A 57671-nucleotide genomic window follows, 5' to 3' on the forward strand; every position below is an offset into this window, starting at 1 on the left:
ATCCAAACTATGCTTAATTTTATAGTGTAGCAAATTCTAGATATTGCACAAGATAAAATCGCTATGATTATCTTTGGCTCTTTTGCAAGAGGTGATTGGGTGCGTGATCTACCTAACGGTTACCATACGGCAAGGATTAATCAGTAGGAGTTTTCAGTATTGTCTGCATGACTTCCTAACCGTCATTGCGAGGAAATTGCATAGCAATTGACTAAGCAATCTTACGAGTTTGTTATTATTTCATAAGATTGCCACGCAGCCTACGGCTGCTCGCAATGATGATTTGGGTATCCAAGCAAGCCTTTTGCAGGAATGACAATGAGATCTTTATCACCTTTAAGAAATACAAAGTATAAATAAGTAGAATATGATAAAAGAACTATTAAATAGTAATTTAACTCTGTTGCTAAAGTCAAATAGAGTAGTAGTGCAAGATATAGAACATTATGTAAAACAATGTAGCTTTGAAAATGTTTTAAAAGAGTCTATTTTTCTCTTGATTAAAGTGGGCCTAGTAAGGAGTTTAAATGAATTACGTGCAGTATCTACTACTGAACTATTTTCGGTATCTACAAATAATGCACTAAAAGTTGGCTAAATGGTTAGTTGAAGAAAAAAAAGCAAATGTTAATATGTGTAGTGATATTTTGAAGAATACTCCTTGAAATTCAGCCGCACGTCACGGAAATTGTAGCAGAATATCTAATATCAAAAGGCGCTGCAGTAAACGGGAACGAGGAGTTTGGCTAGGATCACCTTTATATGAAGCAGTAAGCACTTTAATGTAGCAAAACTATTACTTAAGAACGGAGCTGAGGTGGATCAAAGAAAATCCGGAGGAATACCTTTGCATGCGGTTGCTAAAAATGTTCGATGTACTTCTAAAGATATTAAGGATGATGAAATATATAAGCTGTTAGTATCATATGGTGCTGATATCAACGCAAAAGTAGAATTTACAGGAGTAGGGTTTAGTATATATGATGGAAAAACGATATCAGAAATAGTAGAATTTAAAATAGCATTCGTCGGTGCAAGTGAAGTAATAACGGAAGAATAATTATGGATATCTTAACATATTTATAGGCATTGCCTAGAAATCGTTGATACCGTCATTGTAAGCGGCTGTAGGCTCCTGTTGCATGGATACCAAATCGTCATTGTGAGTGACTGTAAGGAGCGTGGCAATCCAGAAAAATAATAAAAATGCTACGCATTTTACTAGATTGCTTTGTCAATTACTTTGTAATTTTCCTCGTAATGACGTCAACTTTTCAAATTATCAACTTTTTCTAAGCAATGTCTATTTATCGACACGGTAGTTATTGACAAGTTTAAGAAAAAGTTTTATATTCTTCACAAGTTTAAGAAAAAGTTAATAGTATATGTCTAAAGCAAAAACAGCTTCCAAAAATAACCCGACTTCTAGGGAACAGGCTAAAGAATATTTTCATAACGGTCAGAAAATCAAACCGGTCAAGCTTATTGCTGCTCAAAAGTCTTTTCTAGCTGCCGAATATGAATCTTCCGGAGATTTAGTCGTAGGGAGCAATGGTCAGCCATTACCTTGGGGATTAGTTAAAAGCTTATCTTAATATTTTCACTTCCAAAAACCTCGCCAATAAATAATCGGGGGCATAGCTCAGGGGTAGAGCATCTGCTTTGCACGCAGATGGTCAAGGGTTCGATTCCCTTTGCCTCCACCACTTCCAATAAGGGGTTTCAAGGTTTTTTGAAATTTAGTAAAAACTTTGAATGTTCCTTTTGTTTTAATTTTCGCTCCATGTCTTGCTAAAAAAATATTCTGTACCTACTATTATTGGTTATGGGAAGTATTTACAACAGCAGAATCTAGGCAAAAATAATAATCTACATACTCAAAAGCTGAGGTGACTATTTACTTGAGAAAGAAATATACGAAGCTTTGCTAGAACTCAGTAATTATAGCAGTGAAGAGAATAATAAATTATTAAATACGACTTATTTTCTTATAAATTAATAAAAAAATAAGGACATAATATGAGTGGTACAACAAAAAATATAAATGCAAAGGGAGCAGCAAGCATGGGTCTTGATAGTTGGCTTGGCGTTACTGTAGGTGATAATATTACTCACTCTTTTAGTTTAGATACTAATAGTAATATTTTTTAGGTATCACCGATACTATGAATTACTATAATGGCTTAGGTAGTATAGACATAAATAATGCACGTGTTAATTTTAATATAACTAATAGAACTTTAGAAATAAATGCTAATAACAGACCTTTTAAATTGATTGTAGACGAGGATTTTTCTATAAAAATTGCAGAGTTTAACACCTATGAAAATGAGCAATATACTTTTACAAATCATTATCAAGATAAAATGAGTTTCCAAGATATAAATACGTTAGCAAAAATAACTAATCTATCTCATAAAGAATTTGTTACAATTTTATCTAATAATTATACGCTAGAAGAAATAAAGGAGATTGCAGATAAATATAAAGCAATAGATAAAGAGGCATTAAATTTATTTATAGGACAAAATTATAAGCTTTTTTATAGCTCTGATCAAACTGAAAATCCTTTTAAAAATCATACTCCATTTTTAAATTAGTAGACAAGTCTTTAGAAGAAAGTCCAATCCTTAATCTAATGCCTGTTGACCTTAAAATATCATATAGCTTCTTATTTAGAGGACGAAGTCGATATAATAGGCAATGACAGCTAAATCCTCTATCTACTACAATGCGAGCTGGCATACAATACATATTGGCATGCAAGAAGATTTAAGCTACACTGCAAAGCTTGCCAATCACTTAATACATAAAAATGGTACGCAATGGCTTTATGTTCTAGATCAGGCATTAAATTTATACCAGCTAGGTACTCAGACTATGCAGATAGCAGGCGATATAAGAAAGCTAGTAGCAGGCACATCGCTGGTAGACTTAAAGAAAAATTTACAAAATCTTGACTCTGTAAGATTTGGTATGTAGGTATCAAGGGGAGTAAGTACTACAAATAATTTAGTAGTTGAGAGTTTGCAGGACGTAATACAAGATTTTGATATGATTACTAATGGATTAAATAAAGAAGAAAAAGCAGCTTTGAAAACAAGATTCAGTTTGCTCAAAGATGCTTGCTCAAACAAAGGAAGCTATTTATGCCAAAGCATTTGATATTTCAACGCACTATTTAAAAACATTTAAAGGCACAGGTTTAAAAGGTATGTTAATAGCTCCTTCTAGATTAATTGCCGTTCGTTTTAAAAAATTTTTAGATGATATAGGACAAGTAAGTTCTGAAGTTGTTATATCTGCTACTGATGACCGGGACAGTTATAAAGATATTGAAAGCGAAAATGAATTAGATAAATTTATAAAAAACATGAGGGAACAATATGGAACAAAATTTAATAATAGAATTATTAAAAAATTTAAAAGTTCCGATGATCCTGAAATTTTAATTGTAGTTTCAAAATTACTAACCGGTTTTGATGCACCGCGTAATGTCGTTATTTACATATGCAAAGAATGAAAAGAGTATAGTCTTTTACAAGCAATTGCTCGTGCGAATCGTCTATTTGAAGAAAAAGGGAAAACTAAAGAATACGGTTACATAATTGACTATGTAGGGTTATCGAATCAATTAAAACAAGCACATCAATTTTATGAAAATTATGGTTTAAACAATTTTGATAGAGAAGATTTAGAAGATGCTATATTTTTTGTAGATGATAAATTGAAAGCATTTTTTCCGTTACTACAAGAAATTAAAAATATTTTTATAAATGTGCCTAACGATTTGGATTCTGAACAGCTCGAACAGCATTTAGCCGATGAAGTTATACGCAATAAGTTTTATTTCTTGTTGAATAAATTTAAAAATCTGATGTTTATAGCTTCTAATTCTTATGAATTTTATGAAGAAAAAGAACAAGTTAATTTACAATATGAATAAAATTTAATAAGCTCAAAGAGATAGTGGAAAAGCGTTATAAAGAAAAACCGGATAAAAAAATATATACCGCTCAAGTCATGAAGTTGCTTGATGAGTATGTTATTGCCGTTCGTATTACTAAAACTGAGGCGGTTAACATTCGGTCATGGATATGGCTAATCAAATACAAGATACTATTAAGGCTTATATCAATATCGATCCTGCCTTTTATCAAAAATTTTCTACCCTTAATAAATAACACAATAATACAGCATCATAATAAACGTTTATCGGATAGTGATCTTTTAAAGAGAGTTAAAAAAATAAGAGCTGAATTTAAAAATGATGTGCCAAGTGAACTCGGCACTAACAAAACAATAATAGCTTCTTACAGAATCGCAAAGATCAAAATCAGCGTGAAAATGCCATTCAAATTGCTCTTGATACCTATGACATCATTAAGCAGGAAATAATTGTTCATTGGACAAAAAACACTTCCATTTTAAATGAAAAATTCACTTGATAATTATTTTGTTGATGTTGTTAAAAAAGAAATGAGGATTGACTTTAATAATGAAAATTTAAGTGATGTTGTGGAAAGCCTAATTGATTTTGCTAAAGATCATGAAGCTAAATGATTTGGCTTAAATAACGCAAATAGCGAATTATTGCATAATGCGCTATTGTAGAATTTTTAAGCTATCAATATTTATATAATATCTTTAGTCGTATTATCGTAATATTTTCCTAATATGTCTAAAGCGTTTTGGTCATAGTCATTTTGAGCTTTCATATGCCATACCGGTTCATAATCGCGAGCTGCTAAAAAATGTTTTGTATAATGTTTTAATTCTCTCTCACCTGAGTTACCAAGTTTGTATGAAAGTGTATAAGAAATGGTGGGTTGATTTGGGGCCTTTTCTATTTTTTATTGAATATAATTATACTGTAATGCGTTTGTATTGCCTATAATGTGGATATGAAATTTATGTGTCTGTTGTAAGTTATATATCTCTGTTAGCTTTTCAGGTTCTATTTTGCACATAGCATTCCAGCCTTGATCAAATACCTCATTATCTCCTATAGGATTACCGTTTTTTGCTTGTATAAGCTCATTCATTTTCTTACGAAATTTTGCGGTAGTTATTTTACCGGTTTTATACTGATCTATTATTCCGTTAGTTTTTCTTCTTCTTTTGCCATAGTAGCAATACCCGGTATACTTAGTCCGCTGTATTTGCTAAATTTTATTATAGCGAGTTCCCTCTTGGTTAAAATTACCTGAGAATATTTAAAAACATGAGCTTTTATCATAGTGATTACCTATAAATTGTTAGTTTTAAAAATATAAAATTGTTAAATACAAAATCAATATTATAATATTAAGAAATCATATTTAGGGTAAAATAATGAGTTTAAAATCCGCTTGGCTAGATACGCCTCTTGGTTCTATGCTGGCAATTAGTGATATAGAGAGGCTTTATTTGCTCGATTTTGTTGAAAGTAAAGGATTAGAGTATAAAATTAAAAGACTTAAGATTAACACAAAATCGGCTATTACTGAAGATCGCACTAGACCGATTATATCAATTGAAGAGGAGCTTAAATCTTACTTTAGCGGTACTTTGCAAAAATTTAATACTCCGATATATCTTTTAGGAAGCGAATTTCAAAAATTAGTATGGCAAGAGCTAATGAATGTACCTTATGGTGAAACAAGAAGTTACTTTACCCAAGCTAAATTAATAGGTATGGAAAGATCTTATAGAGCCGTTGCAAATGCTAATGGAGCAAATAAATTTGTTATAATTATTCCGTGTCACCGCATCATCAATAATAACGGTAAGCTTGGCGGTTATGGTTCAGGGCTAGATCGCAAAAAATGGCTTATCGAGCATGAGAGACAGAAGTATTAAATAAAAAATCAATGCCTGAATTTCGGTTACAGGAGTTTTAAAAAGTTCATATAATATAATTATAAATTTATATTATAGGATAAATTAATATGTTTAATAAGCTTCAAAGACAAGAATATTATCAGGCATTAATTAATAAAGATGACAGATATGAAAATATCTTTTTTGTAGCGGTTAAAATAACAAGAGTATTTTGTAGACCGACTTGTCCTGCACGGAAACCTAAATTTGAAAATTGTGAATTTTATAAAACTGCTAAGGAAGCTTGGTATGCTTCATATAGACCTGGTCAGCGTTGCAAGCTTCTTTCACATCCTTGGTGAAGCTTCAGGTTTAGTTTGTACTCTTGTTAATGCTATTGAGTTTAATCCTGCTAAAAGATGGAAAGATAGTGATTGTGATGAGCTATCAGTAGATGCTTCTACAGCACGTTGCCAATTTAAAAAACGTTTTGGTATGACGTTTGTAGAATATGCGAGAGCAAGGCGTATGGGTATTGCGATGAAGCAAATGCGCATGGGTGCATCGGTCATGAATACACAAATTGATATGGGTTATGAGTCAAGTAGCGGTTTGCGAGATGCTGTCTCTAAAATAATGGGAGGACCCGCCGACAAAATTTAACCGGCATTTAAATATTTTAAAAGCGGCTTGGCTAGACTGGCAATTAGTGATGAAAAATTGCTTTATTTGCTAGAGTTTGTTGATAGAAGAGGTTTGGAGCGTGAACTTGAGAGGCTAAGGATTAAGACAGAATCTGCTATTATTCCTGGAAGCACTGAACCGATTTGAATGATTGAAGAGGATCTTCAATTGTACTTTAACGGTACTTTACAAAAATTTAATACGCCTATATAGCTTTTAGGAAGCCCATTTCAAAAAATGGTTTGGCAAGAATTAATGAATATACCTTACGGTGAAAACGAAGCTATTTAAATCAGGCTAAAGTTTTGGGCAAACCTAATTCTTATAGAGTTGTTGCAAATGCTAATGGTATGAATCAGTTAGCAATCATTGTTCCTTGTCATTGTATTATTAATAGCAATGGCAAACTTGGAGGCTATGGCAGGGGATTACATCGTAAAAAATGGCTTATTGAACATGAGAGACAATTTACAACAAATTAGAAATATTTTACTTGAGAATGCTACTATTCCTGTAGAACGTAGAATGCTATTCTTGAAAACTAGAGAAGGAGAGCATGACCGATTTATTGGTGTTACCGTGCCGACTTTACGTACAATAGCTAAAAGTTATTTATAATTTGGATATGGAGGATTTAAGCCGACTTATTACTTCAGAATTTAATGAAGAGAAATTTTTAGCATTAGCTATTTTGATTATGCAATATCAGACAGCACAAGATAAAGAGTTTTTGTATAATTTTTATTTAAACAATATAAAACACGTAAATAATTGGAATTTAGTGGATGCATCAGCTCATCATATAATCGGAGCTTATTTATGGGATAAAGAAAAGGATTATCTCTTTACAATAACAAAATCGGAAATTCTATGGGAAAGACGAATAGCTATAGTTGCTACTTGGTATTGTATCAAAAATAATACATTAAATACGACTTTTGAAATAGCAAAATTACTCTTAAACGATAAACATGATTTAATGTATAAAGCAGTAGGTTGGATGTTACGTGAAGCAGGAAAAAAAGATGCAAAACAATTAATAGATTTTTTGGATCGCTATACTTTACAAATGCTAAGAATCGCAGTTCGTCATGCTATAGAGAGATTACCACAAGAAGTGTACAAAAAATATCTTTTAAAAAACTAGATTTATATTTAATCTATGTTAATATTTCATTTTAATTTATTAAGGGTATTATTATGCTAAAAACATTACTAATTAGTTTTATAACTTTAATTTGTGCAGTAAACTATGCTGATGCTGATAACCAAACAGCTCGAAATCCTAATTCTACAACTTCTTCTTCTGATCAGCCCGATGATTTACCTGCAGAGGCAGCCGTTCACTTTGCACAGCCTTGGGCAAGACCTACAACAAATGTGCAAGGTAAAGTGAGCAATTCTGCTATGTATTTTACATTAATAAATAGTAGAAGTAAGAGTTATAATTTAGTGAATATATCTTCAGATAAGATAAGTGGAATAGAAATTCATCAAACAATTAATGATCAAGGGATTAGTAAAATGGTAAAAGTGGATTATCCATTTTTAATTGCCGGTAATATTAATGTTGATTTTAAGCCCGGTGACATGCATATTATGCTTTATGACCCAAAAGTAGATTTAAATGTAGGAGATGAGTTTAAAATAACCTTTTTCTTTGATGACAATACACGAAAAATAGTGAATGTTAAAGTCGCAAATGACAATCCGTATAATAAAACGGGGAATTGAAGGTTATTGTTGCATGGTGCACTCTTCTATGTCATGCCCACAAAGGCGGGAATCCAGTAAAACCTATAAAAAACTTGTTTTTTTAGGTTTAATGTGTAATTTTTATATCAATATTAAGGTTATTTTTTCTGGATTTCGGCTTTTAGCTAAGAATGACATAGGACCACTATACACATGACCCTAGAAATTACCGGAAGTGAGTTAATTAAATCTAAACTTATAGATGCTCCTGAACGTTCAGGGGTTTATCGAATGTTTGACGTTAACAAGCAAGTTCTCTATGTCGGTAAAGCTAAAAATTTAAAGAAACGCCTTACTAATTACATTAAAAGCAATTTAGATAATAAGACGCTTCGGATGATTGCAAATACTTGTTTTTTAGAGTATAGCATCACTAATTCCGAAGTTGAAGCACTACTTTTAGAAGCACAGTTAATCAAGAAATTTCAGCCGAAATTTAATATTCTTCTTAAGGACTGCAAGTCTTTTCCTTTCATTAAGTTACGTTTAGATCATGATTTCCCACAATTACTAAAATATCGAGGTAAAACTCTAAGTGACGGGAAGTTTTTTGGTCCTTTTGCCTCGAGTGCGGAAGTTAATACTACTTTGACCGAACTACAAAAAATTTTTAAATTACGTTCCTGCACGGATAATTACTTTAATTCACGTACTCGCCCTTGCTTACAATATGAAATAAAACGTTGTTATGCTCCTTGCGTCGGTAAAATAAACAAGGAAGACTATAGAGACTTAGTAACTCAGGTTAAGGATTTCTTACAAGGTCGCACTAAAGAACTCCAAGAGAACCTATCTAGAAAGATGGAAGAGTTAAGTAGTCAGATGCGTTTTGAAGAGGCGGCAGAAATTAGAGATCGCATTAAAGCACTGAGTTATGTGCAGCTTAAGGCAGGGGTTTCAGATGTCGTTAAAGACGCAGATATAATCGCTATTGTGGAAAAGAACGGGCATTATTGCGTGGAAGTGTTTTTATATAGGGCAGGGCAAGCATGCGGTAATATTCCTTATTTTCCTACTTCTACCGAAAATAGTACCAAAGAAGAAGTATTAGAATATTTTTTATTACAATTTTACCAAAAACAACACGTGCCTGCGGCAATTATAATTAATCATGAAATTAATGATAAAGAGAATGTGATAGAGGCGATTAAGAAAATCAACAATATACTTCAGATTAATATTACAGTACCTAATAAAGGCGGTAAGGCTAAATTAGTTCAAAATGCTGAGACAAATGCTTTATTTTCTCTAGAGCAGTATTTGAAGAAATTTGCAAAAAATCAAGAGATTATGTTTGAAATTAAAGAGCTATTTGGTCTTTCTGAAATTCCTGAAAGAATTGAGATTTATGATAATAGCCATATTCAAGGTAAGTTTGCGGTTGGAGTGATGGTAGTTGCTGGTAAAGTCGGTTTTGATAAAAAAGAATATCGGGTTTTTAATGTTCATGCTCCCTCTTTCGTATGTCATTCCCGTGAAAGCGGGGATCCAAAAAGGTTAATGGATTCCTGCTTTCGCGGGAATGGCATAAAGAACTGCGGGGGTGACATAAAAGGTGACGATTATGAGATGCTTCGGCAAGTCCTAACAAGGCGGCTTACAAGGTTAAGGCAAGAGCCGCATAAATTGCCAAGCTTAATGATTATAGACGGAGGCAAAGGGCATTTAGGCGTTGTTAAAGAGGTGATGGATAAATTTGAAATGAATATTCCTTTTGTTTGTATGTCAAAAGGAGTAGATAGAAATGCCGGTTTTGAACAGTTCCATGTGATAGGTAAGGAAGTATTTACTCTAGATAAGAATTTGCCGGTTATGAAATATTTACAAATCTTACGAGATGAGGCACATAATTTTGCCATAAAGAATCATAGACTAGGTAGATCACGTGCTATAAAAATATCACGCCTTGACGATATAGAGGGCGTAGGTGAAACTCGAAAAAAAGCATTACTGCATTATTTCGGTTCGTATAAAGCAGTATGCGACGCAACCATATATGAGCTTGCTAAAGTAAATGGTATTAACAAGTTACTTGCTGAGATGATTTTTAATGTTTTGCACAGAAAAAACTAATATTATAACTCATGAAAAACCTAGTTGTATGAGTCGCGATGTCATTCCCGCGGAGGCGGGAATGCAGTCACTAAAAAGTCTAGACATATTAAATTTAAAAAATTAAAAGCTCGATTTTCCTACTTGTCACTGAATTCCCGCTTCCGCAGGAATGACATCGAGCAGGTTTCTGGATGCATGCAAAAGGCTAGCTTTTTATATCCTCAATAGGATCTTTAAGTTCTTGGCATGCTTCGCCTATTAATTTAGGTTCATCATTCTGAGATAAATCATTAATATTAAATTTAGTTAAGTCAGGATAATATGGAGTCATTGTACTATGAATAGAATAATTTAAAGTTCCTGTCATTAAAGAGTTAACAGCATCATTTTTTGCTTAGTAGAGTAATACATATTACGCATATTTTCTGAATACGTAGCTATATCAGCTAAAGTGCTTTCATTAACGTCATCACGTGAATTTAAGCTTAAATTTTATTCTCCCATTCTGGTCTTCAATAGGAATTATTATGCTATATTTTCCTTCAATACTATTTTGCTTAGACATAAAATCCTCATAATTCAATTATTAACCTTGAGTTAATATATTAAATTATTTAAAACTGCAAGTAAATAGATAATATATTTTATATGACTTTCTTCGTAATGACATTAGAATACCACCATCCTAGAATAAATATCACAAGACTCACCATTGTCCCTATAAACACTCCTCTAAGGTTGAAATATTGCAACGATAAAGAATAATATTCCCATATTAAGAAGATAGCTGCTCCGCCAAGTGATAATAAGACCATTATAGTTTTAGATGTTCTGATACCAAAAAGCGTTGTTATTAACGGTACTAATGTTACCGGTCCCCAGAAACCAGTGAAGAATACTACTAAGTCAATTACATTACTAAATTTTAAAGCTACAATTATTGCAAAACTTCCTATTATAACGTTAATAATTCGAGCAATTAATAATAATTTTTGCTGATTTTTAACCTTAAAAATAGGATTGATTATATCTTTAACAATAGCTATAGAAGTAACGTTTAAATCAGAATCAGCAGTAGACATAACGGCAGCTAAGAGTCCACTCATTACTATCCCTTGAATTAAAGTTGGGATGATTTGGTTGATTAAATAAGGTAATACTAAATTTGACGGTTGTTTTGGATAAAGCTTATAAGCAATTAAACCATTTAAAGTAATGCAAATCAAGAAGAAAAAATATATAGCGGATTTTGCATATATTGCTTTAGTTGTTTGCGTAGGATTTTTATTAATTAAAGCTCTTTGAATAAATGTAGGATATAGATTCATGACGCTAAAACTTAAAGCTGCTGCAATTGTATAAGAAAGTAGGTTGCTCCGATCAAAATTTGCATTTTCCGTAGGTAGGTTATTAATAAAATCTATAAAACCGATTTTATTTAAACTGATAAAAGTTATGGTTGGTATAGCGATTATCATCGCCAAAAATTGTAGTAAATTAGTAAAAACAATAGATTGTAAACCGCCTATTGTAGTATATATAAGTACTATACTATAACTTAAAATTACCCCATTTACATCATTTATTTCTAAGATATATTGAAAAATATAGCCGCTGACGCTTATTTGAGCAGCCAAAAACCCCACTGAAACGATAACCGAACTAACCCCTCCGATAAAACGACCTATATTACCGTAATATGTACTTAGGATATCGCCGATGCTTTCAGCTCCGTAATGTTTGGCAATTAAAGGCACTATATAGATTGCAATTAATATATCTATAGGTATTGTAAGTATAAGAGCGTAAGCATAATATTCATGCCCCAAAAAAGCCTTTTCCATAATGCCAAAAGTTGTGGCTCCTCCGACAGAACTTACAAATATCGTAGCTATTAATAACAGCTTACTATTTTGCGCTTTACTTTCAACATTTGCATAGTTCTTAAAACTACTATTTTTAGCTCGGTAATATATACCAATAAGTAGAATAGATATTAGGTATATGAATACGATAATATTATCAATAGGTAAATTAAACATAAATTAGATTTTAAAGCTCAAACTTAGCATTTGTTCACAATATATATGTAGTCAAGAATGCTAGATTTATAATTATGTGTCATAATCTGTTCCAAGAAGTTCAGTATCTGGTGTCCAAATATCTTGGTTGGGATCATATTTCTATATTTTACAGTGGGGTTTAATTTTTGTTCAGTAGTTTTTTTCTTTAGGGGATAGTTAGCGTTTGATTGAGTTGTAGTTTTTATATTTTTACAATATTTATGTATTTTAAAAATACCTATTTTAAGTTGCGGCATAATTAACCTTTATTTATGTAAAAAATAAAATCATTATTAACATTAATCAATAATTATTTCAAATAAAACATAATAAAAATTAATTAAGTCAATATTTTTTAAATTAACCTATATTAAAATAGTTCTATAGGTCATTATTGAGTATGTTTAAGAAACCTATTCATGTACTTCACCAGCTAATTCAAGTCCCAACTCTTCAGGATTTTCATTAGCAACTACAACAATTTTAGATATTCTTGAACCGGTATAGAAATTTGTAGTGTCATTTAATTTTTCTATATCTTTAGTGGTAACAAGAGAATTATCTATTGTGCTAGAATTATTATTTTGAGACGCTATTGCAAAGCTTAAAAAAGCTTTTAATTCAGGTTTATCATCGGGTACTAATTCTATTAGTTTTTATCTCGATGATCTGCTCCATATTATTAAATTTAACCATTTCTGTGTAGCCTTCATGAATAACTAATTGAAGAGGTGTATATCCATCTAAATCTTTTAACTCTGTTGAAGCTCCTTTTTCTAGTAAAAATTCAGCTATATCATAAAGTTTGCGGTAAATAGCCTTATGTAGAACTGTATGATAAAACGAATCTTGAATATTGATATCATCACCTTGATGATCTAAAATCTTTTTTATAAGATGTTTTAGTTGAGCGGTTTGAAAAAACTTGGATTGGTAAAAAGAATATGCTCCGTAAGTGATGTGAAACTGTTCGAATAGTTTATCTAGTGTAATGTTGTAGTCGGAGTCTTGTGCAGAAGATGAAGATATCAGTGGTACTTCTTGAATGGCCGATAAACTAATGCTAGGGATAAAATTGGAAGAAGCAGGTGTCGTCTTGCTCTAGTAAGGTAATATCCAGACACCATACCTATATCATAAGAAGATGTTTGTTTTGTTATTAGAGTAGCCATCGTTTCTATTTCTCTAACTTTAGCCATAAAATTACTATAATCATTTATCTGAAATTAATATATTAAATAATATGAATTTTCAAGGTGAAAATCACTTTAAAAAATCCATAAAATCATTAGATTAAGCTTTGTTGTGTGGTTCGATGTTATTCCTGTATGGTGTTGTTGTGTGGATCAATTCCCCCTCTGTCATCCCACGACTTGATCGCGGAATCCATTCTAAAATACTAATATTAGTATTTTAAATTATTTTTTTGGATACCGTGGTCAAGCCACGGTATGACATCTTAATAATTTAACTCATCCTTGTTAAAAACCCTTGACTCCTTGATATTCCTATAATATCCTATAATTTCCCATTAAATCCCAAATTAACCCAATGAATGTATTTTTATCTAAGTATGTAAATGGTGTTGATAAAAAGAGTAGGGTGTCGGTGCCGGCGAATTACCGTGCGGTACTAGGTAAAGAATTATTTAACGGTGTAATTGCTTATCCGTCGATTAGGAATAATTGTATAGAGGTGTGCGGTATTTCGCATATCGAGAAATTAAGGCAGATGATAGAGACGCTTGATCCTTATTCCGAGGAGCGTGATGCGTTTGAGACTATGATATTCGGGGAAGCTGTACAACTTGCCTTTGATGGGGAGGGAAGAGTTATATTGCCGCAATCTTTAATGAAGCATGCAGGAATCGAAGAGCAAGCATGTTTTGTAGGTAAAGGGGTGATTTTTGAGATTTGGCAGCCGCAGAATTTTGAGAAATATTTAAATGCCGCTCAAAAAATTGCTCATGAAAAGCGCTTAACTCTAAGGAATGCTCATTAATGATACAATCTCACGTGTCTGTAATGCTAAATGAAATGTTAGAGGCCTTAAGCCCAAAAGCCGGTGAGTCTTATTTAGATTGTACGTTTGGAGCAGGAGGATATAGCAAAGCAATATTAGAAAGCTGTAACTGTTATGTCACAGCCTTGGATCGTGATCCAAACGTGATTAAAAGAGCCGAAGAAATTCAGCAAAATTACGGTGAGAGATTTGATTTTGTAGAAACAAATTTTGCGGATAGTTTTGCAAAGCTTAAGGAAAAAAAATTTGATGGGATAGTGCTGGATTTAGGCGTTTCATCAATGCAGTTAGATATAGCAGATAGAGGATTTTCGTTTTTGCATGACGGACCACTCGATATGCGTATGAGCGGGCAAGGGCTTAGTGCCGAGGAGTTTGTAAATGCGGCAGAGGAAAAAGAGCTAGCTGACGTAATTTACAAATACGGAGATGAGAGTTTTTCACGAAGAATTGCTAAGAGAATTGTAGAATATAGAAAAACGGCGAGAATTGATAGTACAACCAAGTTAGCCGAGATTGTTAGAAGTAGTATAGGATTTAGAAAAGGCAAAATTGATCCTGCAACTAAAACCTTTCAAGCCATTAGGATTTATGTAAACGATGAGCTTGGGGAGTTAGAGCAGTTTTTAGTGAATGTAAAAAATATATTAAAGAAAGATGGACGTTTAGTTGTGGTGTCTTTTCACTCTTTAGAAGATAGGATAGTTAAGAATTTCTTTAAAGAAAATTCGGAAAAGCCGGTAGTAAGATCAAAATATGCTAAAGAGGACATGACGATTGATCCAAATAAATGGCTTAAGATTATTACTAACAAAGCTCTAGCACCGTCAGATAAAGAAGTAGGGCTAAATATTAGAGCGAGATCGGCAAAACTTCGAGCAGCAAAAGCGATATATGAGTAATTAATTATGAGTATAAGAAAGCTTCACTATTTAACATTATTGATAACAATTATAGCAATATGTAGTTTGTTTAGCATAAAGGAGCGAGTCTCAACTCTTGATTATCAATTAAGTAGCGTTGTAAAACAGATAAATAGTGAGAATAATAATATTCATATTTTAAAAGCAGAGCAAGCTTATCTACTTTTGCCGGCTAGATTGGAAAAACTTGCGGCAGCTTATTTAAAATTAGAAACAGTTAAATCTTATCAAATGATAAAAGATCCGTTAGGGCCAAATATCGATCAAAATATTAAATTTAATCATAATATTAGTATTTCCAAGAGTAGTAAATGGCGTTACAAAAGAATTACAAATAATAAGTATATACAGACTGTTTCGAGTAGAGTGAAGGATACTCGATGAACTTCAAAAATTGGCTACGTCATCCTACAAGTACTGTGGTACTCACGTATTAAGTATACGCTCCGTTCCTCGTCTTGTGGATTCCTTGCTCTTTTTAAAGTTGATCTGCGTATCTTGGTAGGATTGTTGCATGGCTTGGAAAAAGCGTTCGATGTCATTTCTGCGTAGGCGGGAATCTAGGGTAAAGCGAGATAAATTGAGCTTTTCAAAAAATCTTGATTTTAAAGATTTTTTATTTTTCAAATCAAGTTTTGAAAAGGTTTTAAAGTACTGGATTCCTGCTTTCGCGGGAATGACATAAGGATTGCGGAAATATTAGTGTTTGAAACACCATAAATAACATATGAAACAAATTTGGGAAAAATGGAAACCTACAATTAAAAGTCTAACAATTTGGAATGTTTGTAGTAAAAATACAAAAATCCGCTTATTAATGGTTATTTGTGTCTTTTCTTTTCTTTTTTGTACTTTATCTTACAGATTGATAATCGTTGCTACGAATGTTTACGATAAAAATATTAATTCCTTTAAAAAAAATCATCAATTTAGAAAAGAAATAGTTGATCGAAACGGTAATTTATTAGCAGTGAACCTACCTTCTGCCTCATTATTTGCTAATCCACAAATAGTACTTGATCCTGAAACTTCCGTAAAAAAGCTAGCAGAAATTCTACCTGATATTAATAAAGCTAAATTACTTGCAGAACTTAAGTCAAATAAAAGCTTTATATGGGTAAAAAGGGATGTACTACCTAGTCAGCAAGAAAAGATAACTAGCCTTGGGTTACTTGGTTTTGAATTTGAAGAAGAGCAGAAACGAATTTATACCTTTTCTAATTTATTGTCGCATGTTGTCGGTTATGTAGGTAGAGACTCGGTAGGGCTTAGTGGCTTAGAGCTCGCTTATGATAAGTATTTAACTAATTCTGATTATGAATTAAACGAACCAAAGAATCGGAAAGAACCGCTTCAATTATCTATTGATATCAGATTACAAAGTATTTTAAGTGAGGAGATTGATAAAACTTTAAAGCAATTTAAGGCCATAGGAGCAGTAGGCATTATTGCTGATCCAAATAATGGCGAGATTTTAGCATTAGTAAATAAGCCTGATTTCGATCCGCATTATCCGAGTTTAGCCAAACCGGAAGAGCTGTTTAATATAGCAAGTCTCGGGATTTACGAAATGGGTTCGGTGTTTAAGGCATTAACTATGGCAGTCGGCTTTGATACCGGTGCAATAAATATGAATGATGCTTATGATATAAGTTATATGAAAGTAGGAGGATTCCAGCTTAAGGATTATACGCCAAGGCAAGGATGGCATAGTGTACCTGAGATTTTTCTATATTCTTCAAATATTGGCACAAGTCAAATTATGCTTGAAATCGGTAAAAGCAATTTTAAAAAATACCTAAAGAAATTAGGTCTATTAGATCAGTTGCAAATAGAATTACCTGAACGAGGTACTCCGTTATTTCCTTCCGAGAAAAGATGGAATGAGTTAACAAGTGTTACTATGTCGTATGGCTACGGCATTTCGATTAGCCCTTTGCATTTTGTTAGAGCAATGTTACCGGTTGTTAACGGCGGTACTTTATATGATCTTACTTTATTAAAAAGAAAGGATAAAAAAGTAATAGGTACAAAAGTTTTTAGTGAAAATACCTCTACCCAAATGAAGAAATTATTTAGAGCGGTAGTAAAAGAAGGTAACGGTAAAAGAGCAGAGGTCAAAGGCTATCTTATCGGCGGTAAGACCGGTACGGCAGAAAAACTTTCACAAGGGGCAGGAAAAAAGAAATATCTAAAAAATAGTAGAGCGTCATCATTTTTAGGTATACTGCCTGCATCTAACCCGCAATATATTATTTTTATTAGATTTGATGAGCCGAAACCGACTAAAGAAAGCTTTGGCTTTGCAACCGCAAGTTGGACGGCTGCCCCTACTGCCGGTAGAGTATTTGAACGTATGATATCTTTATATGGTTTAGAACCGATAGAACAAAGTGAGGAAGAAAGTTAAAATATTACCTAATAATTATAGATTTTGTCATTGCGAGCAGGCATTGTTGCGTAGATCGGTAAAACCTACTTGATGTCATCCCCGCCTATGCGGGAATGACATAAAACGATCTGTGCAACAAAAAGCCTAAATTTTCTGGCAATGACGCATTTATAAGCTAAAAAGGAGGTTTTTATGTCAAAAAATAAAAATATAACAGATAAACCTAGTATACCTATCCCATGGCTTAAGTCTTTTGATCTTACGACAACAATAAATAATATTATATCAAAACAACTATTTATATCCACAAGTTCCGAGGCACAAGAAGAATTAGAGCTTAGCGATAATGATAAAAGACCTAACCCTAGTTGTTGTGAGTTATTGTAGAATCCATATTCATTTTTTAAAACTGTACAAAATAGAAAATTAATTTATATTTTGTATATGGTTGATATGGTCGTTGGGTGGTTGCAATTTTTCTATTGTCGCCCCGTGGTTTGACCACGGGGTCCAGTAAAAATGACCACACAAAATGTTGTTTATATAGATCCCGCGATCAAGTCGTGGGATGATAACCTAATTGCCGATCAAGTCACGGTATGACACAGTACAAAACTATATAACAAAAAACTATTTATGTTAAAGATAAAACAGGAAATATATAAAAATAGCTTACAAATAATATTAAAATTGCTGTTTGCTTTGCTATGTTTTTTTATAATATTATTTCCGTTAGTGAGTTATAAAATAAATATTCAAAGCAGAATCTTTCCGGCGGTGGAAATTATATTTATTTATTATTTTATGTCGTTATATTCCTTAAATATTTTTAGCATATTTTTTCTCAGTCTATTTATAGATCAAATAAGTGGTATGCCTATCGGTACAAATTCGCTAGTGTTTTTATCGGCATATACGATTTATAAATTATCTTCAAAATATTTTGTAGCTAAAAACTATTTAATAAATTTCATTATTTTTTGCGTTTATTGTTTATTTATATTGAATTTTAAATATTTACTAATAAAAATCAAGAAGCTAGAAGCAGACGGATATTTAATAATTTTCTTTCAATTTTTAACAACTATATTTTCTTATAATATAATTCGTCTTATACTTGACTCTCCTATGAATTACTTTAAAAAGTATGCTAAATAAGAAAATACTACATGGTGAGTTAATTTCACGAAGAGCCTTTATAATCGGATTAGGTAAACTCGGATTTTTATCGTTGCTTGGAATAAGAATGTTTTATTTACAGCTTATTAAAAGCGAAGAATATAAGACTTTATCGGATAAGAATCGTATTAATTTTGTTGTACTTCCACCGACTAGAGGAAGAATTTACGATTTAGACGGCAATATTTTAGCTACTAATAAACCATGTTATCAGCTAGTAATAGATAGAAGCATTAATAATAATTATAGGGATGAATTAGAAATAATTAGTAATATTCTAAATTTATCTCCGGAAAAATATAATTATATTAAGCAAAAAATTAAAAAATCTAGTCGCCACACTCCTTTAATAATATTTGATCAGCTTGATTGGCAGCAAGTATCAATGATTGAAGAACAAAAGCATAAACTCGCTTCAATATTTATTGATATAGGTTATTTAAGGTTTTATCCTTTTTCAAGCGTTACTTCTCATTTAATCGGTTATCTTGGTCAAGTAAATGAGCACGAGAAACAGGAATTAAATATACATAGTTTAAGCGATTTTAATATCGGTAAATCCGGTATTGAAAAATATTACGATAACAAACTAAGAGGAGCATTTGGTTATAAAAAAGTTGAAGTAAACGCTTACGGTAAGCAGGTAAGAGAAATAGCAGGAACCCCTACTAAATCGGGTGAAGATATGCATTTAAATATCGATGTGTCTCTTCAGCAAAATATCCAGCAATATTTAAATCCTAAAGGTTCTTCGGCAATAGTTATGGATACTAAAACCGGAAATGTACTAATTTGTGCTTCCACTCCGGGTTTTGAATCAAATCATTTCAGTAAATTATCGGAAAATTATTGGCAAAGTTTAACGAGTGATCCTTATAAGCCTTTAATTAATAAGGTAATACAAAATTCTTATCCTCCAGGCTCGGTTTTTAAAATAATTACCGTACTTGCAGCCCTTGAAGTAGGCATTAATCCTAATAAAACCGTTTTTTGCGACGGTAGCTCTGCTCTTGGTACTAATAGCTTTAGATGTTGGAATCATAGCGGGCACGGAACGTTAGATATGATGTCTGCTTTAAAGCATTCTTGTAATATTTATATGTATGAATTAGCAAGAATAGTAGGTCCGGATAAAATTCTTGAAGTTGCAAGAGAATTTGGCCTCGGTTCAAAAACCGGTATTGATTTAGCTCCTGAAAGTAGCGGGTTTGTACCGTCAAAAGAGTGGAAAAAGAAAAAATTAAAGCTTCCTTGGTCAATAGGAGATAGTTTTAATTTAGCAATCGGACAGGGGTTTCTAGGGGTAACGCCGATGCAGCTTGCAAGGTTTATTACAGCTATTGCAAGTAACGGTAAACTGTATACGCCTAGAATATTAAAAAATGATCCGGAATTTTATAATGTCAATATTAAGCCCGAAAATATCACAATAATCCAAGAAAGTTTGTATAATACCGTTAATGTTGCGGGAGGTACGGCGTATTATAATAGAATTTTAGGCAAAAATAGGCAGCTCGCTGGTAAAACCGGTACTTCGCAGGTGCAAGGCAAACTAAATGCTAAAGATGATTTAAGCCGTAAATCTATTGCTTGGGAGAGGCGTAATCATGCCTTGTTCTTAGGCTTCGCTCCTTATCACGATCCTAGTTATTCCGTTACCGTCTTTATTGATCATGGCGGAGGCGGTAGTAAAGCCGCCGCCCCTGTAGCTCGTAAAATTATGTCGGACGTGTTGGATAAGTATTTATAGCTTTTTTCAGTTTGTAGTTTGTGCTATTATGTGTCGTAATGTGTTATTAATTAAAGATAGGTCACAAGATGGCAAGACTGAATTTAACTATTCCGGACGAACTAAATAATAGTTTAGCATAGTCAGCAAAAAACTTAGACAGATCAAAAGGGTATATATAGTACGTAAAGCAATGGAATATTATCTACAGGAAATACAAGAAGATTCAGAAGATGCAAAATTGCTTTGCAAAGAATTAATGCTCCTGATTTTAAAACTTACACTACTGACGAAGTGAGGGAATGGTTAAAAAAGAAAAATGTTTAAAGTTATATGAGAAAATAAGGCATGTGCAGAATTAGCTGAATTGTGTGGTATCCAGAAAACAACTTAAAATACTAATATTATTAGTATTTTTAATTAGACCCCGTGATCAAGGAACTAGGTGACAATGGCAAAACTGATCCACACGGATAATGCTAGCTTTATATAATTATATCTTAACTCATATCAAAAAATACTTTATTTTAGTTAGTAGTTTGTGTTATTAATAACTAGGCTTTGCATGCGGAAAATTAAATTAATCTATTTTTTGTTGTAAATCATAAGATTTTTTTGAAATAGGAATAACTATTATTGCAAAAATCTTATTAATTTTCTTTTACAAAACCTAGGAATTATTATAGAGGTATATATATGTCTAAGAAAAAGCAGGACGATCAAATAATAAAAGAATTAGAAGAAAGACTAGCAAAACTTAAAGGCACTCCTCCATCACTTGAAGAATTAGAAGAAAGGTTTGCAAAGCTCCAAGATAGACCTTATATCCCCACAAAAAAATCCGGTAATGAAGTAGACGATCTAATTGAGCAGCTGCAATCTGAGCTTAAACTAGAACAAAAAAGTAAAAGTCTTAATGATCAAAAAGACCAAGCAATACGTGATAGGCTAGATAAATTAAGAGAAGACAGTCCTATAACGCAAAAAAAGACACCTATAGATCTTTCTTTTAATGATACTAAATCAATAATTACCGATACTATAGATGCTCAGGCAGATATAGCTAGTTCATATGCTAATCGCTCTACCGAGTTAGAGGAGAAAAAAGCATTACTCCATTTAGCTCATAATCTAACTGAAGCGAGAGATATTATAAGGGATATACCCCCTATATCTAAAGAATATGCGCCTAAACTATTAGATGTTATTGCTAGTTGGTTAGGTAAAATTTATGAAGGAATAAAGAAAATAGCTTCGCCTGCAGTTAATATTATAAAAGAAATAGGTAGTAGTCTTGTTCATTCGATTAAATCACTTCCTCACCAATCTTCCAAGCAACAAATAAAATTAAAGAAGTTATATAGAACATATGTTGATTTGAAAGGAATAAAGCCAAAGATAAAAGAAGAGTTTCTTAAAAAACATTATGAGCGAATTGATCAGCTACAAACTCCTAAGGAAATATTTGTAGAAACTGCCAAAATTACTCAATCTATAAGGATAGCCGGAAAACAAAAGATAAATACTCTGAAACAACAACAAATTATTAATAGAATGAAGCAGCAAAGTCCTACTGCTTTTATAAATAATAATTCATTTACACCGTCTAATACTCCTACTAATAAAGCAAAGTCTTCCAAGAGCAACCAAAGGTAAATGCTATGTTTTTCCTGTGAAAGCAGGCATCTAGAAAAATAACCCTTAATATTGGACAAAATTATACCTTTAACAAAATAAGCATATAAAAAATTTTTTATATGTTTTACTGGATTCCCGCTTTCGCGGGAATGACATAAAGAGCATTTACTGATCCACGCAACAATGCCACGCGGGGATGACATACTGAATGTTCGTATAAGGACCAAGGTATTTAAAGATTATTCTACTCCTTTCATTCCGCTTGTCTTAGCTTTATCAAACGAAGTATCTTTAATTGCTGCTTCGGTAAAATCGGCATTTGTTAGGTCGGAGTTATTAAAGCCCGCCTGATCAATTTTAGCTGATTTAAATATACTATCTGTTAATATTGAGTTTGAAAAATCTGTTTTAGTAAGTATTGCTGCAGAAAAATTAGCCTCTTTTAAAATGGAATTTTTTATTACCGTATTTGTTAGGTTAGCATTTTTAAAGATACTATTTGAAAAATCTACTCTATCAAATATTAAGTTGCTCAAGTCAAAATTTGTTAAATTCATATTTGCTAAGTGAGTTATTTTTTGCAAATCTTTTACCGAATTTATTACTATATTATTTGGTAGAATTTTGCTCGAATTATCACTATTTAAAATAATATTATTAGAAACATTAGTATTAATAAAACCGGAATACGCTTGGTAGTTAATATTATTTATTTGCGAATTAGAAAGGACGGAGTTAATAACCGCAGTATTTGTTAGAGTGGAATTTATTAGAGCTACTTGGTTTAAATTGCCTAAAGTAATTTTAACATCTGAAAAATTTACGTTTTGTATTAAAGATTTAGAAAAATTTATATTATTAAATTGTCCGTTAGTTATATTTGAGTTTATTATTTCACTGCTGTTTAAGTCAGTATTAATCACTATAAATTGTTTAAAATCATTATTGCTAAAAATATTATTAGTATAGCTAATATTATCTAAAGTAATATTTGAGCCTTTAGTTTTATTAATCCTTACAAAATTAGCATTACTATTTTTTATTGATAAAGTATTAAATTTATTATCGTTTAGACTCATATTATTTAATATCGCATTATTGATTTTAAAATGCTTTAAAACTGAACTACTAATTGTACTATTTTGTAAATCACATTTAGTAAGGCTAATATTTTGTAATGTTGAATCTTGAAAGGAAGCATATGAAAAGCAAGAGTTATTACTTTGTACGTTATTAAAATTTACTTCATTAAAAATACTGTGTGTGAAGTTAGAATCCTTAATTATTACTGCTGTTAATGTAGTTTGACTTAGGTTGCTAGATTCAAAATAATTATTAGTAAAATTGGTATTATTTATTATACTTTTTTCTAAATTCGTACCGTAAAATATTGAATTTGTTATATTAGTATTTTTAAAGCTATTATTCTGTAGGTTAGCTTTTTGAAAATTAACACCGTCTATAGTATTATTGCTCCATAATACATGACTAAATTCAGAATTTTCAAAGTTGACATTTATTATAGTAGTTTTATTAAAAGCAGTATCGCTAAAATTTGATTGAACAAAATTTGTATTTTGTAATGTTATATTGTGAAAAATTGAACCTTGAAAGTCAGAATTATATCCGGAAATATTTTTTATTACCGAATCTGCAAATTTACTTTCTTGAATTATAGCATTTGTAAGTATTGCTTTGTCTAAATTGCTACCTGCAAAATCAGCACGTAATATTTCGCAGGAAGTCAAATCTATTCCTGATAAATCTTCATTTATTAGCTGTACTCCTATTAATTTTACTCCTTTTAAATTTGAACCGAACTTCTCTTTAAGGTTCACTTTAAGGTTTTTAGAATTTTGCGATATGATATAATTCCGAATTACCGTGCTTTGGCTATCCGTAAGTAATCCGTTCGCATCACGAGTAGATTCGGAGCAGCTGCTTAATAACAAATAAATCGTAATTATTGATATGACTTTAAGCATTTACTTCCTCATATTCTTCGTCATTTATTCTATTTGTAGGAGGTATATGTAAGCTTAATAATTTTAATTTACGATGCAAAGCCGATCTTTCCATACCGACAAATGAGGATGTTTTTGAAATATTATTATTAAAACGACTCATTTGTGCCGATAGATATTGACGCTCAAAAACTTCTCTAGCTTCTCTAAGCGGCATAGATAACATATCAAAGCTATCTTCAAATTTTGTAAGATTAGCACTATTTGCTAATATTTCAGAAGGTATCATATAAGGTTTTATAATGTCATTATTACCTGTAGTTAACGGATTCATAATTAAAGTCCATTCAACAACGTTACGTAATTGTCTAATATTGCCCGGCCATTCATAGGATTGAAGAGCAGCGATAGTTTCATCGGCAAAGCTACGTTCTTTTAAACCTGAAAATTTTGAAAGTTGCTTAACAAAATACTTAACGAGTAGCGGTATATCTTCTTTTCTTTCATATAATGAAGGTACTTTTAGAGAGGATACATTAAGGCGATAATATAGATCTTCTAGGAATTTGCCGTTATTAACTTCATCTTGGATATTTTTGGAAGTACCGGTGATAATTTTTATATCAATTTTAATATTTTTTCCGCAAGGTTTTGTAATAGTTTGATCTTTAAGGAATTTTAATAATTTTACTTGGATAGGAATAGGAATATTACTGACCTCATCTATATATAAAGTACCGTTATTGGCAAATTCTAAGATAGTAGGGCGTTTATTATTTGCCTGCTTTTCCGATTCGCCGAATAATTCTTGATTGATTTTTTCCGTAGTCATACAGGTAGGGCTGAAAATAATGAACGGATTATTAACCCTTTTAGATTGTTTATGAATTAATCTTGCTGCAAGTTCTTTACCGCTACCGACTTTACCGTGAATCATTATACGACTGCTAGAGGTAGCTGCCTTTGCTATTGCCATTTTATATTTTAAAGTTACCGAACATTCGCCTACTAATTCAGTTTTATCTATAACCTTTGATTTTAAATCTATATTTTCGCGTTTTAACTTTGTTACTTCACAAGCTCTTGTAAGTAAAATAACTAATTTATCATTATTAAACGGTTTTTCTATATAATCGTAAGCACCCATTTTTATAGCATTTACTGCTGTTTCTATAGTACCGTGACCGCTAATAATTATTACCGGCATTAAAGGATAGCGTTTTTTTATTATCTCTAAAATCCCAAGTCCGTCAATTTCGCTTCCTTGAAGCCAAATATCAAGTATAACTGCAGAGACCGGTTTTTCGGAAAGTATTTTAAGGGCTTGAGTACTATTAGCGGCAACCTTAGGGTTAAAACCTTCATCTTTCAAATTGGCAGCAATGAGATTTCGTATACTCTCTTCATCGTCTACTATTAAAACATCTAGTTGTGACATTACAATTTACCTTAAAAATATTAAATCAATTAATCGTACGCAAGAACCTAAATATATACGTTAATGCCGAATGTAAAAGAAAGCAATATTTTTTTATAACATTTTTGTCACAATAGCTATTTATAATGTAAAGGTTGGCTAAGATGACATAATATTAAAATTATTTAAGGAATTTTAATTAATTTTATTTGCAGTTTGTAGTGTTATAAATGATTATATATAATGAGAGGGGTAGGATATCCAAGTCGTCATTGCGAGCGACCGTAGGAAGCGTGGCAATCTCATGAAATAATCACAAGCTTCTGAGATTGCTTCGTCAATTATTTCGTAATTTCCTCGCAATGACGATGACGATTGTGTATCCAACAGTAAAACCGATTTTAAAAATTATGCTTAACATCTTTTTAATTATTATTTCATTATTTATTTGCTTAATAACCTACCTATTTATCAGCAAAACGGATATTTTTACAAATTTATTGATTTTAAATAGCTTCACGACTTTAGCGAGTGTATTGATTTGTTGTTTAGGTTTATACTCAGGCAATAGTTCATATTTGGATATAGCAATTATTTATTTTCTTCTAAGCTTTATAGCAACAAACGGATATTTAAAATATTTCATAAATGAATCGAATGAAAACAAAACAGATTGATAGACATCTTGCCAAATTCGCTTATAGAGAGGAATTTGTAGGAGACACGAAACGCAGCACCGCAGCGTACACAAGCGTACGTGAGGATGCGAGTATCGGATCGACGCACAAATTACTTCTAGAAGTAGAAGAGTTTGGGAAGATGTCTAATACGGTAATTTTAGGATGCGGTCTTAGCGGCATGTTAACGGCGCTTTCTTTTGCACAAAAGGGTATAAAAACTACTATATTTGAGAGTAAATCGGTAAAAAGCCCAGAGTTTTTTAAAGATATAAGAACTACTGCTTTAACGCCGCATTCTAAAAATTTCTTATTCTCTATTGATATATGGGAAGAGCTTGAGAAGTTTGTAGCAGAAATGCAAGACATATATGTAGTAGATAATCAGGCTTCAGAGATATTAGACTTACGAAATGACGCTGACGCTGTACTTGGATATGTGGTTAAGAATAGCGACTTTAAAAAAATGCTATTGTCAAAAATAACTAATAATCCGTTGATAACATTAATTGATAATAATCAATATCAAGAGGTTATAAGCCATAATGACTACTCGATTATAAAATTTGATGATAACCAAATTAAGTGTAATTTATTAATTATATGTGACGGAGCAAATTCAAAAGTGAGGTCTCATTACTTTGCTAATGAAATTGAGAAACCTTATCAAACTGCTCTTACATTTAATATTAAGCATGAAAAGCCGCATGAAAATTGTGCTATGGAGCATTTCCTGCCGCTTGGTCCTTTTGCTTTGCTGCCTTTAAAAGATCAATATGCTTCATCCGTAATATGGTCAACTTCTTCTGATCAGGCTGCTTTAATTGTTAATTTGCCTGTAGAAGAAGTTAGGTTTTTAACTCAAAGAAATGCCGGTAATTCCCTAGGTAAAATTACTATTGATAGTGAGATTAGTAGCTTTCCACTAAAAGCCCGTATAGCAAATAGATATTTTCATAACCGTATAGTGCTTATTGCCGACACTGCCCACACAGTACATCCGCTAGCCGGACAAGGGCTTAATCAGGGCATAAAGGATATAGAGATTTTGAGTATGATAGTTAGTAATAATGGCACATTACAAGAATATCAAAAGTTAAGGCAAGAGGATAATTTTATTATGTATAAGCTGACTGATGAGTTAAATAATATTTTTTCAAATTATTCCAAAAATTTAAGATGTTTAAGACAAATAGGATTTAAGGTGATCAATAATTTTAAACCTGTAAAAAACTTGATTACTAGCTATGCGATGGGGAAGAGGTGAGTGTTGTATCATTTCTAGCTAGTTCTGATGTCATTCCCGCGAAAGTGGGAATCCAGTAATCAAGAATCGATAAAAGCATTGTTTGTTTATACTTTTTAAAAGATGGATTCCCGCTTTCACGGGAATGACATAGAATGTGAAATAACATAGAACATAATTTTATGAGATATGCATGAGTAAAGAAAATTTAAGCAGTAAATCATCTATTAATACTCCTGAAGAAGGAATAAAAAATGCAGCAGAAGATAATAAGCTTAAATCTTCAATAAATACCCCTAAAAGAGTAGAGCTTTTAGAAGCAGTACAAACAAAAGCTTCTGAGCCTTCACAGGAGAACGGTAATCGTAAAATAAGCCAGCAGGAAAAAGAACGCTGCAAGAGGATACGGCACTTTACGGTGCTAGAGTTGCTCGTGCCGGAATCGCTGCAAGTGGAGTAGCAATCGAAGTGGCACAGGAGGGCAGTAAAGTTATCGCTAGTCCTACTCATATTAGTAGAAGGAGTAATTAACGTTGGAGAAAAAGTAGCCAAAGCTTATGATCCGGTTGATACACTTCAGCAAGGTGCAAAAATTAAAGAGAAAGGTCCCCCAAGTCCCGGTTTAGCCGATAAGGCATTAAATAAAATCATGACACTACCCGGTGGTGAAACTGCAGCAAATGTTCTAGAGAAAACATATAAAACATTAGGTAGTAAAGCAGTAAGACGTGCGGTTAGAATTGGCGGCGTTGCAGTATCGTTAGTCCTGAATCCCACTCCCGTCGGGGTTGGGCTTGCTGCACTTTCTTTATCAACCGTTGCTTACAATGTTGGAAAAGAAACTTTAGAAGTAAAAGAAGATAAGTGTTTAGATAGAAAGAAAAAACTTTAGAAAATATTAAAGCTAATTATGTGAAGCAATCAGAGTGAGTAGTTACTACTCGAATAGATAAAGCAAAAGATAGCCCTGAACTTAAAAATGTCTTGGATACTCAATTAGCTAAAATTTACCAAGAAAAAGTTGAATCTGAAAAATTAAATATAACTAGAACTAAAGAGATTTTAAAAGCAAGATACTACCTTAGAGACGGTATCTTTAGTAGCACAAGTAAGCTCTGTAGGCGGTATTATAGGCGGTTTGGTAGCAGGTGCTATTGGAGGAGGAGCGGAGCTAATGTAATAGGTGAAGGAGATGCTAATTTAGTGCGTATGGAGCGAAAAAAAGATAAAATAAATCAAATAAATAGTTTAAAACATCAATAGGAAATTATGAAGATAAGAAAGAGTTGATTGAAAAAGAAAGGCAAGCAAAAATAGATACTAAAGCATTAGAAGAATTTTTAACTATACCCCCTAAAATTGATCAATTAAGTGAAGGGCAGCTAAGAGAGCATTTTAATGTAACTAGAGCAAAGGTTGCAGCGAGACCTGAATTTGCTCTTCCTGCTGAAAAAACTAATTGTGAAAAAGTTAAATCGGCAGTAAAAGTAGGAGTCGGTTATTTTGTTGAATCACAATTTGGTGATTTAAAAGAAATGTACGGTAAAAAAGAAGAAATATTTCAATCTTTTATAACTCCAAATAGTTAGTAATAAAGTAAAACCTGAGCAAAATAAAGCTCATGAGCAAGCCAACATATGCAAGAGAATTTGTCACGTGGCAAGGGGGTTCGTTATGGTGCTAGCGCACCATCATCACAATCAACACCAAATGCTTCTAAACACCATGAATCTTCAAGAGGATTGTAATTGTTAATAAAGACTTATAATTATCTTATAGATTATATCTTGCCGCAGAGATGTTTAAGCGGTGCGGAAATACTAGGGGGAGCGGTGAATTTTGTAGCGATTGTTGGAAGAAGCTAGAGTTTATAGCAAGACCCTATTGTAGTATATGTGGACAAAGATTTAGTATAAAAATCTTAGATAACTGCATTTGTGGAAATTGTTATAGCAACAAACCTAATTATGAGTTTGCTCGCAGCTTATTTAAGTGTAATGAGCATAGCAAAAAAATAGTTCATCAGTTTAAATATCAAGATAAGACGATATTTGCTAAGCTTTTATATAATAGATATAGCAGCGAGGATATAAAAGATATTGATTTAATCATACCTGTACCTACGAATGTATAATCCTGCTCATATTTTAGCTATGGAAATTGCAAAAGTTACCGATAAAATGTTAAAAGCTGAGATTTTAACTAAAGCAAAATGGACTAAGTCTCAGACTTTTCTCCCACGAAAACAACACAAAAATAATATAAAGGGTAGTATCAAATTTAACACAAAGTATAATATTGTAAGTAAAAAAATCTTATTAGTCGATGATGTCGTTACCACTGCTGTTACTATAAATGAATGTGCTAAAATTTTACGACAAGCCGGGGGTGGCGTCGGTAAAAGTCTTAAGTGTTGCTATGACATAACGTTATTGCAAGGGGATATGGTTGTGTGTATCGAAAAACACACTCGATGTTATCCCTTGGCTTGACCACGGGATCCAAAAAATAATAAAAATTTTTAGTATTTTTAACTGGACCACATGGTCAAGGCACGGGGTAACACAGAAGGTAACTTATGCAAAATGAAATAAAAAAAGTTTGTGTTATTGGTGTGGGAGTAATGGGTTCAGGAATTGGCAGCGTTAATTGCTAATTCCTCTTATAAAATAGTGCTGCTTGATATTATCGCTAAAGATTCCGATGATCCTAATAAAATAGTTAACACCGCTAAAGAAAATTTGCATAAACAAAAACCTCCACCTCCCCCTTTATCTTTTCCTGATAGAGCAAATTTCATTACCATCGGTAATTTAGAATATGATTTAGATTTAATTAAAGAATGTGATTTAGTGATTGAAGTTATTGTTGAGAAGTTAGAAATCAAACACCAATTATATAATAAAATTATTCCTTATTTTAAAGAAGATGCAATTATTGCTTCTAATACCTCTACATTACCGCTTGAAAGACTCAAAGAGAATTTACCAGATAATATTAAATCTAGGTTCGTTATTACGCATTTCTTCAATCCGCCAAGATAATATAGAACTGCTTGAGTTAATTATAGACCCTATGATAAAGGCTGAAGTAATAGAAAGAGTATCAGAGTTCTTAACGAAAACGCTTGGTAAAATTATAGTAAAATGTAATGATACGCCTGGTTTTATTGCTAATAGAGTAGGGTATTTTTTACTTGAATTAGTAGCCCGTAAAGCGATAAGTCAGAATCTTGATGTTGCTACTATAGATAAAATATTTACTACATTTTTGGGGTTGCCGAGTACCGGAATTTTCGGTTTATATGATCTAATCGGGTATGACGTAATGAAGTTAATTTCAAGTGCATTACTTGCCTCTCTTCCTGCAAATGATGCTTATCATAAAATAATATGTAAAGACCCCTGTTCTTGATAAGATGATAGAGAAGCAGTTAATGGGACGTAAAGGTGACGGTGGATTTGATCGTTTATCGGTATCAAATGGCAAAAAGATTAAAGAAGTTATCAAGATAAACGACTTATCATATAGTCCTGTTCAAAAAGTAGATATTTTAATCTTGATGCGCTTCTTGTAAGTGATTCGGTTTACGGTAAATTTTTTACTGAAATTATCACGGAATTTTATGTTTATTTAGCAGGTCTAGTTCCGTCGGTTACGGATAATATTTATGATATCGATGCTGCTATGAAGCTTGGTTACAGCTGGAAATATGGTCCATTTGAATTATTTGACTATAGCGGCTAAAAACGGTTGGAATTCGGTAATTAAAAATGCCGATTTAATTCATATCCCACTTCCGCAATATTTAGCCAATAAGGAATATCGAAAAATCGATAAACAAAAATTTAATTCTCACAAAGATATTTTACAAGAAAGTCAGATAGTATTAGAGAATAGCTCGGCAAAATTAATACTTTATCAAGATGTTTTGATTTTTGTTATTACTATAAAAATGAATTGTTTAAATCATGAGGTGTTTTATTTACTACAAGAAGCAGCAAGTAAAGCCGAAAATGACGGTAAAAATCTTTATATTTATCCGCAAGGAAATAATTTTTCTGCCGGTGCTGATTTAAAACTTCTTCTGTCTTATATTGAAGATAAGAATTTTCACGATCTAGAGAATTTACTAAAGCTGGGACAGCAAACCATGCTCCACTTTATTCCTCTGTACATGTTATTAGTTTGTGGTCTTGGTGTGGCACTTGGAGGTGGATATGAGCTGTTATTGCACTCAAGCTTTATTATAGGAACTCAAGAACTTAACGCAGTGCTTGTAGAACGTGGTGTTGGTTTAATACCCGGGTGGGGCGGTGTTACCGAAATGTTTGCTTGAAGTAATGGTAATAAAACTAAACTAATTAGAAATATCAGCAATATTATAGAGCAGAATAAAACAAGTTCAGCCGGATTACTTTAAAGCAGATTATGATGTAGAGAATATGCACGTAAATATGAACAAGCATTATATTTTAGAGGAAGCTTTAAAATTAAACCTACCTAAAAAGATAGTACCGATTCCGCATAAAATTACTTTGCCTAAAATAAATTTAGCAACAGCAATAGATACATCAAAATATAACGATCTACAAAATAAGGTGCTTAGCAAATTTCAAGATATTATTGATACACATAATGAAACAAATGAAGAAGAGCTACTTGCCTATGAGCAGGAAATATTTTTAGAACTTGTAAAAGATCCAAAAAATATAGAGAAGCTGAAAGTAATTGTGGGATAAACTCCTACTATGTCATTCCTGCGAAAGCAGGAATCCAGAAAAAGTAGTCTTAATATTGACAAAATAAACCTAAAAAAACAAGTTTTTTGTAGGTTTTACTGGATTCCCGCTTTTGCAGGAATGACATAGAGAGCATTTACCGGTCCACGCAACAATGCTACGCGGGAATGACATAAAAATCGTGCGGGTAATGCTACTCCACAATAATATTGCCTATAACACCACGATAGTAAGTTTGAGGGTCGTACATAGCTTCACTGTAAATAGCAGGAGTAGAGAATATGCCCTTATTAACTGCTTTGATTTTATACTGATGCGTCATTTTTTGATCAGAAATAGTACCAAAAATCATAACTCTATCATCACGATTATTTATATATATCGGTTTCCATATTATTACTTCCTGCGTGCGTTCTAATATATTTATGTGGTTGTTATCCGGTAAAAGCTCGAAGCCTGCTGGTAATAAATCAAGTAGCACCACATTGCTCAAGGTTTTATTACTACCTGAACGCATGGTGATTTCCACCGTAATATTATCACCTAATTTTACTTTGCTAACCTCTTTATTATTTTCATCGAGATATTTTTTTGTTATTTCTATGCCTTTAACTATCTCTTTATTTTCTGTTAATTGCTTATCATAGCCTGAAATTAAAAGCTGATAGAAAAAGCCGTTACTTGAGGATGTTAAGTCGATATTCTTATTTTCTACTGACAGCTCAGCAATCATCACTTTATTGCCTGTTAAAGTAACTTCTTTATCTGTAGAGGTTACTTTAATAGTAGCCTCATCTACATGATTTATTTTATCGGCATAGGCAAGACTTGCCATAATAGCATAGCTTGCGGATAGGCTATTATAGTTATCTTTAGCAAAAAGAGCGATATCCTGTACAATTTTTGGGTCAAAGTCTTTTAACCGTTCTGGAAAATGCATAGAAATTAAGTATAAATACTGACTATATTTTATTAGAGGATTGTAATACTGATAGTCTGTTTTTGATATAGGTTTATTTAGAGTAAATCTGTCTAATAATTTCTCCGCTTCTTCATTCATTTGCAGTATTTTATAGCTAGCTGCTAAATAAACGCTAGTCAAATCATCTTGCCATGTATTTTTATGGTACTCGTCTAAATATTTTAAAATATTTGCAATATAGCTTGTAGTAATAACGCTGTTTTGCGTCAGGATATAAACCGCATATGCCTTTTCTCTTGCTTCATCTAAGGAGTTTATTGATCTGTTAGCCATATTCTCTAAATAGTAAATACCTTGATTAAATGTATCACTTGGAACGGCTAAATATCTAGTTGCTCCCTCGCTTAAGAAATGCATAGCATAAACGGAAATAAATGGATCGGAATCGTCATTAAAATTGTTCCAATATCTAAATCCACCGTCATAATTTTGACGTTCTGATAAAGTTTGAAATATTTTTGATAATGATTCATCCATTTTTTTACGATCAGTTTTAAGAATCTGAACTAGTTCTTGTTCATTATATAATAAAATATTAGCAAAATTTTGGCTTATTAATTGTTCAGTGCAACCATAAGGATAATTATCTAGGAAATCTTTAAAGCCAGAAATAATAGCTAGCGGTGATTTAGAAGCGGAAATTTGTAGTTTAGCAAATTCAGGATATACATCCCGTAAGATTTTTAAATTAGCCTTGTTGTCTGTAATAAAGCCTGTATTAACTGTTGTAACGCTTGGACTAGCAGGGCGAACGCTCGTAGTACTAGTTAATTCGGAGCTATGTACTACTGCCATAGATATTATATCCGGCTTTAGGTGATTTATAGAAGCCATAACCTTTAACTCTGCTGAACCGAGTTGATCAGTCGCTTTTAATTTAACATTAATAGTAGCTTCCTTATTTTCGTCTATCGGGATCTCTTTAGGATAATCTAATATTTTAAGTCCTTCACTTGTTTCAATATTTAGAAAAACCTGAGCATTTCCTGAATCTTTTAGGTTATTAAATATTGTTACCGGTACTGTAAATTCATCATTTGGAGCTACAAATAAAGGTAAATTTGGATTGATAATAAGATCGGATTGGACTAATAAATCAGCTTTGGAAGTTCCTATAGAGTCAAGGCTTGAGGCTACCCCTATAACTCTTAAAGTGCCGTTAAAATAGCTTGGTATATCAAATGTGACTTCTCTCTCATCAAGATCTGCTTCTAAAATTCCTGACCAAAATGCTACGGGAGGTTGGCTTTTTCTTTTAAACGGATTAAGGTTTCGAGCGACATTTATACAACCGTCTCCGGCAGGAGCCGCCATATAAGCTTTCATTAATAAAGGACGCTCAGGTAATATTAAATCCATGATTTGTGATGTTCGGACTTCCAAGGCTTTATCGTTAATAAAGTAATTAAGCGGGTCGGGAGTTTGATAACCAGCAAATGATAATATCCCTGCATCAACAGCAAATATTATTATTTTACCGGGATTTGTAGTACGGTAACGAATTGCTAGCTTTTCTCCCGATTTGATTTTTGCAGGAAGTGTTAATCCAATATCTTGTTTATGTTTATAAATGCCCGCAGTAAACGGTACTACTGCATAGCTAAACGGTGATATAAAGATTTCCGTAGCTTCTATGTCTCTTATAAATTGTACATTTACATATCCTTTACCCTCAAAGCCGTCAGGAATTTTTATTTCTTGAATGCTATTATTTTCATCAGCTTTAAACCATTCAAAATTATGTACTTTATCGGTCTCGATAGTAATTAACCCATAACCTGTATAAGGAGTTATAATATTTAAAAGAATAGTATCGCCGGCTGTATAATCATCTTTATCAAGTTTAACTTTTAAATTTGCTTTGTCTGTTAAATTAGCCGTAACATTTCCTTCACCTATTACCGAAAATTCAGCTTGGGCAAAGATTGTATCTTCTTTATCGGTTAAGTAAATAACGTAATCGCCTGCTTCTTTAGTAGGCACTTTATAAATATAACTTTCGTTTGCCGTGATATTAATTTTGTCAGAAGATATATTAGTCTCAATAGGTACTGAACTGTAAGAATAATTACCGTTACTGTCTGCTACTAAGTTATTTACATAATTAATCTTTTTTAAGTTAAGAGTTAAATTAGGTGCAGCTACTTTTTCTGCTTTATTTGATATGGCTATGAATTCTATTGCCGCGCTTGTTTTTGTCTTAATATATTTTAGATCGCTATCGCTTCTAAATCCTATAATATAAGGCAGAGGTGACACTATAAGCGATTTGCTTGCGTTTACGCTTCTTCCTGAATCAGGCTCAAATCCTTCTGCTGAAAATGTTAGATTAAAAGTAGCGTTATAATATTTCTCAAGGTTAAGGTCAAAGTTTGCCGTACCTTTAGAGTCGGTAGTAATATCTCCTAAGCGTTCGTAAAAAAACTCTTTATTTCCTTTGCTACTATAAAATTTATATTCTTTAAATCTAGGTACGAAAAACTCGGTAGGTCTAATATCAATAAAGCCGCTGACTTTTCTATTTTCTGCAGGAGTGCCGTAAAGATTTATGAGATTAACGGTTGCTTTAAGATCTTTTGGATTCGTCCATAGCTCATCTTGTGAGTTATTGAAGTTTATGTTTATTTTCATGCGGTCAGGCTGAAAATCACCAACCCTGACAGACACGCTATTAAGATAGTTATTGCTGCCTTTATCTCCTACTAAATATAAGCTTATATTGTATAAGCCGGTTAAGGCATCATCAAGCGTTGAGAATAAATATTCGCCGAATCCTTCTGCATCTAGAACTATTTTACTTTTATCTATTACTTTTCCTCTAGGGTTAGTTACTTGTATTTCTAAAGGTAAGCCGTCAAATTTTCCTTGCCAGTCGGTTTGTTTGAGCATAATGCCTATGTGACCTTGCTCGCTTGGTCTATAGATGCCACGATCGGAAAATAAATAAGCTTTTAACCCTTGATCAGAACTAACGGCTCCTGCTACATCAAACCGAGAATAATTAACTTGTCTATCAATTCTACTATACGGCATAAATGAAAAATCATCCTTAGTAGTTAATATATAAGCCACTGGAGTTTTTTCTTTTGAAAAATCATTTATATTTGATAAAACGGCATGTCCTTTACTATCGGTTTTGCTGCTTACTAACACCTCACCGTTAAGTCCTATAATATCTGCTTTTACGCCTCCAGCCGGTTTACCGTTACTGATATAAGAAACAAAGATATGATGCGTCCCGGTTTTATCAGTTTTTACTATACAACCAAGATCGGTAACTAAAATTAATCTTTTATCTTGAGATATAATGTTATTATTGTCTTTAGCATAAACTTTTGCTAGAAATAACCCCTTGGAATAGCTGCCTGCTTCTTCTAAATTAAAATATTTACTGAAATCTAAATCGGTATAATGCGGTAAATTTAAATTTTGAGAGTTCACTATTACTTCCTCTTGAAATACCTCGGAAATATTATACTCATTAAAGGTATATTCATTTATAAAAGTCGGGTTTTGGAAAATATTATATCTATTTGTTTGGCTGATTAAATGATTAACTTCTTGCTGATTAATCTTATCGATTTCTAAATATAATTTATCTATGCCAAGTGAATATACGGGAAGCTTTCTTTCGCCGGCTAATGAAAGAATAGAACCGTCGGACATTAGCTTAACTTCTTTAGGGTTATCCGGTATTTGTACGATTTGAAAATAATCTGAGCCGAGTGTTAAATTATCCGATGTTTTAACACCTTGATTTACTTTAACAAGCAAAGCTCTTGAGGCAAACGTATCTACTTTAAAACTATGCATAGTAGTAATGCTTGGGACAGAAGATAAAAGCTCAAAATTTATTTTTTCACTCGATTTAAGAATATCATCGGTTATTTCTTTCGGATTTTGCCATTTATAGTTTTTTTTGCCTGCAACTCCTAAGAAAGCCGGCTTATCCTGCGGTAATAAAAATAACTCTAAATGTTTTTTTATTTCCTCACCCGACACCGGTGTATTTGTGGTAATTATAATTATCTGTTCCGGTTTTAGTTTATCATCTTTAACAATTGTAGCAGTACTATTAGTGATTTTTAAATATGAGGATAGACTTGGAATTAATACATTTTCTTTATAAGAATATCTTATGTTATTTGGCGTCTTATTATTTAGATCTTTTACATTTTTATATGTGAAAACTTCTCCGCCATGTAGAGGTTTAACACCGTCTTTTATAATTACGGAAATTGTATCTTCTTTATCTGTAAGCGGTGGTATATTAGTAATAATCGTAGCTTCCGTATTATTGGTATTGAATTTGATAGAAAACGGTAATTTTTCTTTAGTTGAAGATTTTATAAACTCTATTCTTTCCTCTAGAGTTTTAGGATCGATAGGATAGTTAAAAGCTATTTTAGTTTGAACGAATTTTTTGGAAATATCGATATTATCCTGTAGATAATTCATTTCTTTAATAATAGGAAGTAGTGGTAAAGTCGTGAAACTTATATTATTACTTTTTAAACCGACAAAATTAGGGAATATATAATCTTCGATAGTAATCTTATAAGTTTGATGAGCTACAAAATTGCTTTCTGGAGTAAAATTTATGTTATACCACCAGCCAAATCGCCATTCTCCTTTAATATCAGGTGAAATAGATATGTAATCATTGATTTTTTTTCCGTTAAGCCCTAGCTCTCTTTGTGGCTTTGTACACCATTCTTTAATTCTAGAGTCGCAAAGGTCAATATTTAACGCATTTTGTCCTGCTAACAGATTTTCGTTAGTTAATTTAAAATATAAAGGTATTTTTTCGTTAAAGCTTGCAGCAATTAGTTGTAAATTTATTAAACATATGAAAATAGTAAATACAAATTTGCAGAAAATATTTTTCATATCTATAGCTTATTATTTATGATAACTTCAATTATATATAAATAAAATTAAGTAAAGTAATGAATAAGGATATTTTGTTCAATATTCAGCAAAAGTTTTTTTGTTATTTGGACAAGAAAAGTGTTATGAGATTATCATAATACTCGGATTTACTATATTAGGAGGCAACTATTTGCACAAGCTATTTGTGTATTACTTTTCACTACAATTTTAAATATATTGTTAAAATATACATTTGAAATATCTTTGAATCCTGCTCTAAATATTAAAGGTTTTGCTTTCCCTAGCGGTCATATGAGCAGCGGCGCAGTATTTGACGGTTGGTTTTTTGCAAATATTATATATTCCTTAATTAAGAATAATAATAGTAGTGATTTTAACCGGTATGGGATTTTCGCTGATTTATAAGGGCTATCATTATCCGTTGATATTATTGCATCTATAACAATTGGAATAATGGTTATTGCTGTTATATATAGTGTAACCAAAGAAGAGATTATTCAAAAATACCCTTATATGTTTGGAGCGTTTTTATGGCTATTAACCGTACCGATGGTAGCTTATCTTAAAATTATTGACGTGAATTGTCTTGCTTGGGTATGGACGGTATTTTGGGGATTACTCGGTTTTACTATTTCTGGGGGGCTGTTTTATAAATATTTTGATTTTCCTCAATCAAAATTAAATCGTTTTATTAATTTAGCTATCATTGTCGCTTCAGTAGCTTTGATTGCATATATTAATTATCTATTCAAACAATATTTGGGATATAAGTTTTATTTAACTTGGTTCTTAATAGGTTTTAGTTTTCCACTATCGGTGAGATGATGCCATATTCATATAAGATCAACGCATTAGTATATGAAGTGAGTTAAGTTGTACTTCATTTCCTTATTTATCGTATAAAGCGAAATTTCCTATTGACTTTTATATAAAACAGTATAAGTTTCTTTACAATTTAATTTTTTATAAAGACATTATGCTCGGCTATGAGAAAGAACAAAGCAGCTTAAATCGTAATCAAAAAGAAGCAATAGGTTTATTATCTGTTGGTACATTTCTTGAATATTTTGACCTTATGCTTTATGTACATATGGTAGTAGTATTCAATGAATTGTTTTTTCCAAAGGCTGATCCAAAAGTAGTTTTTATTTATTCATCTGCTTTTTGTTCAACATATTTATTAAGACCTTTTGGAGCTTTTTAATATTTGGTTGGATAGGAGACGCTATAGGACGTAAAACAACAATTATTACTACCACCTTGTTCAATGTCTATATCTTGTGTAGCATAGATGATGTGAAGAAAGATGAGTCTCCCAAAAGACAAAAAATTGACCTTAGTCGAAATGATTTATTGTTGCAGAAAATTAAGAATAATGATCCTGAAATTGTTTGTGTAGAACTACCTTATGAAGAAGATAGTAGTTTTTTGTCAATTGTAATTAAAACTTTAGAGAAAAATACTGTAGTAAAAGAAATTGATTTATATGGCAGCAACCTTAGTAACGATGATATAAAAAATCTAAGTAAAATTGTAAAGTTAAATCAAATATCACATTTAAATCTGAATTCTACTTCTTTAGATAGTGAAAAAATAAAAATTCTTATTGATGCTTTAGCAGATAATACCTCTCTTGAATATTTATCTTTAAATTCTATTGCGCTGAAAATAGAAGATTTAAGAATATTAATAGATGATATTAAAAACCACCCTAATTTAAGTTCTTTAGCATTAGGTAGTAGTGAAGTAGGAAATAAAGGAGCAGCAATTATTAGTGAGTTGTTTCATTCAAAACTACCGTTAAAATCCTTAGATATAGGACAAATGAATATTACTGCCGAAGGGATAGACGTTATCGCAAATAATATTAGCAGTGCAAAATTAATGTCATTAAATTTAGGGTATAATAACCTTAGAAACGAGGGAGTCATAAAATTACTGCATGCTTTAATGGCTAATCAATATATTAAAGAATTAATATTAAATGAAACAAGAATCTCCGAAAAAAGTGCAGAAGTAATTGAAGGTTTTTTAACCTCACGCCTATTGATACTTTAGATTTAAAACAAATAACTTCATCTGCTTTAAAATTAAATCCATGGTTAAAAACTCTAAATCTTAATAACAATAATTTAACCCATAATAATATAAAAGAACTTACTACTGCATTAACCGAAAATAAAGCGTTAGAAACTTTACTCATAAGCAATAATATTGAAATAGGAGATCTAGGTTTTGAAACAATAGCGAACATCAAAAAAACAATTCTCTAAAAAAATTAGCGCTTATGAACATTAAATTAGGAGATCTAAGAGATAATAACATAACCAATTTGGGTGCGGAAAGCTTAAAAAGCATTCCAGGTAACATGATGATTTTAGTAGACGGTAATGATATTGATAATTCAATATTTGAGAAAAGCGTTGAGGCTTTAGGAGAAAATAATTAAAATTATAAAATAATATTTATATGGCAAATCTAACAAATGCACAGAAAGAAAGGTTAACAGTAGAGTGTGTTAAATATGTAGATAGCCAGACAGTAGAGGAATCATAAGAGATAAAAAATCGAGAGAGGCTTTATTAAAAAGTATTATATTAAACGAATCTATATCTGCCTTAAAAATCCTTACTGAACACTATAAGAAAAAAAATAATAGTGAAGCCCTGGATGAAAGTTTTGAAAAATTAGCAGTTCTAGCGGTTTTAGCAAGTAAAACAGAAAAGATTATTCCAAAACAACTTGTTCCTTATATGGTATTTCATGTTGGATTTGCTGACGAGCATCCTACCCACAGGTTATTCAATGACAACAACAACTCAAATCTGCAGAATTTTGCATATGCTTTCCGTACTCGACTTAACTCAAAGATTATAAAAGAAAATGATACTCCTTTACAAAATAGACGCTTTGATGCCTTAGGTAGGTTAATTCAATATAATAGCCAATGTAGTGCCGTATGTTTTGATGGCAAACAAATTTTAGTAGCGTTCAACGAATTACATAATTCTAGTGTGAACACAAATAAAGTTGAACAAATTGAGACACATACCACAAAAGTTTTTAAATATTTACAAGATTATGCTACTTACACAGCTTTACCTACAGAAGAGCAAAAAAATTTTCTATAACAACAAAATCTATCTACTCAACGAAAAGCGCTACTTCTAGATGTTGCACAATATTATTATAAAAATAATAGCGACCATAAGGATATATTACCACGTATTTTGCAAGAGCTAGAAAAATATCCGAATAATAATCAAGAGGTTCAACAAAAAGTCTGTAATGTAACCAGTGTAAGTCCAAAAGTAGTGAAGGCAGTAGCTAGAGCTAGAAGAGATTTGATGAAATGAGAAGATGCATTAAACCCTGATACTATTGATGCAAGTAAAAAATTTGTCCATTCAATTATTGAAGCTATAAAACAACCATATAAAATTGTATTAGATGGTCCACTTAGCGATAAAGCTCATGCTGAAATGAGAATAATACAGTATATAAAAGCACAACTTCCAGATCGTGATAATCAATTAAGTGCAGAAATATAATACATAGGATTGTCTAAATTTTGTTGTATTAGTTGTGATTTAATTATAAATAAAGAAACGAAAAATGTAGATTTGCATTTTACTGATAAGAGTAAACAAAAACACTTAATACCGCTTAATATTACTACTAGCGGAGGAAATGGAGTAGGATATGAATGGGATTTAATAGATGCTATAAGAAAAAATCCTGACTGGTTAGAGGATTTTCTAGGTAAAACAGCATATGAAAAATATAACGCTTTATCAGAACAGGAGAAGAAAATAGCAATTAACGGTATAGTAAGATATATAGGCAAAGGGGAATTAAAGATTAAGGACACCCCGCTTAAAATAAACCCGGAGAAAGAACATAGCAAAGATAAAGAACATGAACCTTTGAAAAAACAGAGACAAAAGAAATTGACTGCTGACACTTCTTCTAGTGAAGCTGAAGCAAAAAATGAACCTAGGCAAAAGATAATTGCTGCTAAGTACAATGGAAAGCTTTAAACGATCAGTCAAAAAGCAATATCTCAACTGGGAGATAACTCTATATAGAAGAAAAATCTTTATTTCCCGGGAATAAATGTGTTTCTTTCTTGCTTAAATCTCACTTGGTAAAGCTAAATCCACCTCGCTCAAAATATAGTCCGTTCCAGCTTACGGCATTTAACTAAGCCTTTAAGTTCTTTATCCTTTACATAGGTAATTGTGTTTAAGAAGTCAAGATAAGAGCTAACTTTTTGGCTTTTCCTTTTTTTACAAGTCTTGTATAAAAAGGTTTAACTGCAGAATTATATCTTACAGACGTAACAGTTGCCATATATAATGCTGCCCGCATCGTTTTTCTACCACCTTTAGTTTTTCTAACCTAACACTTAAACCTGAAAAGCTTGATTTTATGCTGCGTCCACCGTTTGATTCATTCATAAAAGTGAAAGAAATTGAAGAATGGTGCACCCGAGAGGAGTCGAACCCCTAACCTTATGATCCGTAGTCATATACTCTATCCAATTGAGCTACGGGTGCCTAAGTTTGAAGTACTTATTTCTAAGCCTTATTTCTTGTTGCTAACATACGAAGAAGCATATATAAAAGCATAGCATTTGTCAAGAAACATAGAGTGTTCTTATGTTTCTCTGAATAATAAAATATAAAAATTACAATTAATAGTTGAATTATCATATTATATATTGTATATAGAGGTTCATAAATTGATATGAGAAAAAAATGAATAAAATAAAATTAATCATAATTTACTTACTTTGGATTAATATGACTGCACAAGCAGACAATATATCAGAAAGTGCTAAAAAAAATTTAGCAGTAATTAACTTTTGAAATGTTGAGGAAAAGTGGTAGAAAGGTAATGTAATAAATTGTAAGTCGGGAGAAACTTTATTAGAAGAAACAGAAAAATATAATTCTCCTAAGTTAAAGCGTTTGACTCATTGTAGTTGTTTTGCGTATGCTGCTAGTGCAGCCTTGGGGCTTCCAAATCAGTCTCTACCATCCTGAAAGCGATAAAATTTTTATACCTTACTTTATCAAATAAGCAAGCTGAGTGGCTTGAAACAGACCGAATAAAGAACGGATGGCATTTTGTTAAAGCAGGAAATCGTGATGATAGTTTTATTCAAGCACAAAAATTTGCTAATCAAGGATATTTTGTTGTATCCGTATATAACAATGCTAATCCAAAAAGAGCAGGGCATATTGCCGTTGTAGTACCAAGTAGTAAGGATATAGAGAAAATAAAAATGAAGGACCGGACACGGCTCAAGCCGGTAATATTAATTTTTCCTGTAGCTCTTTGAAAAAGGGTTTTAGGAATAAAAAAGATGCATTTAAAAACAACGAAATAAAATTTTATTATTATAAAATATAACAGATATCAGTAAGGTAACCGGACAGTTTTTATTCTATGTCATTCCCGTGGGGCATTGCCTGTATGGATCGATTTCCTGTTGTCATACCGTGGCTTGACCACGGGATCCATAAATATGATAAAAAAAATACTAGTATTTTTAACTGGACCCAGCAGGTACAGGCTACGGGGTGACAATGGTGGAATCGATCTACGCGGGCAATGTCTTCCTGCAGCAGCGGGCATCCCCAGTGTTTTAAGTTATTTTTTTGGATACCGTGGTCAAACCACTGTATGACACAGTGGATTTTACTGATTCATGCAACAATGTCTTGCGGGAATGACACCGATTTATGCAACAACGTCCCTGGTTTGCAGGAATGACATAATCAGTTTTTTTAGTTATTGGCTATTTTAGAGATTTATGCAACAGCATCTACTCATGAAATTTCTATGCTACCGACTAGATCCACTTGAGGAGTTTTGCTGTAGCTTGGTAAGTTATCATACACAAGATGAGCTAAGCCGGCTATTCCGTTTACTATTCCTGCTGTATTTTTATAAGCAAATTTTGCTGCTTCTATTCCTGTATAAGTCGTATTTTTTAATAACTCAAATGTGTTCTCCGGCGAATATGCAAGAGCTGTTCCAACACAAATCCCCATAGCAACTGTAGGATGAGCATAAAATCTCCATGCAGCCGTTGATATTGCTGCTTTTACAAATATTTGCATGATAATCTAATATATCAAGTATTGACAAAGTACTTACATTCTTTATAACATTGAAAATGTTTGTATTATGAGTATCAAACTAGATTCTTACGAACAAGGTATTGAAGATAATTTTGAAAAGCAGCAAAAAATTGATGATAGAAGTGAAATAGCTTTGCTTCAAAAATTTGCAAAAGCACATCTTAGTAAAAAAAGATCTGTTACTATTAGGATTGCAGAACATGACATAGAAGCAATAAAAATTAAAGCTTCTAAGTATGGTTTGCCTTATCAGACCTATCTTAATTCATTCAGACCCTACTAAACTCTAAATATTATGACCAAGTATAGATATAATCATGAAAAGAACGTTAAGTGATTGAATGAGCGTGGTATAGGCTTTGAAGAAATAATACAGTCGATTGCTGATAGTAATTTATTAGATATTAAATTACATCATAATCAAGAGAAATATAAAAAATTTTATATGTTCAAATGATTGCGTAAGTATATGCAGTACTTTATATAAAAGGTGATAAAGATGCTATTTTCCTTAACACTTTATTTCCTAGCAGAAAAGCAAAAAAGGAATTTTTAAAAAATAAGAAATAATATATGCGTTTTATAGAAGAATTTATACATAAAGGATATTTCCATCAATGTACCGATTTGGATCGGTTAACTGCTATAACGAAAGAAACAAAAATAGCTGCGTATATAGGTTTTGACTGTACTGCTACATCACTCCATATCGGTAGTTTAATGCAGATAATGATTCTGCGATTGCTTCAGCAGCACGGGCATAAGCCTATTGTAATTATCGGCGGTGGTACGAGTAAAATCGGTGATCCTACTTGGAAAGACGAAATGCGCAAAATTTTAAGCAAAGAAGATATAGCTAAAAATGCCGAAGGTATTAAAAAATCTTTGTCGAAGTTTATCAAATTCGGTGACGGTAAAAGTGATGCTATTATGCTGGATAACGCAGAGTGGTTAGATTCGTTCAATTATCTAGATTTTCTACGGGATTTCGGTAGCTATTTCTCGGTAAACCGTATGCTGACTATGGATTCGGTAAAACTAAGGCTTGAGCGTCAGCAGCATTTAAGCTTCTTAGAATTTAACTATATGTTATTGCAGGCCTATGATTTTTACTATTTAAGCAAGCATTACAATTGCAGCTTGCAGCTTGGCGGTAGTGATCAGTGGGGCAATATCGTAATGGGAGCGGATTTAATTCGTAAAATAAGCGGCAAAGAAGTATTCGGTATGACGACACCGCTACTTACGACTAGCTCTGGTGCTAAGATGGGCAAGACTGCTGCGGGAGCGGTATGGCTTAATGAAGATTTGTTAAGCCCGTATGATTATTATCAATATTGGCGTAACTGCGAAGATGCCGACATAGTTAGATTTGCCAAATTATATAGCGAGTTCACTCAAGAAGAGCTTAATAGGTTTGAGAGTTTAGCGGCAGAAGATATTAATGCAGCTAAAAAACAGCTTGCTTATGAGCTAACTAAGCTTTGTCACTCGGAGCAGGCAGCAAAATCAGCTCTAGAAACTGCAGTAAAGATATTTGAAGAAGGACAAATCGATGAGAATTTACCTACCGTTGTTTTAGAGCAGGAAGTATTACAAGCAGGTATTAGTGCATATGAATTATTTCATGAAGCAGGGCTTGTTACTTCTAAATCGGAAGCACGCAAGCTTATAAGAGGGAATGGTGCTAAGATAAATGATAGATTAGTCGAAGATGAAAATATGATAATTAACACTAATTTCTTACTCGATAAAAAAGTTATAAAGCTCTCTGCCGGTAAGAAAAGACATATATTGGTTAGGGTTTGAATATTTTTCTAGATTACCATGTTCCCTTCAGTTGCAGCATTATTGTATGGCTCAAATATATTATGTCTAATTGAAACTGTAACTTTCAATTAGACAAATTGTATATTTTCTATCTAATGGGCCCTTATAACATAAGTTAAATTCAAATTTAAACAGTAATGACTAAAATAAGACTTGATCAATATTTGCTGCAAAAAGGTTTTGTAACAGATATTACCATAGCACGAAGTTTGATTATCCAAGGTAAAGTACATAATAAGCATGAGCAGTTAATTAAGCCTGGGATACAGGTTAATATAAATGACACCGACATTAAGGTAAAGCTACCACAGCATAATTATGTTTCAAGAGGGGCATTAAAATTAATTGCCGCTTTGGATTATTTTAAAATTGATCCCGAAAATTTAGTTTGTATTGATATCGGTAGTAGCACCGGCGGTTTTACAGAAGTGTTACTTGAGCGTAAAGCAAAATTAATTTTTGCCGTAGATGTCGGTTATGGCGAACTTCATCCTAAATTACGCGACAATCCACACATTAAGGTGCTTGAGAAGACTAATGCACGATATTTAACCGATAAACAAATAATAACGAAGCCTGATTTAATTGTTTGCGATGCCAGCTTTATTAGTTTAACTACTATATTACCGACTGTACTAAATTTAGTGAAAGAAGATTGCATGCTTATTGCTTTAATAAAACCGCAGTTTGAGGTCGAAAAGCATGAAGTAGAGCAGGGAGGAGTTATTCAAAATCCTCTCTTACATCAAAAAGTATGCGATAAAATCAAAGATTGGCTTGAGAAAGAGCATAATTTTAAAATATTCGGTATAATAGCAAGTCCAATACTAGGAGCTAAGGGGAATCAAGAGTTTTTAATATGCGGAAAAAGAAAAACGTTTATTTTTCTATAGTTTATCCTTAATTTGAATTGTTTTAGTAATCATTGCATCTTCTAATGTATAATTATTCAATGTTTTTATAAATGCTTCACTTGCTTCTTTAATAAAATGTTTAAATTGGCATGAATTTGTAATTTTGCAGCTATTAGTATTTTTATTGAAACATTCTACTATATCCATATTAGGTTCTAATTTTTCTATTATATCTCCCAACTTCATGGAAGAAGGGCTAAATGCTAGCTTAATTCCTCCTCCTTTTCCTTTACTACTATTAATATATCCTAATTGTGCTAATCTATGAATCACTTTTATCAAATGATTAAGGGAAATATTATGGTACTCTGATATCTCTTTTACACTACAAATTCTTTCCGGTTTTGAAGCAAGATATATAAGGCTACGTAATCCGTAGTCGGTAACACTTGTTAACTGCATAAAAATTTTATTTATTTTTACCTTGAATATACAAAAAAAACGTCTATATAAGTCTAGTTACTAATCGATATATGTATTTTAAATGCATATTTATAGTAAAGGTTATATTATTCAAAAAGGAGTAATTATGTCTAGAACAACTATAGTGAGAGAAATAAGAAAAACTGCTGAGCTATTTTAAGAATTGTGATATTACTAAATCTTTAAATTTTTATGGAAATTTAGCAACTAAATATGAAGCAGTGGTAAATGAATTTTTTAATAGTAAGGGTTTTAATACTGAAAAACCTGAGAAAGGAATACAGCCAAATGCAATGAAAAATTTTTTAAATCTTACCGGCAGTAGTATTCTAAAGGTTTTAAGTGCATATAACGAAACAGATGAAGTAGGTCTTTTAGAAGTGATCCAATCCAAGCATTAGAGAATGATCATAAATGTAAAAGGGCGGTATCAAAAATTGTTGGTATATATGTAGGGCGTAATATTCTTTCAGAGTTATATCAACCTGTTGCTGAAGAGCTTATATCAAATGTAGATGAGGGTAACAAGCTGGTAACCGAAATATTAAATATAGTAGGAAAGCATTTTGTAAGTGCTGAAAAGAAGCAATATGATGAATTAAAAGCAAAGTATAATATAGCGAGTTTTGAAAGTCATAAAATAAAAATCGAAATAGAAAGTGCTGAACAAAAAGTAATACCGCACAAACATAGGCAAATTATTACTGTTAAAGTAGGAGAAAGATACAGTGAATTTACAGTTATAAAAACCGGTCATGATGAAGAAGGTCATTATTATAAATACTTAATAAAGAAAAATCCTAATGGAACTGTAACAAATTATCTATTTGATTCTGAAAATCATCTGGTAAAAGTACACCCTTCATATATTGAGATATAGAAAACAATAAAGATCTCGTTCTTATCAGCGGCGGGTCGGGAGCAAGCCATTCTATTTCTAGAATTAATAGTATACCAAATGAAGAAAATGTTAAGCTTTCCGCCGTTATGCACATTATTCACTCTACTAGAAATAAAAACAGTGATACATTTCAATTAGATGCAGCTGTAAAAAAATTAACTGATATGGCAGCAATATGCGATACTGAAATTCACTATAAATTTTATACTCAAGATAGTTATAATAATATTAATGAGAACGATAATATACATTATCATACCGGTAGAATAGCTGAAGAATTTTTATTAGGCCTTTTAAAAGGTGAAACTGATGAAATTTGTGGTCCTCATTCTTTTAACGATCATGTGCAGCATATATTAGAAGCGAAAATGGGGGTTATGTGTATACTCAGATTCATGTAGAAGCATTTTGTTCATCAGGAGGAGACTATGATCCATCTCTAAGCAGACCAGAGGGATTATCGAGTATTTGCCCCTTTATGAATATGTAGTTTTACAAAAATATAAAGTTAAATATTGCTTATATATTCTAATTAGTGTATTTTCGTTACGGATAAGCATTATAAAAATTATAGATAGGTGGGTTTATCCCACCTTTTTTGTTATAAATATCAAATATGCAAACTATTGAACAACAAATAGCAAACGTAATAGAAGAATCCTTGACAGATATGGGGTTTGAGTTAGTTCTTGTGAAGTTTAAAGGTGTTAACCCTAAAGTAGTCGAGATATTGATTGATAGCTTAAACAGCGAAAAAATATCTGTGGAAGATTGTACTAAAGCAAGTAGGACTATCTCCGCTATTCTAGATGTTGAAGATTTAATAGAAGCTGCATATTCTTTAGAGGTAGCATCAAGCGGTCTTGAACGTCCGTTAGTAAAGTTTGAAAATTATAATAGATTTTTAGAAAGAGAAGTTAAAATCACACTTAAAGAATTATTGAATGGCAAAACTCGTTATCAGGGTAAAATAATTAAAGCTGAAAATAATAAAATATATTTAAAATGTGAAGAACAAGAAGTACTAATTGATTATGATTTAATTAAAAATGCTAATCTAGTTTTAACTGAAGAAGTATTTAAAAAATTGCTAAAGCAATAAGAGATAATGTATGTCTAATATAGGTAATGTAGAAATTTTACAAATTATAGATTCTGTAGCTCGTGAGAAAGGAATATCAAAAGAAATTTTGATTTCAACTGTTGAACAAGCGGTACAAGCAGCAGGACGAAAAAAATACGGTAATGAATATAATATTAAAGCTCAGATAAATAGGAAAACCGGTGAGATAAATCTTTTAAGGATCTTAAAAATAGTAGAAGATGTAGAAGATTACTTAACGCAAATCTCACTTGAAGAAGCTTTAATAAAGAATCCGGAAGCTAAAATCGGTGATGAGATATATGAATATTTACCGCCGATTGATCATGCTAGAGTATCGGCTCAAGCTGCAAAACAAGTTATAACTCAACGTGTTATAGAAGCTGAACGTGAAAAACAATATCATGACTTTAAAGATAGAAAAGGCGAAATTATAAATGGGATAGTTAAGAGAATAGAATACGGTGATATAATAGTTGACCTGAGTCGTGCTGAAGCAATAATAAAAAAAGATCAATTAATTAAGGGTGAGAATTTTAAACCTAATGATCGTATAAAAGCATATGTACAGGATGTAAGGCAAGAAACAAAAGGACCGCAGATTTTCTTGTCTAGAGTAGATAACCAGATGCTAATTAAACTATTTAAGCTAGAAGTACCTGAAATTCTTGAATCTATTATTCAAATAAAATCAGTAGCACGTGATCCTGGTTCAAAAGCAAAAATAGCGGTATTTGCTTCGGATAGTAGTATAGATCCCGTAGGCTCATGCGTAGGTATTAGAGGTAATAGAGTAAAAGCCGTAACAAATGAATTAAACGGAGAGAAAATTGATATAGTATTATGGAGTAATGATCTTGCACAGTTTATAGTTAATGCTCTTGCACCGCTTGCACCTGGGGAAATCACAAAAATTTTGATTGATGAGGATAGGCATAAGGTAGAAGTAGTAGTTTCGCAAGAAAATCAAAGTATTGCAATAGGTAGAAGAGGGCAGAATGTTCGTTTAGCTTCTCAGCTTACAGGTTGGAATATCGATATAATGACCGAAGAGCAAGAATCAAAAAGAAGAAATGAAGAGTTCTTAACTTCTACGGCATTATTTATGGAAGCTTTAGATGTTGAAGAAGTTATAGGTCAGCTTTTATCGGTAACGGGATTTAATTCAGTAGAACAAATTGCTAGTAGTGAGATTAGTACTTTAACAAGAATTGAAGGCTTTGAGGAAGAACTTGCCGTAGAGATTAAAAATCGGGCTATTAATTACGTCGACCTTAAGAATGAAAAGATTATCAAAAAGCTAGAGGATCTAGGAGTTGAGCAAGAATTAATAGATATATTAGAATTATCGCTTGAATTAATATTACAATTTGCCGAATATGGTATAAAGACCATAGAAGATTTAGGAGAGATGAGTGTAAATGAATTTAAAAATTTAGCTCCAAATTCTAATATAACGGACGAAAATATTAAATTGCTGATTAAAACTGCTAGACAGCATGGTGCATTGAAGGATAGTTAGTGGGTTGAATGTAGGGTGTATGTCATTCCTGCGAAAGCAGGCATCCAGAATAAATAGCTTAGTAATTAGGGCGTCCTTGAAAAATAAACCTATAAAAATAAGTTTTTTTATAAATTTTAGTGGATTCCCGCTTTCGCGGGAATGACATAAACGAGCCATGCGAGCAACGCCGTTTTTAGTTAGGAATGACATAATCAAGTAGTAGACGGAAAAAAATAGAAACACAAAGGTTTTAAATATGACGGATAACCAGGAAATCAAACCCAAAAAGTTGACACTTGGCAATTCAAAATTATCGCTTAATAAGTCTTTTGACTCTCTTACAGGAGCTCAAAGCTTTGTTAATGCTAAATCTAAAACGCTAGTAGAAGTTAGAAAAAGCTCTACCGGTAGTGCTACTACCCTTTCATTAAATAAAGAAAGGAATAGTTTAGATCAAACTGTTATTGATGCTAATAAAGAAGAATTTAACAGACGTTTATCTATTCTTAAAAAAGCTGCTGAGCAATCTCAATTAAATGACCCTTCAAAAATAAGCACTTTAAGCAAACTTGCAAGTATTAATCAGTCTGCTAACTCAAAAATAGAACCGCTAGAAACTGATAAAGAAGTTGAACAAAAACAGCAAAATACCGAAGAAAATAAAGTAGAAGTTAGTGCTAAAATCGTTCAAGATGATGAAGATATACCGTCACAAATACCTAAAAAGAAAGAAGAAACTTTTGTAAAGTCTCCTTTAGTAGGAATGCGAACACGTTACGGTATAGAATCAGAGAAAAAATTAGATAAAACAGCAGAGAGTAAAATAATAGCACCAAAAATTAAGCTAGAAGAGCCAAAAAAATTCAAAAAAGCCGATCTTTTCAATATGCTTAGCGATGACGAAAGCGGCAGCGGTAGAACTAGAAGTCTTGCGTCTATAAAAAGAGCTAGAGAAAAAGAAAAGCGTAAATTAGTATCACAAGCACCTGAGAAAGTATATAGAGAAGTAACGATCCCGGAAGCTATCGGAGTCGGCGATCTTGCAAATGCTATGTCTGAAAGAGTGGCTGATGTAATTAAAGAATTAATGAAACTCGGTATTCTTGCAAATGCTAGCCAAACAATAGATGGCGATACGGCAGAACTAGTTGCAACAAATTTAGGGCATACGGTAAAAAGAGTCCAAGAGTCAGATGTTGAAAATGTTTTAATTAGTGATGATAAGGTTGAGGATTTAAGAACGCGTGCTCCGGTTGTGACGGTAATGGGTCATGTCGATCATGGTAAAACCTCATTGCTTGACTCTCTTAAGTCTACAGATATTGCTGCAGGTGAGCTAGGCGGAATTACACAACATATTGGGGCTTATAGAGTAACTCTTGCAGATGGTAGAGCAATTACTTTTATTGATACTCCGGGGCATGAAGCTTTTTCGGAAATGCGGTCAAGAGGTGCTAAAGTAACGGATATAGTTATTATAGTGGTCGCAGCAGATGATGGAATCAAAACGCAAACGGTTGAGGCAATTAATCATGCGAAAGCAGCGGGCGTTCCTATAATTGTAGCTATTAATAAGATTGATAAGCCTGATATTGATATTGAGCGTGTAAAGAACGAATTATATGTCCATGAAATTATCGGCGAAGAGGCAGGTGGTGACGTTATAATTATTCCTATCTCGGCACTAAAGAAAATTAACTTAGATAAACTTGAAGAAGCAATTTTATTAATTGCAGAAATGCAGGATTTAAAGGCAAATCCTTTCGGTTCAGCTGCCGGTGTTGTAATCGAGTCAAAAATTGAACAAGGAAGAGGAACGCTAACCACTATATTAGTGCAGCGAGGTACTTTAAGAAACAGTGATATTATAATAGCTGGTACTGCTTACGGTAAAGTTAAAAAGATGACTAATGATAAGGGACTAGAAATAGTAGAAGCAACTCCGTCTGTTCCTGTAGAAATTCAGGGGTTAAATGAAGTGCCTTTTGCCGGTGATAAATTTAACGTAGTACAAAATGAGAAACAAGCAAAAGATATAGCCGAATATAGAATGCGTCTTGCTAAAGAAAAAAAAATATCTATTACACCGCGTTCAAGTTTAGAAGATTTGTTTTTAAAAGCTTCCGGTAATAGTAAAATTAAGGAATTACCTTTAATTATTAAAGGTGATGTTCAAGGCTCGGTTGAAGCTATTTCAGGTAGCTTATTAAAATTACCGAGTGATGAGATAAAGCTTCGTATACTTCATAGCGGCGTAGGTCCGATAACGGAATCCGATGTATCTCTTGCACATGCTTCTTCGGCTATTATTGTCGGCTTTAACGTTAGAGCAGGGGCAAATGCCTTAACTGCCGCAGAAAAAGAAAAAGTCGATATTCGATATTATAGTATAATATATCATTTAATTGATGATATAAAAGCCATTATGAGCGGTATGCTTGATCCGATCGTTAGAGAGCAGTATATCGGAAGCGCAGAAATTAGACAAATATTTAATATTACCAAAGTTGGCAAAATCGCAGGTAGTTATGTAACTAAAGGGATTATTAAGAAAGGAGCGGGCGTACGCTTATTACGTGATAATGTAGTCATTCATGAAGGAAAACTCAAAACTTTAAAACGCTTAAAAGATGAAGTTAAAGAAGTTAGAGAAGGATATGAGTGTGGTATAGCATTTGAAAATTACCAAGATATTAGAGGAGGAGACACAGTTGAAGTTTTTGAGCTAATTCAAGAACAAAGACAATTATAATATACTCGTTGAACTTCAAAAATTGGCTACATTATCATACAAGTACTGCGGCGTTGTTGCATGGATACTACTAAATCGTCATTGCGAGTAGTTGTAGACTGCATGGCAATCTCATGAAATAATAACAAACTCCTGAGATTGCTTCGTCAATTACTTCGTAATTTCCTCGCAATGACGAAACGTTAGAACCACGCAACAATGCCCTGCTTTCGCGGGCATGACATTTAGTAGAATATCCCTTTTTGATAAATTAATCAATTTTAAGTAAAATATAATAAAAAGTTAATATTAGCCTTTATCTTGACCTTCTCATAATTTCTATTATAATGCAGTGTTGATTATTATAATCAGAAATGAGGAAAAATTATGGCCATAACATTAATTTTTAATAAGTTACAAAATTTAATCCCAAATAATACCTCTCCAAAGTCAGCCTCCTATCTTGCTAACGATGAATTTGAGTTTATAACTTCTCCTACTAAGCAAGAAGAAAATACTGATTTTTTAGCAGCGTTAGATAATTCAATTAAGCAGTATGACGAAAAAAGTGCAAGATGTAATAAAAAAATAGTAGAAGCTCAAGCTAAATATCCTTTTTTAAATTCTAAAATAATCTTCCAAGAAGCAGTAAAAGGTCAGCCAGATACTCTAGGCATCGCTCAAATCAGATTTACAGATCTTTTAAATAAGCTTGATGGTAGTGAAAAAGTAACTAACACACCTAAAAGTAAAGGTTTTTTCAGTACATTTAGTTCATCATTAAAAACTGTTTATGATTCCGGAGTAAAGAGTTTTAATTTTATAAAAAATACATCTAGTATTCTTTCTTCTAAAGTTGCTGAAACTTTTAATTTTGTGAGTAATAAAGTTTTTTCTTATTTAAATAATAACGCTGAAGAAACATTTAATCTCTTAGATCAACTAGAAACTCTGCCTGATAATGAGTTAGTAGAAGCAATTTTAAACACGTCTGAAAATGCATTAGATGAAGTTTTTGAAAAGATAACATATAAAAAATTGGTAGAATTAATGAATAATATTTCCGATGAACAAGCACAAAAATTAGTTCAGTATATTTTGCCGGAGCATTTTGAAAAATTAATGCAATTTATTCCAGTAGATAAATTAAATACATATATGGATACTACCCTTTCTTTAGAAAAGCTTACCGAGCAGGAACTAAAAAAATTATCAGATGAGGATATTTCTGATGAACAGCTTGAAAATATAATTATTTTAGCAGGAGAAGAAAAGCTTGCAGAAAATTTTGATATTATTCCAAATAAAAATTTAGTAAGAATCATGAGTCATATTTCAAATGATAAGCTAGCACCAATAATTTCGCACGCCTCAGATGAAAGTTTATTAAGAATCATTGATATTATTGACTCGGATAATCATGATTTATCGAAATCATTAGTTGGGCAAATAATAGCCTTAATACACGACAAGAAGTGTGTAAAGCAAGAATCAGGTGCAGTATCTGATAGTGATTCCGGATTCTTTGATTATGAAGATGAAATAAAAGTATCAGACAATCAAGTAGAACACTCTAATAGTGATTTTACTATGAAATTATCTTATAATTTTGGAGTCTTTAATTATGAAGATGATGTAGTATACTTATAATAAAGCTCTTATGTCATTTCGTTGATTATAGAAATCCAGTAAATGGATTCCTACTTTTCACTAGGAATGGCATAATTGATTGCGATTTTAGCATCAGGAGGGCGTATGTATAGTGGCTCGATAGAGCTATTTAATTTTACATCGCTCGACAATCTACTAGCAATATATCTACAGGTAACCCAAGCTTTAACTCGTGCAAAACGTGGCAAAGTTATTATATTCGGCAAATGCATAATTTGGTGGTATATGAATTCAAGTCCGCTACCGCAACAAACTATATTCCCTTTCTCATTTGTAAGCAGTTGTATAGCATACTCGAAATCTATCAATAACGGCTCTTCTATTTGTCCTGATTTATGAAAAACTTGCATATAAAGCTGTGAGCGATAAGCGTTTAAAAAGACATATATTTTATCATAATCTGTAACTTGAGTTATGGCTCTAAAATAAGCATATTCAAAATTGCTAACCGCTACTGCTTTAATATTCTCCTTGGAAAATAATATACCTTTAGCACTAGCAAGTCCTATTCTAATGCCGGTAAAGCTACCGGGTCCGTTAGTTACCGCTAAATAATCTAAATCATCATATGAACATTTAGCTGATTTCATCACGTCTTCTATCATCGGCATTAGATTTTCTGCTTGCATAGAAGGACGTAATTCTTCTATACATGCAAGGATATTCTCATTTTCAGATATTGCTACCGATGCAGTATTATTGGCTGTGTCAAATGCTAGTATTTTCATAGATTATTATTTGAATAAGTCACTATGTGTACCGGTATGTATATAGATAGTGTACCGGGAAATTTTTGAAAAGCCCTTATGTCATTCCTGCGAAAGCAAGAATGACATGGAATAAAATAGTAGAGGTTTGCAGAATCATATTAAATTAAGCTTTTTATACATTTCTTTATACGCAGAATATTTATTAATATTTAAACCTTTTGCTGATTCTTCTAATATTTTTATTGATTCTGCATTTAATACTTTTTCCTGTGCTATTTTATGATATATCGCTTCTCTTACAAAATTCATAATAGTATCATTTTTATGTGCAGTGTGAACTTTAAGAAAATGATGTAATTCGTTTGGTATATCTATGCTTAGTCTAGTCATATTACATACTTATTTAAGTAATTACTTAAGTAAGTATATCATAAAATAAGAAAAATAAAAGTAAAAATATAGTCTCTAAAAATTATTTAAAGTATATTCAATAAAAGTTTGGCGTGCTTCAACCTGTCTATTATTATGAAATAAATATCTATTAAAAAAATAGTTTGTTAGAGCTAAAGCTTGCCGTTTTTCTTCTAATGTAATCTCACTATTATCTGAAAGTAAAAATCTTGGTAACATCAATAATTTATCTTTATAAGGTTTTCCTACTTCATATGATAATGCTCTAGCTGATTTAGGTGATACATAGATTAAATCAGTTGTAACATGGCTCACGCCGCACTTGGTAAGATCAAGCTTATAACCCGTCTCGGCAAGTAAAGCTAGCTCAAAATTAATATAATCACGAAAACAAAAATTCTTTGATAAATTATCTAAATAGTTAATTAGAAATGAAAAAAATTTAGAATGTTCTTCTCTTTCATGAAATAACTCTTTGATTAAAGATATAACGGAATTAAAGGCATATAATTTAGCTTTATTTGTGATAAAATAACCGGTGTAAGATTTAATGAGTTCACATTTAGCCATGCCAATATGTTCATGTAATCTTGCCTGCCAAAGAAAATCTATAATATTCCCTTCTTGGTATATAAATTTACTTTTTTTAGAAAATTCTTTTACAACTCCCGAATATAAACCATGATTTTTAGTAAAAACCGTAATAATAAATGTATTTTCTTTCAAAGGTTTTTTAGCAATTATTACTCCTATGTCTTTGATATTCATGGTTTTTTATTAAATTTTCGTCATTGCAAGGAAAATTACGGAGTAATTGACGAAGCAATCCAGTTAAAAATGCTAATTTTTAGCATTTTTTTAATTATTTTCTGGATTGCCGTGCTCCTTTCAGTCGCTCGCAATGACGGTTTGATATCCGTACAACAACCCCCTAGCTTCCTCAGAATTTCCTGTATATGATATATTCTTATACCCTAGTTTGATTGCAGTAAATAAAGCGGCGTGATCCTCTCCTACATTTACGGTAAGATCTAAAACTTTTTCCGGAAATTCTTTACTTAGAGTTTTAAACATGTAATCAATTGCTAGCATACCGTAATATTTTACGCTAGAGGCATGATTTGTTAATATCAGCTGTTCTTCTACACTAGATAAAAAA

63 protein-coding genes, 2 tRNA genes and 4 pseudogenes (2 of these 69 running past the window's edge) are annotated in these 57671 nt (G+C 32.1%); 54 read left to right on the forward strand and 15 right to left on the reverse strand.

Annotated elements, in window-relative coordinates; translation table 11 throughout:
• From RSIB_RS09980 to RSIB_RS10280, 12 genes and pseudogenes are all read left to right on the forward strand, one after another.
• Positions 1-129, forward strand: a pseudogene (locus RSIB_RS09980) (nucleotidyltransferase) (its annotated part extends 33 nt beyond the left edge of the window); the annotation flags it as partial.
• Positions 130-367: 238 nt separating this feature from the next.
• On the forward strand, positions 368-598 hold the full coding sequence (locus tag RSIB_RS06565; RefSeq protein WP_032850888.1) for a hypothetical protein: 231 nt from the start codon (positions 368-370) through the stop codon (positions 596-598).
• 219 nt (positions 599-817) lie between these two features.
• Entirely contained in the window at positions 818-1060 is a 243-nt protein-coding gene (locus RSIB_RS00660) for an ankyrin repeat domain-containing protein (protein ID WP_004998065.1), read from the forward strand.
• Positions 1061-1385: 325 nt separating this feature from the next.
• The gene (locus RSIB_RS00655; protein ID WP_004998070.1) at positions 1386-1595 is read left to right on the forward strand and encodes a hypothetical protein; all 210 of its coding nucleotides are present in this window, start codon (positions 1386-1388) and stop codon (positions 1593-1595) included.
• Between the two features lie 36 nt (positions 1596-1631).
• Positions 1632-1706: transfer RNA gene (locus tag RSIB_RS06570), tRNA-Ala, on the forward strand.
• A gap of 313 nt (positions 1707-2019) precedes the next feature.
• Positions 2020-2151 (forward strand): hypothetical protein, encoded by a 132-nt coding sequence (locus RSIB_RS10275; protein WP_016728225.1) that lies wholly within the window; start codon positions 2020-2022, stop codon positions 2149-2151.
• 14 nt (positions 2152-2165) lie between these two features.
• Complete coding sequence (locus RSIB_RS00650; protein ID WP_004998075.1) at positions 2166-2600, forward strand: hypothetical protein; 435 nt, start codon at positions 2166-2168, stop codon at positions 2598-2600.
• A gap of 160 nt (positions 2601-2760) precedes the next feature.
• On the forward strand, positions 2761-2982 hold the full coding sequence (locus RSIB_RS00645) for a hypothetical protein (RefSeq protein ID WP_016728226.1): 222 nt from the start codon (positions 2761-2763) through the stop codon (positions 2980-2982).
• Positions 2983-3121: 139 nt separating this feature from the next.
• Positions 3122-3523: a type I restriction enzyme subunit R domain-containing protein gene (locus tag RSIB_RS00640; RefSeq protein WP_004998081.1), complete on the forward strand. Its 402-nt coding sequence runs from the start codon at positions 3122-3124 to the stop codon at positions 3521-3523.
• Positions 3524-3727: 204 nt separating this feature from the next.
• Positions 3728-3946 carry a hypothetical protein gene (locus RSIB_RS00635; protein ID WP_004998084.1) on the forward strand — a complete coding sequence of 73 codons (219 nt, stop codon included), beginning with the start codon at positions 3728-3730 and terminating at the stop codon, positions 3944-3946.
• Positions 3947-3969: 23 nt separating this feature from the next.
• Positions 3970-4398: a hypothetical protein gene (locus RSIB_RS00630; protein ID WP_004998085.1), complete on the forward strand. Its 429-nt coding sequence runs from the start codon at positions 3970-3972 to the stop codon at positions 4396-4398.
• Between the two features lie 33 nt (positions 4399-4431).
• Positions 4432-4563 (forward strand): hypothetical protein, encoded by a 132-nt coding sequence (locus RSIB_RS10280; RefSeq protein ID WP_016728227.1) that lies wholly within the window; start codon positions 4432-4434, stop codon positions 4561-4563.
• Positions 4564-4853: 290 nt separating this feature from the next.
• Here the strand turns inward: RSIB_RS10280 and RSIB_RS06580 are convergent, their stop codons facing one another.
• Positions 4854-5045, reverse strand: coding sequence for a hypothetical protein (locus RSIB_RS06580; protein ID WP_032850890.1), 192 nt, complete (start codon positions 5043-5045; stop codon positions 4854-4856).
• Positions 5046-5095: 50 nt separating this feature from the next.
• A complete protein-coding gene (locus tag RSIB_RS09250; protein ID WP_016728228.1) occupies positions 5096-5239 on the reverse strand; it encodes a hypothetical protein in 144 nt (47 codons plus the stop codon).
• Between the two features lie 95 nt (positions 5240-5334).
• Between RSIB_RS09250 and RSIB_RS00625 the strand changes: the two genes are divergently transcribed.
• The 8 genes and pseudogenes from RSIB_RS00625 (at position 5335) to uvrC (ending at position 10314) form a co-directional block, all read left to right on the forward strand.
• On the forward strand, positions 5335-5841 hold the full coding sequence (locus RSIB_RS00625) for a methylated-DNA--[protein]-cysteine S-methyltransferase (RefSeq protein WP_004998087.1): 507 nt from the start codon (positions 5335-5337) through the stop codon (positions 5839-5841).
• Positions 5842-5930: 89 nt separating this feature from the next.
• Positions 5931-6164 (forward strand): Ada metal-binding domain-containing protein, encoded by a 234-nt coding sequence (locus RSIB_RS08310; protein WP_081440496.1) that lies wholly within the window; start codon positions 5931-5933, stop codon positions 6162-6164.
• The gene (locus RSIB_RS00620; protein ID WP_004998089.1) at positions 6112-6465 is read left to right on the forward strand and encodes a helix-turn-helix domain-containing protein; all 354 of its coding nucleotides are present in this window, start codon (positions 6112-6114) and stop codon (positions 6463-6465) included. Before RSIB_RS08310 ends, RSIB_RS00620 begins: the two co-directional genes overlap by 53 nt.
• Before the next feature lie 27 nt (positions 6466-6492).
• Positions 6493-6968: pseudogene (locus RSIB_RS10535) on the forward strand (methylated-DNA--[protein]-cysteine S-methyltransferase).
• Positions 6943-7104: a hypothetical protein gene (locus tag RSIB_RS08320; protein ID WP_016728229.1), complete on the forward strand. Its 162-nt coding sequence runs from the start codon at positions 6943-6945 to the stop codon at positions 7102-7104. The pseudogene RSIB_RS10535 and the gene RSIB_RS08320 overlap by 26 nt, the downstream one beginning before the upstream one ends.
• A 7-nt stretch (positions 7105-7111) precedes the next feature.
• Positions 7112-7633, forward strand: coding sequence for a DNA alkylation repair protein (locus RSIB_RS00615; RefSeq protein ID WP_004998091.1), 522 nt, complete (start codon positions 7112-7114; stop codon positions 7631-7633).
• A 53-nt stretch (positions 7634-7686) separates the two neighbouring features.
• Positions 7687-8220, forward strand: coding sequence for a copper chaperone PCu(A)C (locus tag RSIB_RS00610; protein WP_004998093.1), 534 nt, complete (start codon positions 7687-7689; stop codon positions 8218-8220).
• 174 nt (positions 8221-8394) lie between these two features.
• Positions 8395-10314 carry an excinuclease ABC subunit UvrC gene (gene uvrC, locus RSIB_RS00605; RefSeq protein ID WP_004998094.1) on the forward strand — a complete coding sequence of 640 codons (1920 nt, stop codon included), beginning with the start codon at positions 8395-8397 and terminating at the stop codon, positions 10312-10314.
• A 187-nt stretch (positions 10315-10501) separates the two neighbouring features.
• Here the strand turns inward: uvrC and RSIB_RS09255 are convergent, their stop codons facing one another.
• The 3 genes from RSIB_RS09255 to RSIB_RS10540 form a co-directional block, all read right to left on the reverse strand.
• Positions 10502-10663 (reverse strand): hypothetical protein, encoded by a 162-nt coding sequence (locus RSIB_RS09255; protein WP_004998095.1) that lies wholly within the window; start codon positions 10661-10663, stop codon positions 10502-10504.
• A 277-nt stretch (positions 10664-10940) separates the two neighbouring features.
• The gene (locus RSIB_RS00600) at positions 10941-12338 is read right to left on the reverse strand and encodes a sodium:solute symporter family protein (RefSeq protein ID WP_004998098.1); all 1398 of its coding nucleotides are present in this window, start codon (positions 12336-12338) and stop codon (positions 10941-10943) included.
• A 651-nt stretch (positions 12339-12989) separates the two neighbouring features.
• Positions 12990-13430, reverse strand: coding sequence for an ankyrin repeat domain-containing protein (locus RSIB_RS10540; RefSeq protein ID WP_337459659.1), 441 nt, complete (start codon positions 13428-13430; stop codon positions 12990-12992).
• A 480-nt stretch (positions 13431-13910) separates the two neighbouring features.
• On the opposite strand from RSIB_RS10540, the gene mraZ reads away from it, so the two are divergent.
• From mraZ to RSIB_RS00565, 8 genes are all read left to right on the forward strand, one after another.
• Positions 13911-14360 (forward strand): division/cell wall cluster transcriptional repressor MraZ, encoded by a 450-nt coding sequence (mraZ, locus tag RSIB_RS00595; protein ID WP_016728230.1) that lies wholly within the window; start codon positions 13911-13913, stop codon positions 14358-14360.
• A complete protein-coding gene (gene rsmH, locus RSIB_RS00590; protein WP_004998102.1) occupies positions 14360-15283 on the forward strand; it encodes a 16S rRNA (cytosine(1402)-N(4))-methyltransferase RsmH in 924 nt (307 codons plus the stop codon). The genes mraZ and rsmH overlap by 1 nt, the downstream gene beginning before the upstream one ends.
• A 6-nt stretch (positions 15284-15289) precedes the next feature.
• Positions 15290-15688, forward strand: a complete 399-nt coding sequence (ftsL, locus tag RSIB_RS00585) for a cell division protein FtsL (protein WP_004998104.1) — start codon at positions 15290-15292, stop codon at positions 15686-15688.
• 343 nt (positions 15689-16031) lie between these two features.
• Positions 16032-17714, forward strand: coding sequence for a peptidoglycan D,D-transpeptidase FtsI family protein (locus tag RSIB_RS00580; RefSeq protein ID WP_004998105.1), 1683 nt, complete (start codon positions 16032-16034; stop codon positions 17712-17714).
• 174 nt (positions 17715-17888) lie between these two features.
• Positions 17889-18083, forward strand: coding sequence for a hypothetical protein (locus RSIB_RS00575; RefSeq protein WP_004998106.1), 195 nt, complete (start codon positions 17889-17891; stop codon positions 18081-18083).
• A 249-nt stretch (positions 18084-18332) separates the two neighbouring features.
• Positions 18333-18854 (forward strand): hypothetical protein, encoded by a 522-nt coding sequence (locus RSIB_RS06595; protein WP_032850892.1) that lies wholly within the window; start codon positions 18333-18335, stop codon positions 18852-18854.
• The gene (gene mrdA / locus RSIB_RS00570) at positions 18844-20625 is read left to right on the forward strand and encodes a penicillin-binding protein 2 (RefSeq protein ID WP_004998107.1); all 1782 of its coding nucleotides are present in this window, start codon (positions 18844-18846) and stop codon (positions 20623-20625) included. The genes RSIB_RS06595 and mrdA overlap by 11 nt, the downstream gene beginning before the upstream one ends.
• Positions 20626-21300: 675 nt before the next feature.
• The gene (locus tag RSIB_RS00565) at positions 21301-22260 is read left to right on the forward strand and encodes a hypothetical protein (protein WP_004998108.1); all 960 of its coding nucleotides are present in this window, start codon (positions 21301-21303) and stop codon (positions 22258-22260) included.
• A 221-nt stretch (positions 22261-22481) separates the two neighbouring features.
• Here RSIB_RS00565 and RSIB_RS00560 read toward each other — a convergent pair whose 3' ends face one another.
• Positions 22482-24227, reverse strand: coding sequence for a pentapeptide repeat-containing protein (locus RSIB_RS00560; protein ID WP_004998110.1), 1746 nt, complete (start codon positions 24225-24227; stop codon positions 22482-22484).
• Positions 24220-25644, reverse strand: coding sequence for a sigma-54-dependent transcriptional regulator (locus RSIB_RS00555; RefSeq protein WP_004998112.1), 1425 nt, complete (start codon positions 25642-25644; stop codon positions 24220-24222). Before RSIB_RS00555 ends, RSIB_RS00560 begins: the two co-directional genes overlap by 8 nt.
• Before the next feature lie 389 nt (positions 25645-26033).
• Between RSIB_RS00555 and RSIB_RS06600 the strand changes: the two genes are divergently transcribed.
• From RSIB_RS06600 to RSIB_RS10545, 9 genes and pseudogenes are all read left to right on the forward strand, one after another.
• On the forward strand, positions 26034-26300 hold the full coding sequence (locus RSIB_RS06600) for a monovalent cation/H+ antiporter complex subunit F (RefSeq protein ID WP_012719844.1): 267 nt from the start codon (positions 26034-26036) through the stop codon (positions 26298-26300).
• The gene (gene ubiH / locus RSIB_RS00550) at positions 26281-27567 is read left to right on the forward strand and encodes a 2-octaprenyl-6-methoxyphenyl hydroxylase (RefSeq protein WP_016728236.1); all 1287 of its coding nucleotides are present in this window, start codon (positions 26281-26283) and stop codon (positions 27565-27567) included. Before RSIB_RS06600 ends, ubiH begins: the two co-directional genes overlap by 20 nt.
• Positions 27568-27739: 172 nt before the next feature.
• Positions 27740-28006 (forward strand): hypothetical protein, encoded by a 267-nt coding sequence (locus tag RSIB_RS00545; protein WP_004998119.1) that lies wholly within the window; start codon positions 27740-27742, stop codon positions 28004-28006.
• 189 nt (positions 28007-28195) lie between these two features.
• Positions 28196-28438, forward strand: a complete 243-nt coding sequence (locus RSIB_RS09470; protein WP_016728237.1) for a hypothetical protein — start codon at positions 28196-28198, stop codon at positions 28436-28438.
• A 92-nt stretch (positions 28439-28530) separates the two neighbouring features.
• Positions 28531-28809 carry a hypothetical protein gene (locus tag RSIB_RS00540; RefSeq protein ID WP_004998121.1) on the forward strand — a complete coding sequence of 93 codons (279 nt, stop codon included), beginning with the start codon at positions 28531-28533 and terminating at the stop codon, positions 28807-28809.
• A 23-nt stretch (positions 28810-28832) separates the two neighbouring features.
• A complete protein-coding gene (locus tag RSIB_RS00535; protein ID WP_004998124.1) occupies positions 28833-29135 on the forward strand; it encodes a hypothetical protein in 303 nt (100 codons plus the stop codon).
• Positions 29136-29344: 209 nt separating this feature from the next.
• Positions 29345-29680, forward strand: a complete 336-nt coding sequence (locus tag RSIB_RS09995; RefSeq protein WP_004998125.1) for a ComF family protein — start codon at positions 29345-29347, stop codon at positions 29678-29680.
• The gene (locus RSIB_RS00525; protein ID WP_004998128.1) at positions 29673-30038 is read left to right on the forward strand and encodes a ComF family protein; all 366 of its coding nucleotides are present in this window, start codon (positions 29673-29675) and stop codon (positions 30036-30038) included. The genes RSIB_RS09995 and RSIB_RS00525 overlap by 8 nt, the downstream gene beginning before the upstream one ends.
• Before the next feature lie 86 nt (positions 30039-30124).
• Positions 30125-32288, forward strand: a pseudogene (locus RSIB_RS10545) (3-hydroxyacyl-CoA dehydrogenase/enoyl-CoA hydratase family protein).
• Positions 32289-32481: 193 nt separating this feature from the next.
• Here the strand turns inward: RSIB_RS10545 and RSIB_RS00500 are convergent.
• Complete coding sequence (locus RSIB_RS00500; protein WP_004998142.1) at positions 32482-38160, reverse strand: alpha-2-macroglobulin family protein; 5679 nt, start codon at positions 38158-38160, stop codon at positions 32482-32484.
• 219 nt (positions 38161-38379) lie between these two features.
• Between RSIB_RS00500 and RSIB_RS10010 the strand changes: the two genes are divergently transcribed.
• The 7 genes from RSIB_RS10010 to RSIB_RS00475 all read left to right on the forward strand — a co-directional run bounded on the left by RSIB_RS10010 (position 38380) and on the right by RSIB_RS00475 (position 42203).
• The gene (locus RSIB_RS10010; RefSeq protein WP_026053106.1) at positions 38380-38568 is read left to right on the forward strand and encodes a hypothetical protein; all 189 of its coding nucleotides are present in this window, start codon (positions 38380-38382) and stop codon (positions 38566-38568) included.
• Between the two features lie 48 nt (positions 38569-38616).
• Positions 38617-38988: a hypothetical protein gene (locus RSIB_RS10015; protein WP_004998144.1), complete on the forward strand. Its 372-nt coding sequence runs from the start codon at positions 38617-38619 to the stop codon at positions 38986-38988.
• Positions 38989-39139: 151 nt separating this feature from the next.
• Entirely contained in the window at positions 39140-39367 is a 228-nt protein-coding gene (locus RSIB_RS00490; protein WP_004998146.1) for a hypothetical protein, read from the forward strand.
• Positions 39368-39459: 92 nt separating this feature from the next.
• Complete coding sequence (locus RSIB_RS00485) at positions 39460-40221, forward strand: leucine-rich repeat domain-containing protein (RefSeq protein ID WP_004998148.1); 762 nt, start codon at positions 39460-39462, stop codon at positions 40219-40221.
• A gap of 229 nt (positions 40222-40450) precedes the next feature.
• Complete coding sequence (locus RSIB_RS09270) at positions 40451-40612, forward strand: hypothetical protein (protein ID WP_014410841.1); 162 nt, start codon at positions 40451-40453, stop codon at positions 40610-40612.
• Positions 40613-40916: 304 nt separating this feature from the next.
• Positions 40917-41294 (forward strand): hypothetical protein, encoded by a 378-nt coding sequence (locus tag RSIB_RS00480; RefSeq protein WP_004998150.1) that lies wholly within the window; start codon positions 40917-40919, stop codon positions 41292-41294.
• A gap of 429 nt (positions 41295-41723) precedes the next feature.
• Positions 41724-42203, forward strand: a complete 480-nt coding sequence (locus RSIB_RS00475; RefSeq protein WP_004998151.1) for a hypothetical protein — start codon at positions 41724-41726, stop codon at positions 42201-42203.
• A 442-nt stretch (positions 42204-42645) separates the two neighbouring features.
• Here the strand turns inward: RSIB_RS00475 and RSIB_RS06615 are convergent.
• Together RSIB_RS06615 and RSIB_RS00470 are read right to left on the reverse strand one after the other, a co-directional pair.
• A tRNA-Arg gene (locus tag RSIB_RS06615) sits at positions 42646-42722 on the reverse strand.
• Positions 42723-44000: 1278 nt separating this feature from the next.
• Positions 44001-44294, reverse strand: a complete 294-nt coding sequence (locus tag RSIB_RS00470; protein ID WP_004998152.1) for a hypothetical protein — start codon at positions 44292-44294, stop codon at positions 44001-44003.
• 67 nt (positions 44295-44361) lie between these two features.
• Between RSIB_RS00470 and RSIB_RS07105 the strand changes: the two genes are divergently transcribed.
• From RSIB_RS07105 to RSIB_RS00455, 4 genes and pseudogenes are all read left to right on the forward strand, one after another.
• Complete coding sequence (locus tag RSIB_RS07105; protein ID WP_004998153.1) at positions 44362-44598, forward strand: CopG family antitoxin; 237 nt, start codon at positions 44362-44364, stop codon at positions 44596-44598.
• A gap of 54 nt (positions 44599-44652) precedes the next feature.
• Positions 44653-44885 (forward strand): annotated as a pseudogene (locus RSIB_RS08875) (hypothetical protein).
• Positions 44886-44888: 3 nt separating this feature from the next.
• Positions 44889-46124 (forward strand): tyrosine--tRNA ligase, encoded by a 1236-nt coding sequence (gene tyrS / locus RSIB_RS00460; protein ID WP_004998156.1) that lies wholly within the window; start codon positions 44889-44891, stop codon positions 46122-46124.
• Positions 46125-46282: 158 nt separating this feature from the next.
• A complete protein-coding gene (locus tag RSIB_RS00455) occupies positions 46283-47038 on the forward strand; it encodes a TlyA family RNA methyltransferase (RefSeq protein ID WP_004998160.1) in 756 nt (251 codons plus the stop codon).
• Here the strand turns inward: RSIB_RS00455 and RSIB_RS00450 are convergent.
• Positions 47033-47461, reverse strand: a complete 429-nt coding sequence (locus RSIB_RS00450; RefSeq protein ID WP_004998163.1) for an Rrf2 family transcriptional regulator — start codon at positions 47459-47461, stop codon at positions 47033-47035. The two genes, RSIB_RS00455 and RSIB_RS00450, sit on opposite strands and share 6 nt — an antisense overlap.
• 242 nt (positions 47462-47703) lie before the next feature.
• Between RSIB_RS00450 and RSIB_RS06625 the strand changes: the two genes are divergently transcribed.
• The 6 genes from RSIB_RS06625 to RSIB_RS00425 all read left to right on the forward strand — a co-directional run bounded on the left by RSIB_RS06625 (position 47704) and on the right by RSIB_RS00425 (position 55370).
• Positions 47704-47883: a hypothetical protein gene (locus tag RSIB_RS06625; RefSeq protein ID WP_016728247.1), complete on the forward strand. Its 180-nt coding sequence runs from the start codon at positions 47704-47706 to the stop codon at positions 47881-47883.
• Between the two features lie 586 nt (positions 47884-48469).
• Positions 48470-48784, forward strand: coding sequence for a ferredoxin reductase domain-containing protein (locus tag RSIB_RS00445; protein ID WP_004998166.1), 315 nt, complete (start codon positions 48470-48472; stop codon positions 48782-48784).
• Positions 48785-48999: 215 nt separating this feature from the next.
• Complete coding sequence (gene rimP, locus RSIB_RS00440; protein ID WP_004998168.1) at positions 49000-49485, forward strand: ribosome maturation factor RimP; 486 nt, start codon at positions 49000-49002, stop codon at positions 49483-49485.
• 10 nt (positions 49486-49495) lie between these two features.
• Positions 49496-51007: a transcription termination factor NusA gene (gene nusA, locus RSIB_RS00435; RefSeq protein WP_004998169.1), complete on the forward strand. Its 1512-nt coding sequence runs from the start codon at positions 49496-49498 to the stop codon at positions 51005-51007.
• Between the two features lie 238 nt (positions 51008-51245).
• Positions 51246-53741: a translation initiation factor IF-2 gene (infB, locus tag RSIB_RS00430; RefSeq protein WP_004998170.1), complete on the forward strand. Its 2496-nt coding sequence runs from the start codon at positions 51246-51248 to the stop codon at positions 53739-53741.
• A gap of 366 nt (positions 53742-54107) precedes the next feature.
• On the forward strand, positions 54108-55370 hold the full coding sequence (locus RSIB_RS00425; RefSeq protein WP_004998171.1) for a hypothetical protein: 1263 nt from the start codon (positions 54108-54110) through the stop codon (positions 55368-55370).
• 50 nt (positions 55371-55420) lie between these two features.
• On the opposite strand, the gene tsaB is transcribed toward RSIB_RS00425, so the two are convergent.
• The 4 genes from tsaB to RSIB_RS00405 all read right to left on the reverse strand — a co-directional run.
• A complete protein-coding gene (tsaB, locus tag RSIB_RS00420) occupies positions 55421-56119 on the reverse strand; it encodes a tRNA (adenosine(37)-N6)-threonylcarbamoyltransferase complex dimerization subunit type 1 TsaB (protein ID WP_004998172.1) in 699 nt (232 codons plus the stop codon).
• A 135-nt stretch (positions 56120-56254) separates the two neighbouring features.
• The gene (locus RSIB_RS00415; RefSeq protein WP_004998173.1) at positions 56255-56491 is read right to left on the reverse strand and encodes a hypothetical protein; all 237 of its coding nucleotides are present in this window, start codon (positions 56489-56491) and stop codon (positions 56255-56257) included.
• Between the two features lie 75 nt (positions 56492-56566).
• Positions 56567-57280: a DNA repair protein RecO gene (gene recO / locus RSIB_RS00410; RefSeq protein ID WP_004998176.1), complete on the reverse strand. Its 714-nt coding sequence runs from the start codon at positions 57278-57280 to the stop codon at positions 56567-56569.
• 120 nt (positions 57281-57400) lie between these two features.
• Positions 57401-57671, reverse strand: the 3' portion of a protein-coding gene (locus RSIB_RS00405) for a hypothetical protein (protein WP_004998178.1). 44 nt of this gene lie beyond the right edge of the window; only the last 271 of its 315 coding nucleotides appear in the window; its start codon lies off the right edge, out of view; it ends in the stop codon at positions 57401-57403.

The organism is Rickettsia sibirica 246, assembly GCF_000166935.1.
Lineage (GTDB): Bacteria > Pseudomonadota > Alphaproteobacteria > Rickettsiales > Rickettsiaceae > Rickettsia > Rickettsia rickettsii.

What these genes read in the sequence shown, in the direction of transcription:
- RSIB_RS00575 (WP_004998106.1), top strand. Translation starts at nt 17,889, where the DNA reads ATGTCAAAAAATAAAAATATAACAGATAAACCTAGTATACCTATCCCA.
- RSIB_RS06595 (WP_032850892.1), top strand. Translation starts at nt 18,333, where the DNA reads ATGTTAAAGATAAAACAGGAAATATATAAAAATAGCTTACAAATAATA.
- RSIB_RS00455 (WP_004998160.1), top strand. Translation starts at nt 46,283, where the DNA reads ATGACTAAAATAAGACTTGATCAATATTTGCTGCAAAAAGGTTTTGTA.
- RSIB_RS06580 (WP_032850890.1), bottom strand. Translation starts at nt 5,045, where the DNA reads ATGAATGAGCTTATACAAGCAAAAAACGGTAATCCTATAGGAGATAAT.
- RSIB_RS00525 (WP_004998128.1), top strand. Translation starts at nt 29,673, where the DNA reads ATGTATAATCCTGCTCATATTTTAGCTATGGAAATTGCAAAAGTTACC.
- tsaB (WP_004998172.1), bottom strand. Translation starts at nt 56,119, where the DNA reads ATGAAAATACTAGCATTTGACACAGCCAATAATACTGCATCGGTAGCA.
- uvrC (WP_004998094.1), top strand. Translation starts at nt 8,395, where the DNA reads ATGACCCTAGAAATTACCGGAAGTGAGTTAATTAAATCTAAACTTATA.
- RSIB_RS00600 (WP_004998098.1), bottom strand. Translation starts at nt 12,338, where the DNA reads ATGTTTAATTTACCTATTGATAATATTATCGTATTCATATACCTAATA.
- RSIB_RS00445 (WP_004998166.1), top strand. Translation starts at nt 48,470, where the DNA reads ATGCACATTATTCACTCTACTAGAAATAAAAACAGTGATACATTTCAA.
- RSIB_RS00470 (WP_004998152.1), bottom strand. Translation starts at nt 44,294, where the DNA reads ATGCAAATATTTGTAAAAGCAGCAATATCAACGGCTGCATGGAGATTT.
- RSIB_RS00645 (WP_016728226.1), top strand. Translation starts at nt 2,761, where the DNA reads ATGCAAGAAGATTTAAGCTACACTGCAAAGCTTGCCAATCACTTAATA.
- RSIB_RS00625 (WP_004998087.1), top strand. Translation starts at nt 5,335, where the DNA reads ATGAGTTTAAAATCCGCTTGGCTAGATACGCCTCTTGGTTCTATGCTG.
- RSIB_RS00650 (WP_004998075.1), top strand. Translation starts at nt 2,166, where the DNA reads ATGAATTACTATAATGGCTTAGGTAGTATAGACATAAATAATGCACGT.
- RSIB_RS00560 (WP_004998110.1), bottom strand. Translation starts at nt 24,227, where the DNA reads ATGCTTAAAGTCATATCAATAATTACGATTTATTTGTTATTAAGCAGC.
- RSIB_RS00425 (WP_004998171.1), top strand. Translation starts at nt 54,108, where the DNA reads ATGGCCATAACATTAATTTTTAATAAGTTACAAAATTTAATCCCAAAT.
- tyrS (WP_004998156.1), top strand. Translation starts at nt 44,889, where the DNA reads ATGCGTTTTATAGAAGAATTTATACATAAAGGATATTTCCATCAATGT.
- RSIB_RS08310 (WP_081440496.1), top strand. Translation starts at nt 5,931, where the DNA reads ATGTTTAATAAGCTTCAAAGACAAGAATATTATCAGGCATTAATTAAT.
- RSIB_RS09250 (WP_016728228.1), bottom strand. Translation starts at nt 5,239, where the DNA reads ATGATAAAAGCTCATGTTTTTAAATATTCTCAGGTAATTTTAACCAAG.
- RSIB_RS00640 (WP_004998081.1), top strand. Translation starts at nt 3,122, where the DNA reads ATGCTTGCTCAAACAAAGGAAGCTATTTATGCCAAAGCATTTGATATT.
- RSIB_RS09470 (WP_016728237.1), top strand. Translation starts at nt 28,196, where the DNA reads ATGACACTACCCGGTGGTGAAACTGCAGCAAATGTTCTAGAGAAAACA.
- RSIB_RS00565 (WP_004998108.1), top strand. Translation starts at nt 21,301, where the DNA reads ATGTCTAAGAAAAAGCAGGACGATCAAATAATAAAAGAATTAGAAGAA.
- RSIB_RS10280 (WP_016728227.1), top strand. Translation starts at nt 4,432, where the DNA reads ATGAAAAATTCACTTGATAATTATTTTGTTGATGTTGTTAAAAAAGAA.
- nusA (WP_004998169.1), top strand. Translation starts at nt 49,496, where the DNA reads ATGTCTAATATAGGTAATGTAGAAATTTTACAAATTATAGATTCTGTA.
- rsmH (WP_004998102.1), top strand. Translation starts at nt 14,360, where the DNA reads ATGATACAATCTCACGTGTCTGTAATGCTAAATGAAATGTTAGAGGCC.
- ubiH (WP_016728236.1), top strand. Translation starts at nt 26,281, where the DNA reads ATGAAAACAAAACAGATTGATAGACATCTTGCCAAATTCGCTTATAGA.
- mraZ (WP_016728230.1), top strand. Translation starts at nt 13,911, where the DNA reads ATGAATGTATTTTTATCTAAGTATGTAAATGGTGTTGATAAAAAGAGT.
- RSIB_RS09270 (WP_014410841.1), top strand. Translation starts at nt 40,451, where the DNA reads ATGAACATTAAATTAGGAGATCTAAGAGATAATAACATAACCAATTTG.
- mrdA (WP_004998107.1), top strand. Translation starts at nt 18,844, where the DNA reads ATGCTAAATAAGAAAATACTACATGGTGAGTTAATTTCACGAAGAGCC.
- RSIB_RS00480 (WP_004998150.1), top strand. Translation starts at nt 40,917, where the DNA reads ATGGTATTTCATGTTGGATTTGCTGACGAGCATCCTACCCACAGGTTA.
- RSIB_RS10015 (WP_004998144.1), top strand. Translation starts at nt 38,617, where the DNA reads ATGGTTATTGCTGTTATATATAGTGTAACCAAAGAAGAGATTATTCAA.
- RSIB_RS00545 (WP_004998119.1), top strand. Translation starts at nt 27,740, where the DNA reads ATGAGTAAAGAAAATTTAAGCAGTAAATCATCTATTAATACTCCTGAA.
- RSIB_RS00415 (WP_004998173.1), bottom strand. Translation starts at nt 56,491, where the DNA reads ATGACTAGACTAAGCATAGATATACCAAACGAATTACATCATTTTCTT.
- RSIB_RS06600 (WP_012719844.1), top strand. Translation starts at nt 26,034, where the DNA reads ATGCTTAACATCTTTTTAATTATTATTTCATTATTTATTTGCTTAATA.
- RSIB_RS09995 (WP_004998125.1), top strand. Translation starts at nt 29,345, where the DNA reads ATGTTTAAGCGGTGCGGAAATACTAGGGGGAGCGGTGAATTTTGTAGC.
- RSIB_RS07105 (WP_004998153.1), top strand. Translation starts at nt 44,362, where the DNA reads ATGAGTATCAAACTAGATTCTTACGAACAAGGTATTGAAGATAATTTT.
- RSIB_RS08320 (WP_016728229.1), top strand. Translation starts at nt 6,943, where the DNA reads ATGAGAGACAATTTACAACAAATTAGAAATATTTTACTTGAGAATGCT.
- recO (WP_004998176.1), bottom strand. Translation starts at nt 57,280, where the DNA reads ATGAATATCAAAGACATAGGAGTAATAATTGCTAAAAAACCTTTGAAA.
- RSIB_RS10275 (WP_016728225.1), top strand. Translation starts at nt 2,020, where the DNA reads ATGAGTGGTACAACAAAAAATATAAATGCAAAGGGAGCAGCAAGCATG.
- RSIB_RS00500 (WP_004998142.1), bottom strand. Translation starts at nt 38,160, where the DNA reads ATGAAAAATATTTTCTGCAAATTTGTATTTACTATTTTCATATGTTTA.
- RSIB_RS00655 (WP_004998070.1), top strand. Translation starts at nt 1,386, where the DNA reads ATGTCTAAAGCAAAAACAGCTTCCAAAAATAACCCGACTTCTAGGGAA.
- ftsL (WP_004998104.1), top strand. Translation starts at nt 15,290, where the DNA reads ATGAGTATAAGAAAGCTTCACTATTTAACATTATTGATAACAATTATA.
- RSIB_RS00610 (WP_004998093.1), top strand. Translation starts at nt 7,687, where the DNA reads ATGCTAAAAACATTACTAATTAGTTTTATAACTTTAATTTGTGCAGTA.
- RSIB_RS00450 (WP_004998163.1), bottom strand. Translation starts at nt 47,461, where the DNA reads ATGCAGTTAACAAGTGTTACCGACTACGGATTACGTAGCCTTATATAT.
- RSIB_RS09255 (WP_004998095.1), bottom strand. Translation starts at nt 10,663, where the DNA reads ATGACAGGAACTTTAAATTATTCTATTCATAGTACAATGACTCCATAT.
- RSIB_RS00615 (WP_004998091.1), top strand. Translation starts at nt 7,112, where the DNA reads ATGGAGGATTTAAGCCGACTTATTACTTCAGAATTTAATGAAGAGAAA.
- RSIB_RS00555 (WP_004998112.1), bottom strand. Translation starts at nt 25,644, where the DNA reads ATGTCACAACTAGATGTTTTAATAGTAGACGATGAAGAGAGTATACGA.
- rimP (WP_004998168.1), top strand. Translation starts at nt 49,000, where the DNA reads ATGCAAACTATTGAACAACAAATAGCAAACGTAATAGAAGAATCCTTG.
- RSIB_RS00620 (WP_004998089.1), top strand. Translation starts at nt 6,112, where the DNA reads ATGCTTCATATAGACCTGGTCAGCGTTGCAAGCTTCTTTCACATCCTT.
- RSIB_RS06565 (WP_032850888.1), top strand. Translation starts at nt 368, where the DNA reads ATGATAAAAGAACTATTAAATAGTAATTTAACTCTGTTGCTAAAGTCA.
- RSIB_RS00580 (WP_004998105.1), top strand. Translation starts at nt 16,032, where the DNA reads ATGAAACAAATTTGGGAAAAATGGAAACCTACAATTAAAAGTCTAACA.
- infB (WP_004998170.1), top strand. Translation starts at nt 51,246, where the DNA reads ATGACGGATAACCAGGAAATCAAACCCAAAAAGTTGACACTTGGCAAT.
- RSIB_RS00490 (WP_004998146.1), top strand. Translation starts at nt 39,140, where the DNA reads ATGCTCGGCTATGAGAAAGAACAAAGCAGCTTAAATCGTAATCAAAAA.